The sequence below is a fragment of the Kitasatospora sp. NPDC024654 genome (assembly GCF_055559155.1).
This window is the reverse complement of record NZ_JBVHLF010000048.1, coordinates 8328-62280: the sequence shown is the minus strand read 5'-3', so window position 1 is coordinate 62280 and position 53953 is coordinate 8328. Positions and strand designations below refer to the sequence as shown.

Sequence of the window (53953 nt, the reverse complement as noted above, 5' to 3'; positions counted from 1 at the left end):
GCCCTCCTGGCTACCTGGACCGGCGCCTGCTCGATATGCGGCCAACCCGCCCCAGAACCAGAACCACACCACCGCACCTAACAAAGCCCTACTAGAGCGGTGCACGCCTACGGGACGGTCTGTGTCTGGTGGGCCGAGTTCAGCTGAGGTCACAGCTTCCTGGACTGAGACCCGGGCTCGTCTCGGAGTGACAGTTTGGAGCTTTATACAACTCTCTCGCTCGGATGGGCGATCATCCTTGTGGTGATCTTCAATGTTCTCGGGTGAACTGGCTTTCGGGGCGGGTATGGGTGAGACTCGACGGTTGGGTGCGGGGCGCCCGAGTGCGCTCGGCCGGCCGGCCCCTTCCGCACCCGAGGTCTACCCTCCCGAAGTCAGAGAGCCAGTTCCATGCGTTTCTTGAACCCCCAGACCGGCACGATCGACGACCGTTATTCGGGACCGTACGACCTCACGTACGACGACGTCTTCATGGTCCCCAGCCGCTCCGCCGTGGGCTCCCGGCAGGGTGTCGACCTCGCGTCCAACGACGGCACCGGCACCACCATCCCGCTGGTGGTCGCCAACATGACCGCGATCGCCGGGCGCCGGATGGCCGAGACGGTGGCCCGTCGTGGTGGTCTGGTGGCCATCCCGCAGGACATCCCGACCGAGGTGATCGCCGAGGTGATCGGCTGGGTGAAGCAGCGGCACCTGGTCTTCGACACCCCGGTCACCCTGGACCCCGGCGCCACCGTGGCGGACGCGCTCGCGCTGATCCACAAGCGGGCGCACGGCGCGGTCGTGGTGGTCGAGGGCGGCAAGCCGGTCGGCGTGGTCACCGAGTCCGACTGCCAGGGCGTGGACCGCTTCACCGGCCTCTCCCAGGTGATGTCGCGCGACCTGCTGCTGCTGGACGAGACGGTCGACCCGCGGGCCGCGTTCGAGAAGCTGAACGAGGGGCACCGCAAGCTGGCTCCGGTGGTGGACGCCCAGGGCCAGCTGGTCGGCATCCTGACCCGCAAGGGCGCGCTGCGCGCCACCCTCTACACCCCCGCCGTGGACGCGGGCGGCCGGCTGCGGATCGCGGCCACCGTCGGTATCAACGGCGACGTGGCCGGCAAGGCGAAGGCGCTGATCGAGGCCGGCGCGGACGTGCTGGTGGTCGACACCGCGCACGGCCACCAGGAGACCATGATCAATGCGCTGCGGGCGGTGCGCGGGCTGGACCCGAAGATCCCGATCGTGGCCGGCAACGTGGTCTCCGCCGCCGGCGTGCGCGACCTGGTCGAGGCGGGCGCCGACATCCTCAAGGTCGGGGTCGGCCCGGGCGCGATGTGCACCACCCGGATGATGACCGGCGTCGGCCGCCCGCAGTTCTCGGCCGTGCTGGAGTGCGCCGCCGAGGCCCGCCGGCTGGGCAAGCACGTCTGGGCGGACGGTGGCGTGCGCCACCCGCGCGACGTGGCGATGGCGCTGGCCGCCGGTGCGTCCAACGTGATGATCGGCTCCTGGTTCGCCGGGACCTACGAGTCCCCGGGCGACCTGCAGACCGCGCCGGACGGGCGGCAGTACAAGGAGAGCTTCGGGATGGCCTCGGCCCGCGCGGTGCGCAACCGCACGGCGGACGAGTCCGGTTACGACCGGGCCCGCAAGGCGCTCTTCGAGGAGGGCATCTCCACCTCCCGGATGTTCCTCGACCCGGCCCGCCCGGGCGTCGAGGACCTGATCGACTCGGTGATCGCCGGGGTGCGCAGCTCCTGCACCTACGCCGGTGCCAACAGCCTGGAGGAGTTCCACGAGAAGGCGATCGTCGGCGTGCAGAGCGCGGCCGGCTACGCCGAGGGCAAGCCGCTGCACTCCAGCTGGGCCTGACGCCCGGCCGCGCCGCTGCCCCCGCCCACGGTGTGTCGTGGGCGGGGGCAGCGGCGTGTCGTGCGGCGGTCAGCCGGTGTAGCCGGCCCACATCTCGGAGAACTCGTACGGCGTCTGCTGGATGTTGGTGCACTTGAAGAGCGCGCCGGTGCAGGCGTTGCCGTCCCGGGTGACCTCCCAGAAGGAGAGCTCGCCCAGGTGGTTCTGCTCGGCGAAGGTGAGCAACTGCTGGGCGTCGGAGAGGCCGAAGACCTCGTCCGCGTTGTCGTTCTGGCCGAGCATCGGGGTGACGCCGACCATCGCCCAGGACTGCGCGGTGGTCAGGTCCGGCCACACCTGGGCGATCTGGGCCCGGGTGGACTGCGCCGCCTGGATCGCGTAACTGCCCATCTGCCCGGACGGGTTGGGCGCCTCGGTGTCGCCGAAGTCCATCGCCATGACGTTGACGGTGTCGACCGCGACGCCCGCGTTCTTCGCCGACTGCAGGACGTAGAGGCCGTCCGAGGTCAGGCCGGAGGGCAGCACCGGCAGGGTGAGGCTGACCTTGAGGTCACGGCCCTTGGCCCGCTGCGCGGCCTGGACGGCGGCGATGGCGGCCGACCGGCGGTCGATCGAGGCGTGGTCGGAGACCGCCGAGCCCTCGATGTCGAAGTCGATCCGGTCCAGCCCGTAGGCGTCGACCACCTTCTGGTACTGCGCGGTCAGGCTCGGCACGTCGGTGCAGGACTGGGCCAGCTCGGTGCCGTTGGCGCCGCCGAAGGACGGCCGGACGTCGCCGCCGGCCGCCCGGATCGCGTCGAAGTCGGCCTTGTCCCAGCCGCTGCCCGGGTCGTAGGCGTTGAACCAGGACGCGGTGCAGGGCGTGGTGCCGTTGACGATGAAGCCCAGCGAGAACTGCTTGAGCCCGGTGGCGGCGGCGATCTGCGGCAGGCTGGGGGTGGGGTAGGCGCCGAGGTCGACGAAGGGCGCGGCCACGCCGGGGGTGCTGCCGCTGCCGGCCGTGCCGGTCACCGGGGCGGAGAGCGCGGACTCGTTGCCCGCCGCGTCGAAGGCGCTGACCGCGAAGGTGTGGCTGCTGCCGGCCAGCAGGCCGGTCAGGGTCGCGGTGGTCGCGGTGGTGGTCGCGACCACCGTGGAGCCCTCGTAGACGTGGTAGCCGGCCACTCCGACGTTGTCGGTGGAGGGCGTCCAGGAGAGCGTGATGGACTCCGGGCCGGTGCCGGAGACCTGCGCGCCGGTGGGCACACTGGGCGGGGTGGTGTCGACCGGTCCGCCCTGGCAGGGCTGGTTGTTGATGGTGCAGGCGGTGGGCGGGACGGGGGTGCCGGTGCTGGAGATGTTCATGCCGACCACCGGGGCGCTGGCGCCGGGGGCGAGCGGGGAGGCCCAGCTAGGGGAGGTGAGGGTGTACTGGTTCCCGTTCTGGGTGAGGGTGCCGTTCCAGGCGCTGGTGGCCGTCTCCCCGGCCGGCAGGGTGAAGGTGATCGTCCAGGAGTTGACGGTCGTGTTGGTGTCGTTGGTGACCGTGTAGTCGCCCTCGAAGCCGTTCTGCCAGCTCTGCGGCACCGAGAAGGCGGCGACCAGACCGGAGACGCCGACGGCGGCGCTGGCCGCCGTGGGCAGCGCGAACGGAACGGCGGCGCCGACCAGCAGCGCGCCGGTGGCGGCGAGGCTGGGCAGGGTGGAACGGCTGGACGGGGTGACGCGCCTCATGGGCAGGTCCTCCTCGGCGTGGGGCGGCGCGGGACACGCCGCCGGACAGTGGGGGGCGTGCCGCGGCTCCCCCACAGTGGTACAGACCAATGCTGCTCGTCAATAAGCAGACGACCTCTGATCCGCCGGCTTCTCGTGCCGCACGAAGGAACGCTGACCCCGCGTCAGTCACCGACCGGGGTGAGCAGGGCGCGGCTGACCATGCCGACCGAGGCGTCCAGCGTGTCCGCCACCGCCGCGTAGCCGAGCGGGGAGTCGCGCAGGCCGCGCAGCGCCAGCACGCTGGCCCAGGCGGCCTCCCGGGCCGCGTCGATGCTCCAGACCCCGAGCACGTGTAGCAGCGGCTCGCCGAGCGCCGACCGGGCCGCCGTCGGCAGCAGTTCGGCCTGCATCTGCCCCTCCAACTGGGCCAGCAGATCGTTGATCCGGTGGTAGTCGGGTTCGAAGCTCTCCGGGTCCCGACCCAGCCGCCGTGAGGCGTCCAGCACCGCGAGCGGCAGGTCGTGCTCGATGTGGGAGTTGATCCCGCTCAGCGCGAACTGCAGAGGATGGATGCCGGGGTGGCACCGCAGCTCGAAGAGCGGGCGCCAGCAGGCGGGTGGCCGCCGCCCGGCGGCGGCAGCGGCGTTCGCGGCGAGGTAGCGCTCGGCGAAGAGCGCGTCGAGCACGGCCATCGCGGCCGGATCGGCGAACCAGCCGGTGCCCAGCCGGCTGCGCACCAGTTGGGTGACGGCGAGGTAGATCCGATGGAAGACGCCCACCCCGTCGCTCGGCGGGAAGCCGGCTGCCAGGGCCCGCATCCGGCCGACGATCTGGTCGACCGTCGGCAGTGGCGCGAGGGCCCGCGCCGGCACCTGCGGGGCCGTTCCCGTGTCTCCGAGCTGTTCCGACACCGTGTCACCTCACCTGGACGCCGGTCCGGATGGGCCGGACGACCACGATGTCAAATCAAGTGCTTGCGCGGGAGCGGTCGTTCGGGTGAACTCCTCGCTGGGCCGGCACGGCGACCGGCGGCCGTGCCCTGGCGGTGAACCGGCCGGCTCGGCGCACGCCGGCCGTCAGCGGGCCGGCGCAGCCGAACGGGCCAGCGCCGCCAGCCGGTTGCGGTCGAGCTTGCCGGCGGCGCCCAGCGGGAGCTCCGCCAGGCGCAGCAACTGCTCGGGCAGCTTGCGGCGTTCCAGCCCGCGCCGCTGCTCCAGGAAGCGGTTGAGCTCCGCCAGCGTGGGCGCCGCCGTCCCCTGCCGGGGCACCACGCAGACGCAGAGCCGCTCGCCGAGGTCCGGATCCGGCACCGCCAGGCAGACCGCCTCGGCGACCGCCGGATGCGCGCCGGCGTGCCGCTCGACCTCCGCCGGGCTGATCGAGTAGCCGCCGCGCTTCACCACGTTGCTGTTGCGGCGCACCAGCTCCAGCCGCCCGTCGGTGGTGAGTCGGCCCCGGTCCCCGGAGCGCACCCAGCCGCCGGGCGCGCGGTAGCGGGCGTCCAACTGCGGCGCGCCGACGTAGCAGAGCGGGGTCATCGGGCCGCGCGCCCAGATCTCGCCGGGGTCGCCCGCCGGCAGCTGGCGTCCCTGCTCGTCATGGATCCGGAACTCGCAGACGGCCGGGTCGGGTTGGCCCAACACGTTGGTCAGCTCGGTCGAAGTACGGTGATCGGCACGACAGTTGAGACCGTCGGTGGAGCCGTACAGGTTGCTGACCGGGCAGCCGAACCGGGTCAGGCAGTCGGTCAGCAGCGCGGGCGGCAACCCGTCGCAACTGGCGATCACCGATCGCAGCGAGGAGAGGTCCTCGCCGGGCTCCGGGGCGAGTTGGGTCATCCGGCGCAGCATCGTGGCGACGCCGAACAGGTGGGTGGGCCGGTGCGCGGTGACGGCACGCAGCGCGGTGGCGGCGTCGAAGCCGTCCAGCAGCAGCAGGGTTCCGCCGTGCCGGTACAGGGTGATCACGCCCAGCGAGCCGTACGAGGAGGAGAGCGGCACCAGGACCAGCGCGCGCGGCACTTCGGTGCCCCGGTAGACGGCGCGCAGGTAGTTGCCGCGGCCGCCGGCCATCGCGTTGTGCGAGTAGGCCACCATCTTGGGCTCCGACTCGGAGCCGGAGGAGACCAGGATCCTGGCCGCCGCCGACGGATCCACCGGGACCGTGCCGAGCGGATCCTCGTGCGCCGTTGGCCCCGGTCGGTCCGGGGCGGAGTCGGTCCGTACCGTCGACCCGGTCCCGTCGATGGCGAACACCGCGCGCAGGAACGGGAGTCGGGACAGCTCGGGACCGATCTCGTGGGCTGTGGCGGCGGTGCTCACCAGCGCCACGGCCCGGGACCGGCGGAGCAGCGCCCTGGTGTCCGCGAGGCCCCGGCCGGCCGGGAAGGTCAGTGCGGTCGCCCCGACCGCCGCCGCCGCGAGTTCGGTCGCCACCGCCGGCCAGCCGTTCGGCAGCCGGATCGCGACGACGTCGCCGGGCGCCACCCCGGCGCCGCGCAGCGCGATGGCGATCCGGCCCGTGCGGCGGTCGAGTTCGGCGTAGTCGAGGGTCTCGCCAGGACAGACCACGGCCGGCCGCCGCGGGTGCCGGCGAACCCGCTCGGCGAACAGGTCGGCGATGCCGCGGTCGGGGTAGTGGCCCTGCGCGGACCACTGCCGGCGCAGCTCGGCCGGGACCAGGTCGGGCAGGTCGAGCCCGCTGCGCGGGGCCCGGACGGTGGTGCTGGTGGGGGCGGTCAACGGTCGAACTCCCAGGGTGAGCAGGGCAGTAGACAGCGATCACGGTGTAGTGCGAAGCGGAACCGAGGGTCTCGGGCGATCTCGTCCGGAGTGGCGGCAGCGAAGGCGGCCCGCCGCGCGGCCGGTGGGGTGCCGGTGCGCAGCAGCTCGGTCGCGGCCGACCAGAGCGAGGAGTCCACCCGGCGCCCGTGTCCGGTGACGGCCCGGGCGACCAGCGCGGCCAGTACCCCCTCGGCACTGATCAGGCCGCCGAAGATGTCGGTGATGGTCATCAGCGAGGGTGTGGCCGGCCGGCCAGCCGGGGTGACCAGCGCGGCGAGTCCGCTGCGCGCCTGCACCAGGTAGTCCGTCCCCACCGGCGGCTCAGGGCCGAGGAGTTCCCCCCACCCGGAGGCCCAGGCGTGCACCAGGCCGGGCTGGACGGCCAACAGCTCCGGGGCACCCAGCCCGAAGGCCTCGGCCTTGCCGGGCGCGAGGTTGTGCAGGAACACGTCGGCGTCACCGACCAGTTCGCGGATCGCCCGGCGCCCGGACGGCGCGCGCGGATCCGCCTCGACCGCCTGCTTGCCGCGGTTGAGCGCGTGGAACCGGGCCGAATCGTCGCCCGCCATCGGCGGTACACCGCGCAGCGGATCGCCACCGAGCGGCTCGACCCGCACCAGCTCGGCGCCGAGCAGCGCCAACAGGTGCCCGGCGAGGGGGCCTTGGAGTCGCCGGGTCATCTCCACCACCACCAGCCCGGCCAGCGGCAGCCGCACGCCGCCCGTCCGTGGCGCGATCGGCCCGGCCGGGCGGGGCGGTCGACCGCCGGCCCGGGCGATCTGCCAGGGCGGTGTCGGGTACGGGTCGGGCGCGTCCTCGCGCACCGGGACGATGCCGACGCCCGCGCGGCCAGCCGCGGTGACGATCTCGTGGTAGTCCGACCGCGTGGCAGCGGCGGCGAGTTCGGGCGGCAACGGGCACCGGGCCGAGGAGAACCGGAGCTGGAAGGAGGGCCAACCGCGGCCGATCGGGCGGCGATCGACGCCGAGCCGGGACCAGAACTCCAGCCAGGGGCCGGCGTCGAGCGACTCGATCTCGAACCGGACGCCGTCCCGACTGGTGAACGGCGGGCCGGCGGCCGCGCTTTCGGGCGCGGTGTCCTCGGGGGCCGTGCGGTCGGGTCGGCCCGTGCGGTCGGGGTCGTCGGCGGTGGCGGCTGCCAGGTACTGCCCGACGGCGAGCAGCGCGGCCCCGGCGACCGAGGTCCGCACCCCGCGCACCGGAGCGCCGCGCAGGCCGGCGCAGCGGGCCGCCAACAGGCCCTGGACGGCGAGCACTCCGGCCATCGCCCCCGCGTAGTCGATCCCCAGCGGGGTCGGTGCGCCGTACCGGCGGCCGTGCACGGCGGCGATCCCGCAGGCCGCCTGGGCGTCGGCCTCGCTCGCCAGCGGGAGGTCCACCGGACCTGCCCAGTCGATCACGCAGTCGATGTCGCGATCGGTGCCGTCGGCCGCCGGACCCGCCGGGCCGGGGCCCAGGACCAGCCGGGCCGCCTGCCCCGCCGCCGTCGCCAACTCCCGGGCCGGGGCGGTGGTGCAGCCGAGCGCCCGCAGGTGGCGGGCGGCCAGCGTGCCGGCCGTGCTGCCGCCCGCCACCGCCAGCGGCACCCCGGCCAGCGGGGCCCGGGCGACGTCGACGTCCTGCCGCAGCGTCGTCACCGCGGGCTCGCGGATTCGCTCGACCGGCCCTTCCGGCAAGGTGGGTGACGTGATGTCAGAAGGGGTGATCCGTGGCATGGGTCCTCTTCGGGGCGGGTGGTGCGGCCAGGCCGGCCGTGGCCTGAGTCGGGTACGCCTGGCGGTCGAAGCGGCCGGGCCATGGGCGGACCTCTCGTTCGGTGGCGAAGCTATCACGCTTGGTAGTCGAAGATCGCCTGGCGCCGCCCGTCCGGCCGGCCTCGGCACCGGCCGGCCGCGGCCACGTCGCCCGGCGGCGGCCACGAGGTGATCGGGATGCGGCGGCGGGTCCGGGTCCACGGCGGCACCCTGCGGGCCGGCCCACTGCCCGAGCGGGGCTTCGAGGTAGCCTTCACGCTGTCGTGCACGGTACCGATCGGTGCTGATCGGCCCGCGGGCCGAGGCCGGTGGGACGGGAGCGTGGCCGGGGCGCGCCGGCCGCCCGCCGTGGCGGTCCGCGCTCACCGTGCCTGCGGGCCGCCGGCCGAGCGTCCGTCCGGCCGCCGTCCACCCGCTCGGGGTGGGCGGCGCCGGTCCTGCGCCGCGGGCCGGCGGTCACCCGGGCGCGGAGCTGCGGTTGCGGTGGCCCGGGCGGGGGAGGGGAGAATGGGCCGTGCGCTCCGAACCGCCGTCAGGTCCGCCGCCCGAGCCACCGTCGGGTGCGTCGGGCCGGCCGGGGCCGCCGTCCGGACCCCCGGTGGAACCGCTGCCGCACATGGTGATGGCCGGCGGTGACGGAGGTCCCCGGCGGCCGTGGTGGCGCCGGCCGCGTTCGCTCGCGCTCGGCGCGGTGCTCGCGGGGCTGGTGGTCGCGCTGGGTGCGGTGCTGGTGGAGCGCCAGCCGGAGACGAACCAGCCTGTCGTCGCGTCCGTCCCGGTTCTCCTGCAGGCGGCCGACGCTCCCGGGCCGGATCCGTTCACGGGCTCGGTGGCGAGCTCCTCGGCCGGCCCGCCGGGCTCCCCGTCCGGCGGCCCCCCGTCCGCCGTCGGCTCGGCCTCCGCCGTCGGGTTCCGACCGGTCGACGGTGGGACGGCGGGCCTCTACGGCGGCACCGAGCGCCTCGGCAGCTGCGAGGTGGCCAAGCTGACGGACTACCTCGTGGGTCATGTCGACAAGGCGCACGCGTGGGCCGGGGTCGAGGGTGTCCCGGTCGGCGACATCCCGTTCTACCTCGGCAGGCTCACCCCGGTGGTGCTGCGTTCCGACACCCGGGTGACCAACCACGGCTTCGCCGACGGCATCGCGACGGGCTTCCAGTCGGTCCTGCAGGCGGGCACCGCGGTGCTGATCGACAACCGAGGGCTGCCGCGGGTGCGCTGCGCGTGCGGCAACCCGCTGCTGCCGCCGACGGTGCCGAGTGGCCCGGTCACGTTCACCGGGCCGGCCTGGCCGGGGTTCCGGGTGGACGATCTGGTGACGGTGGTGCCGGCGGGAGCGCCGGTGACGGCGTTCGTGATCCGTGACCGGAGCCAGGAGGGCTGGTTCTCGCGCCCGGTCGGCGGTTCGGGCGGAGACGACCAGCCCGTCCCGTCGCCGCGTCCGTCCGCGAGCGGGTTGCCTTCGACCGTGAAGACCCCTGCCGGGCAGCGCGGCTCCTGACCGGACGACCGATGCGGACGCACTCGTCGCGTCCGGACCGCCGGTGGACCCATCGCCCCCCGTCGCAGTGGTGTTGGCACCAGTTCTGTGGCTGGTGCCCACCCCAGGAAAAAGACGGGTGCTCACGCCAGCGACACTGGATCACTACCCACCGTAGCGTCCCTTGTGAAAGCCGGTGCGGGGTGTGCGCAACTGCCCCCCGCACTCTCGGACCACAGGAATCCGGCGGAGGTGCGTGATGAGGAACCGGACGCAGCGACAGGGCGTGGTGAGGCAGAGCCGGCAGCAGGGCGGACCGCCCCGGCGCGCGGTGCTGACGGGCGGCGCGGCGACCGTGGCCGGACTGCTGGCGGCGGTGACAGCTCCCGCCGCGTCGGCGGCCACACCCCCGGCTCCCGCCGTCCCAGCCCGCCGCCGGAGCCCGGTCGAGGGGGTCTGGCAGACGGATGGCTACGGCACCGTCCTGACCATCCGGGGCGGCCGGCTGCGCACCTTCGACGTCTCGTGCGCCGGCGCCCTGCCCGGTGAGCTGAGCGGGCAGCGGACCGGTCCCGCCGACTCCTCCGGCGCGGTGTGGTTCTCGGTGGACGGCCACCCCGAAGTCACCGTCCGCCCGGGCGCCGACCCGGACACCGCCGTGCTGAACCACGGGGATGATGTCACCGACATCCAGCTGCGCCGACTGCCGGCCCTGCCCGCTGTCTGCACCCGGCCGCCGAGCAGCGATCCGCGCGCGGTCTTCGACGTCTTCTGGGCGACCTTCGCGGAGAACTACCCGTTCTTCGCGGCCAAGGGCGTCGACTGGGAGGCGGTGCGAGCGCGCTACCGGCCCGAGTTGACCGCCCGGACGACGGATGCCGAGCTCTTCGCGGTCCTCAGCGCGACCGTGCGACCGCTGGGCGATGCCCACGTGGGCATCCTGGCCGGCAGCACGGGCCAGTTCTGGCAACCTCGGCCGGGCACCCTGCCGATACTCCAGGACGGCTTCACCGACCGGGCCTGGCAGACCGTGAACGACCGGCTCGGCCGCCCCCTGACCACTTTCGCCAAGGGGAAGGTCGGCTATGCCGATCTTCCAGGTGGGATCGGCTACCTGCGCGTCACATCCTTCGCCCGCTACACCGACTCGGACGCCTCGTCGGCGAACCAGGCGGAGCTGGCCCGGGCGCTGGACGCGGTGTTCACCCCGGCCCGCACCAGCGGTGCGGACGCACTGCGTGCCCTGGTGGTGGACCTGCGGCTGAACGGCGGTGGCTCCGATCGGCTCGGCCTCCAGATCGCCTCCCGGCTCACGGACGTGTCCTACCTCGCCTACCGCAAACAGGCCCGCGACGACCCGGCGGATCCCAGCCGGTTCACCCGCCCGCAGTCGGTCCCGGTCCCCGCGTCGCCCGGGCCCGCGTTCACCGGCCCGGTCGCGCTGTTGACCAGCAGCGCGAGCATGAGCGCCGCCGAGACGTTCCTCCAGGCGCTGATGGGGCGCCACCGGCAACCGATCCGGATCGGTGCCGCCACCCAAGGCGTCTTCTCCGACACCCTGGGCCGCGACCTGCCCAACGGCAAGGGCTGGACCTTCGAGCTCCCCAACGAGCGCTATCTCACCCAGGACGGCCGCAGCTTCGACGGCGCCGGCTTCCCGCCGGACCCGCCCACACCGGTCTTCACCGACGACGAGCTCTCCCACGACCGGGACTCCGCCCTCACGCTCGCGCTCCACGTCCTGACCGGAGCCCACCCGTGACTCCCGCGCCCGCGCGCCCAACGGGGCGGGACCGCACTGGTCTTGAGTCAGCTGCCGCTCCCCGTCCCGCCGTTGTGGACCACCGGGGACGAGCACCCACCACGGTGGTGCTGCCTGCGCACGCCCTGGGCGCCCAGGGTGGCGGAGCGCCCGACGGGACGCGGGAGTTAGCTCGTACGGGTGGATGAGCAGGGGCAGCACCCGCCCCGTTGCCCGGCCCCCGGCGGGGATCAAGGTGATCCCGGAACAGTCCCCACCCCATCCCCCCGCGTGCCGCTCGTATTCCCGTGGGGCGGAGTGAAACAGCCCACAGCGCAGCCCTCTCCCTCAGTGGTTGCGGATCATGGCACAATGAGCCACGTAAGAGCAGTGACGTTCAGCGCACTCCGGGGTCGGTGAAAATCCGAACCGGCGGTTACAGTCCGCGACCCGTCCGCAGCCAGCGGCCGGTTGACCAGGTGAAATTCCTGGACCGACGGTTAAAGTCCGGATGGGAGGCGTGCGCGACGGGCCAAGCGGTGCCGTGGTTCCCCGTTCCGGGGGATCGCGTTGAGGTGAGCGGCAGAGTCCTCTGCGGCGGCGAAGCACCCCATCACATGGGGTGGATCTTCGGCGACCCGGATCCGGATTCTGCCAGCTCTCTGGCATTCGCACCGGCATCAGCCCGTTACGGTTTCCCATGCATCTGCCGCCCCGGAGTCCGCGCCCCAAGCGCGAGGAGAACCCGGGTGTTCACCGGCATCATCGAAGAGCTCGGCGAGGTCGTCTCCATCGAGGAGTTCGGCGACTCCTCGCGCCTGCGCCTGCGCGGTCCGCTGGTCTGTACCGGGGCCCGGCACGGCGACTCCATCGCGGTCAACGGTGTCTGCCTGACCGTCGTCGACACTCCTGAGCAACTGGCTTCCGGCGGTGGTGAGTTCAGTGCCGACGTGATGGCCGAGACGCTGCACCGCTCCAGCCTGGGCGCGCTGGTCCCCGGCTCCCGGGTCAATCTGGAGCGGGCCATGGCACTCGGCGCCCGGCTCGGCGGCCACCTGGTCCAGGGGCACGTCGACGCCACCGGCATCCTGCTCGAGCGTGCCCCCGGCGAGCTGGACGCGGAGGGCAAGCCCCGCTGGGAGGTGCTGCGGTTCTCGCTGCCGTCGAGCATCTCCCGCTACCTGGTCGACAAGGGTTCGATCACGGTGGACGGCATCAGCCTGACGGTGGTGGAGGCCGCCGCCGACACCTTCACGGTCAGCCTGATCCCCGCCACGCTCGCCCTGACCACCCTCGGTGCCAAGGAAGTTGGCGAGCCGGTCAACCTCGAGGTGGACGTCCTCGCCAAGTACGTCGAGCGGCTGCTGGCAGCCCGGGCCGACGGCGTCGGCAGCATCATCAACATCCCCACCAACAACCCCACCACGCTGGCCCGTTCGGAGGGCGTCTCGTGAACTGGCTCAACAGCGTGGCGTTTTCGATATTCGGCCAGCACGTGCTGTGGACCGACATGATCGGCAACCTGCTGGGCCTGGCCGCCCTCGCGCTCGGCTGGCGGCGCTCGGTCTGGAGCTGGCCGGTCCAGCTGCTCTCCGGCGTGGTGCTGGCCGGGGCCTACCTCTCCGGTCACCTGCCCGGCCTGGTCGGCAAGCAGCTGATCGTGATCGTCACCGCGATCTGGGGCTGGTCCCGCTGGCAGCGCGGGATCCGCGACACCGGCGCGATCGCGGTCCGGTTCGCCAGCTGGAAGGAACGCGCGCTGCTGGTCGGCGCCACCGCGCTGCTGACCGTCGCGGCGGCCCTCATCTTCACCCAGTTCCCGTGGATGTCCTGGAGCCCCTGGTCGGACGCCTACATCTTCGTCGGCACCCTGGCGGCGATGGTCGCCCAGGCCCGCGGCTGGGTGGAGTTCTGGTTCGCCTGGATCGCCGTCGACCTGGTCGGCGTCCCGCTCGCGTTCAACAGCGGCTACACCTTCTCCGGCCTGACCTACAGCATCTACTTCGTCCTGGTCCTGCTCGGCCTGCGCGCCTGGTGGCTGCGCAGCCGGGCCCCGCGCAACGCCTCCACCGCCCCGAACCTGCAGGGAGCCCCGGCATGAGCACCCCCGACCTCAGCCTCGACCCGGTCGAGCGCGCCATCGCCGACATCGCGGCCGGCCGCCCGGTCATCGTGGTGGACGACGAGGACCGCGAGAACGAGGGCGACATCATCTTCGCCGCCTCGGCCGCCACCCCCGAGCTGCTGGCCTTCACCATCCGTTACTCCTCCGGCGTGATCTGCGTGCCGATGACCAACGCGGACGCCGACCGGCTGGCGCTGCCCCCGATGACCCGGGTCAACGAGGACCGCAAGGGCACCGCCTACACGGTCTCGGTGGACGCCCGGGACAAGATCTCCACCGGCATCTCGGCGGCCGACCGGGCCCGGACCATCCGGTTGCTGGCCACCGAGGCCACCACCGCCGGTGACCTGACCCGGCCCGGCCACGTCTTCCCGCTGCGCGCGGCGGACGGCGGCGTACTGGTCCGCCCCGGCCACACCGAGGCCGGCGTCGACCTGGCCCGGCTGGCCGGCCTGCCCCCGGCCGCGGCGATCTGCGAGGTGGTCAACGACGACGGCACCATGGCCCGGCTGCCCGAGCTGGTCGCGTTCGCCCGCCAGCACGGCCTGGCGATCATCTCGATCGAGGACCTGATCGCCTACCGCCGCCGCACCGAGCTGCACGTGGACCGGGCGGCCGTCACCACCCTGCCCACGGCGTACGGCGACTTCACCGCGGTGGGCTACCACGGCACGCTGGACGGCGTCGAGCACATCGCCCTGGTGGCCGGCGGCCTGGACGCCGACGGACGGCTGCCCGACGGCGAGGACGTGCTGGTCCGGGTCCACTCGGAGTGCCTGACCGGCGACGTCTTCGGCTCGCTGCGCTGCGACTGCGGTCCGCAGCTGCAGGCCTCGCTCGCCCAGATCGCCGAGTCCGGCCGCGGCGTGCTGCTCTACCTGCGCGGCCAGGAGGGCCGCGGCATCGGCCTGGTCCACAAGCTGCGCGCCTACCAGCTCCAAGAGCAGGGCCGTGACACCGTGGACGCCAACCTCGACCTCGGCCTGCCGGTCGACGCCCGCGACTACAGCATCGGCGGGCAGATGCTCACCGACCTGGGCGTGCGCTCGCTGACGCTGCTCACCAACAATCCCGACAAGCTGACCGCGCTCACCGAGCACGGCCTGAAGGTCAAGGACCGCCGGCCGATCCAGGTCGAGCCGGGCGAGCACAACCTCGACTACCTGCGCACCAAGCGCGACCGGATGGGCCACGACCTGCCCTGGCTCGGCCAGTAGCCGCCCCACGCACGCCAACCGCAGCAGTCCGATCGCACAGTTCAACCACCGAAGCACCGAACGGAAAGGCACCACAACGTGAGCGGCCACGGAGCCCCCCAGCTGACCATCGAGAACGCCCAGGACCTGCGGGTCGCGGTTATCGCCGCCCAGTGGCACACCCAGGTGATGGACGGCCTGCTGGCCGGTGCCCGGCGCGCCCTGAAGGAGCTGGGGATCACCGAGCCGACCGTCGTGCGAGTCCCCGGAACCTTCGAACTGCCGGTCACCGCCAAGCAGTTGGCCGAGCGCGGGTACGACGCGGTGGTGGCCCTCGGGGTGGTCATCCGCGGCGGCACCCCGCACTTCGACTACGTCTGCCAGGCCGCCACCGTGGGCCTCACCCAGGTCAGTGTCAGCACCGGCGTGCCGGTCGGCTTCGGCGTGCTGACCTGCGACACCGAGCAGCAGGCGCTGGACCGGGCGGGCCTGCCGGACTCCGCCGAGGACAAGGGCCACGAGGCGGTCACCGCGGCCGTCGCCACCGCCGCCACGCTGCGCGCGGCCGCCGGGCCCGGACGCTGATCCGCTCGGCCGACAGCCCGCTCGATCGCCGGTCCGGCCACCCGCCCGACCGTCGGGCGGCGCTCGGTGGGCCCCGGATCTCGGACGGCCGACGCGACTGTCCAAGGTCCGGGACCGTTTACCGTCTGTCCGGCCGCAGGCCGTAAGGTGAGTCCATCATGGCTTCGAAGACATTCGAGGAGCTCTTCACCGAGCTCCAGCAGAAGGCCGCCGCAGGCGACCCCGGGTCCTCCCGTACCGCGCAGCTCGTCCAGCAGGGCGTCCACGCCATCGGCAAGAAGGTGGTCGAGGAGGCCGCCGAGGTCTGGATGGCCGCCGAGCACGAGTCCGACGAGCGCACCGCCGAGGAGATCTCCCAGCTCCTCTACCACCTTCAGGTGATGATGGTGGCCCGCGGGTTGACGCTGGACGACGTCTACGCCCACCTCTGACCCCCGCCCGGCGAAACCCGGCCCCCCGAAACCCAGCCGCGTCTTCCCCCGCACCACCCCGAACCAGCCGCTACCACAGCGAAGGAACGTCCTCTCATGCTGCGCATCGCCCTCCCCAACAAGGGTTCGCTCTCGGGTCCCGCGGCGGAGATGCTCCATGAGGCCGGCTACCGCCAGCGCAAGGACCCCAAGGAACTGGTCCTGGTCGACCCGGAGAACCAGGTCGAGTTCTTCTTCCTGCGCCCGCGCGACATCGCGGTGTACGTCGGCTCCGGCCGGCTGGACATCGGCATCACCGGCCGTGACCTGCTGCTCGACTCGGCGTCCAACGCGGAGGAGGTGCTCGCGCTCGGCTTCGGCGGTTCGACCTTCCGCTTCGCCGGCCCGGCCGGCTCGCCCAAGGACGTCCAGGGGCTGCAGGGTCTGCGGATCGCCACCTCCTACACCGGCCTGGTCGAGCAGCACCTCGCCGAGCACGGCGTGAGCGCCACCGTCACCAAGCTGGACGGCGCGGTGGAGACCGCGGTCCAGCTCGGCGTCGCCGACGTGATCGCCGACGTGGTGGAGACCGGCACCAGCCTGCGCAACGCCGGCCTGGAGATCTTCGGCGAGCCGATCCTGGTCTCCGACGCCGTGGTGATCCGGCCCAAGGGCGCGGTCGACGACCAGGCCGTCGAGCAGTTCCTGCGCCGCCTGCAGGGTGTCCTGGTGGCCCGTCGCTACGTGCTGATGGACTACGACATCCGCGCCGAGAAGGTCGGTGAGGCGGTCGCGCTGACCCCCGGTCTGGAGTCGCCGACCGTCTCCCCGCTGCACACCGAGGGCTGGGTCGCGGTCCGCTCGATGGTGCTCCGCAAGGAGGCCCAGCGGATCATGGATGACCTGTGGGGCATCGGCGCCCGGGCGATCCTGGTGACCAACATCCACGCCTGCCGTCTCTGACCAGTACCACCTCCCGGGAGCGCCACCGCCATGTCCGACCCCATCGACCTGCCCGCCCTGCCGGTGACCTGGGCGCCGCGCCGCAACCGCGCGCTGCTGCTGCCGGTCAGCGCGCTGCTCCTGGTGGTCTTCGTCGTCGTCGCGGTGGCGCTCCCGGCCAGCTGGCAGCTGAACGACCGGGCCGCGATGATCACGCTGGGTCTGCTCTTCGCCGGGGTCGGCCTGATGCTGGCCCGTCCCAAGGTGGTGGCCGACGCCGACGGGGTCACCGTGGTCAACTTCGTCCGCAGCCGGCGGCTGGCCTGGGCGGAGATCGTCCGGGTGAACCTGCGCCAGGGCGACCCGTGGGTGACCCTCGACCTGGCCGACGGCACCTCGCTGGCCGCAGTCGGCATCCAGCCGGGCGGTGGCCGTGAGCAGGCGGTCCAGGCCGCCCGAGCGCTGCGCGACCTCACCGAGGAGCGCGGCGCCACCCGCGAGCCCGCCAAGGCCTGACCGGGGACCCTCGAACACCCACCAAAAACTCGCACGGGTATCGTCTACGCTGGTAAAGGCGGGGCAAAGCACGCCCCGGTCCGACCCGCGACCTGAGGAGTGACACCTCCCCTCGATGGACGATCCGTCCGGTAGTCCCCACGCCGCCCGTCTCCCTGGCTCCGGAGAGCAGGCGGCGCTGTGATCACCGCCTCGCTGCTGCTCGCAGCGGCGTTCCTGCTCATCCTGGCCAACGGGCTCTTCGTGGCTGCCGAGTTCTCCCTCATCACGGTGGACCGCGGCGCGGTCGAACGGGCCGCCGAGGCCGGCGACCGCCGCGCGATCCGCGTGCGCGGGGCGCTGCGCAGGCTCTCGTTCGAACTCTCCGGCGCCCAGCTCGGCATCACCGTCACCTCGCTGGTGGTCGGCATGCTGGCCGAGCCGGCCCTCTCCCGGCTGCTCGGCCCGGTCGTCGCCGGGCTCGGCGTCCCGTCCTCCGCCGCCACCGGGCTCGCCGTGGCGCTGGGCATGCTGCTCGCCACCGTCCTGCAGATGGTGATCGGCGAGCTGGTCCCGAAGAACTGGGCGATCTCCCGCCCGCTCCAGGTGGCCCGCGCGGTCGCCGCCCCGCAGCGGCTCTTCTCGACCGTCTGCCGCCCGCTGATCGCGGCGCTGAACGGCGCTGCCGACCGGCTGGTGCGGGCCCTCGGACTGGAGCCCACCGAGGAGCTGGCACACGCCCGCACCCCCGGTGAGCTGGTCTTCCTCGCCCAGCACTCGGCCCGGGCCGGGGCGATAGAGGAGGACGCCGCGCTGCTCTTCGTGCGCACCCTGGGGCTGTCCGAGCTGACCGCGCAGAGCGTGATGACGCCCCGGGTCGAGGTGGCCGCGCTGCACCAGGACGCCACCGCCGCAGACGTGGTCAACCTGACCCGCGCCACCGGTTTCTCCCGCTTCCCGGTCCACCAGGGCAGCCTGGACGAGATCACCGGCACCATCACCCTCAAGGACGCGCTCGCCGTACGCCCGGAGCGGCGCGCCCACGTCCGGGTGGCCGCGCTGGCCGGCGCCCCGCTGCTGGTCCCCGAGACGCTGCCGGCCGAGCGGCTGCTCGACCAGCTGCGCCGCCGCCAGCCGATGGCGATCGTGATCGACGAGTACGGCGGTACCGCCGGGGTGGTCACCCTGGAGGACATCGTCGAGGAGATCGTCGGTGAGGTGCAGGACGAGCACGACCCGGGGGACACCCCCGAGCTGCTCGCCGCCCCGCCGGTCGACGGCCGGCCGGCCTGGCTGGCGGACGGCCGGGCCCGACTCGACCAGCTGGAGTCGATCGGCCTGAGCGCGCCGCAGGGGCCCTACGAGACGGTGGCCGGCCTGCTGGCCGACCTGCTCGGCAAGCTCCCCGAACGCGGTGAACGGGTCCGGCTGGCCGGCTGGGAGCTGACCGTGCAGGCCGTGGAGCGGCACCGGACCGCGCGGGTCCGGCTGGTCCGGCTGCCCGAGGGGGAGGAGCGATGACCTTCCTGCAACTCCTCGCCTCGCTGGCGCTGCTGCTCGGCAACGCCTACTTCGTCGGCGCCGAGTTCGCCGTGATCTCGGTGCGCCGCAGCCAGCTCGAGCAACTCGCCGAGGCCGGCGACCGCCGCGCCCGGACCGTGCTGCACGCGATCGGCGACGTCTCGGCCCTGCTGGCCGCGTCCCAGCTGGGCATCACGGTCTGCTCGCTGCTGCTCGGCGCGCTGGCCGAACCGACCATCGCCCACCTGCTGGAGCCCGTCTTCCACGCGGTCGGCGTGCCCGGCGTGCTGGTGCAGCCGATCGGCTACGCGCTGGCGCTGGGCCTGGTGGTCTTCCTGCACATGGTGATCGGCGAGATGGTGCCCAAGAACGTCGCGCTGGCCACTCCGGAGAGGGCCGCGCTCTGGCTCGGCCCACCGCTGGCCCGACTGGCCCGGCTGCTCCGCCCGGTGATCGGGTTCCTCAACGCCTTCGCCAACCTGGTGCTGCGGCTCTTCCGGGTCGAGCCCAAGGACGAGGTGGAGTCGGTCTACACGGCCGAGCAGCTGCTCTGGATGCTCGCCGAGTCGCGGGCCGCCGGCCTGCTGGAGGCCGGCGAGCAGGAGCGCCTGGAGGACGCGCTGGAGCTGGGCCGGCGCCCGGTGACGGACGTGCTGCTGCCGGTGGAGCGGCTGGTCACGGTCGCCCCCGAGGCGACCGCCCGGCAGGTCGAGGAGCTCGCGGTGGCCACCGGCTTCTCCCGCTTCCCGGTGACCGACCGCTCCGGCGCGATGCTGGGCTACCTGCACGTCAAGGACGTGCTGGAGGCCGAGGACCCGGACGCCCCGGTGCCGGTGCGGCTGTGGCGGCCGGTGACCGCGATCGCCGAACGGCTGCCGCTGGACGACGCGCTCACCGCGATGCGGCGGGCCGCCGCGCACCTGGCGGCGGTGATCGGACCGGACGGGCACACCCTCGGCCTGGTCACCCTGGAGGACGTGCTGGAGGAGCTGGTCGGCGAGATGCACGACCCGGACCACCGGCCGGCCGCGCACGCCTGAGCCCCGGCCCTGAGTACGGGCTCCGATCGGCGGCCGGGCTCAGCCCCGGCCGTCGATCAGCTCGCCGTAGGCCTGCATCAGGTCGGGCAGCCGCAGGGTCGCCAGGTCCTCCCGGCCCGGCACTTCCCGGGCCAGTGAGAGCCGCAGGTCGCGGTAGGCGCAGGACTTCTCGTACAGGGTTCGGATGAACCGCCCGTTGCCCAGCTCGTCGATCCAGCCCTCGCCGACCACGTGGGCGCAGATGCTGGCCAGCTCCTCGGCGGCGTCCTCGTCCCAGCCGTCGCCGTCCCGGGCGGCCAACGCGCTGCCGATCGCGGTCAGTTCGGCCGGTCGGTAGCTGGGGAAGTCGACCCAGGTGGTGAAACGGGAGTTGAGCCCGGGGTTGGCGGCCAGCAGCCGGTTCATGCCCTCCGGGTAGCCGGCCAGGATCACCACCAGCCGGTCCCGGTTGTCCTCGGCCCGCTTCAACAGGACCTGCAGCGCCTCGTCGCCGTACGCGTCGCCCTTGCTGTAGCCGGAGTTGGCCAGGCTGTAGGCCTCGTCGATGAAGAGCACGCCGTCCAGCGCGGAGTCGATCAGCTCGTTCGCCTTGACCGCGGTCTGCCCGAGGAACTCGCCGACCAGGTCGGCCCGTTGGGCCTCCACCAGGTGCTCGCCGGAGAGCAGGCCGAGGGAGTGGAAGACCCGGCCGAGGATCCGGGCCACCGTGGTCTTGCCGGTGCCGGACGGGCCGGAGAAGACGAAGTGCCGCTTCGGCGGCTGGACCGGCAGACCCTGCTCGGCGCGCAGCCCGGCCATCCGCAGCTGCGCGGAGAGCGCCCGGACCTGCCGCTTGACCGGGTCCAGGCCGACCATCCGTTCCAACGCCGCGAGCGCGGCGTCCAGTTGCTCACGGTCGGCCGCGGTGGCCGCCCGGACCGGACCGGCGGCGGGCGCGCTGGGCGGGATGTCCCGGACGGCGGCGGTCGGCGCGGTGGTCTCGCCGTCGCCGGAGCGCTCGGCGACCGGGGGCCTGCCGGTCACCTGGAGCGGCCCGGCGTCCGGCTCGTCGGTGTAGCCCGGCTCGTCCGGGTACTGCCCCTCGTCGGAGTAGGGCGCGAACCCGGCGTCCGGCGCGAACTCGGCGTCCGACGGTTCGCCGAGCAGGTCGAGGCCGGCGCCGGCGGCGTCCTCCAGCTCCTCCGCCGGGCCGAGCGCGGGCAGCTCCTCCAGCAGTCCGAGCCCGTCCTCGGCGGCGATCGCGGCCAGCCGGGCGGCGGTGTCCATGAAGGCCGGGTCGGCCCGGTGCACCGCGCGGTACAGCGGCAGCGCGGCGGCGCTACGCCCGGCGCCCTCGTACGCCCGGGCCAGCCAGTAGCGCAGCTCCTTGCGCTGTGGCTGCTCGGAGCGGCAGCGGGCCAGCGAGGCGGCCAGCGGGGCCTGTGCCTGGGCGCACATGTCCAGCCGGACCCGGGCCATCCCGCCGAAGAGGCCGGCCTCGATGCCGAGCAGCGCGTCGTCCAGCAGCTGGTCGGTGTCCCGGATCAGCTGTTCCCAGTCCTTCAGCAGGTAGGAGCGGCAGGCGGCGAGGAAGCGCACCGACGGGTCCTGGTCGGCGGACGGGCACTGGGCCAGCGCGCGGTCCAGCTCGCCCAGGTGCCGGCCGTCCAGCCAGTGCGAGGCGTGCGCCAGGGTGAGGTCCCGCTCGTCCTCCAGGACCGGCTGCACCCACCAACCCAGCCAGTACCAGGAACTCAGCGGACGCTGGTGCCGTCGGCGCTGTTCGCCGAAACGTTTCTTGTGCCGGTACATCGCCAGCAGCGCGCCGGAGGTGTCGCAGCGCAGCGCGTGCAGGCCCAGCCAGGCATCGGCCATGCCCGGGTCGAGCCGGACGGCGGTGCGGAACTCCTCCTCGGCGCGGGCGTAGGCACCGGCCGTGTAGGCGTCCATGGCGCGCAGCCAGGCGCGGTCGGCGGGACCGTGCGGTCCGGTCCGGCCGGTGTCGTCGACAGTGGTCACTCACGCCCCCCGTGTGTGCACCGAGGCTCGGTCGTCCGCTGGCGTCTCACCACCGCACCCCCCGGGGCGCAGCTGCGCCTGCACAGAATCGTACCGGCGCGGGGCTGATCCGGAAGGGTCTCGCAGCAGTCCAAATCGGCCGTGTACGTTGACCGTTCGTGTTCCGACGGCTGATCCGGCCGGCTTGAGGGCGCGCGGCGGTGGTTGCGCGGGGTGACGAAGTGAGCCGGAGCCGCCCCTCGCCGGACGGCCCCGCTCAGGCCTCGCGCGCGACGCCGGCCGGCCGGTCCAGCTCGACCCGGAGCAGGCCACCGGTCCGCCCGTCCACCAGGACCTGCGCAGATGCCCGGCTGGGGTCGGCCGCGAAGTGCGCCTCCTCGGCCGCGGCCCAGCGCCGCCAGAACGCCGCCAGTGCCGGACCGTCCCGCTGCTCGCCGCGGGCCCGGGCCGTGGCGGCGGGCAGCTCCATCCAGATCAGCGCGGCCAGCAGCGGCCGGACGGCCCGCCGCCCGGCGCCGACCCCCTCCACCAGGACCACGGGCGCGGGCGGCACATCGCGCGCCCCGTCGAAGCGCCCCTGTACCCAGTCGTACACCCGGTGCCGTGCGGTCTCGCCGCGAGCCAGCGGTGCCAGCACCTGCTCGCGCAGCCGGCCGGTCCACTCGAACAGCTCATCGTGGGTCGCCAGGTCGTCCAGGTGTACCACCGGGGCGCCGCCGAGCGCCGCGGCCAGCCGGCCGGCGAAAGTGGTCTTACCCGAGCCGGCGTGCCCGTCCACCGCGATCAGCCGCACCGGCCCCACGGACGGCGGCAGCGCCCGCAGCCGATCGGCCAGGTCCGCCAGCTCGTCCGGGTGGTCCATGCCGGTCAGCCTACCTGGCCCGGCGGCGGGGATTCCCAGGTCAGGCAGGTCGTGACGGGCGGCCGTTGATCGGGCATACTCGCATCGCCAAGCCTGTGAACGCCCGTTCACCGTGACCCGGTCGCGGACGTCCAGCGAGCTCCCCACTGCACCGGACACCCCCGGGGCCCTGACGAGGAGGCGACCCACCCTCATGAACGCTGCACCCCCCAAGCCCGTGGACCGCCAGCTGCCCAGCGACGAAGCGCGCGAGCTGCTCGTCCTCACCCGTGATCTGGTCCAGCGCGAGCTGGCGCCGCGGGCCGCGGCGGACGAGGCGGCCGGTCGCTTCCCGCGCGACGTCTTCCGCACCCTCGGCGAGGCCGGCCTGCTGTCGCTGCCCTACCCCGAGGCCCACGGCGGCGGCGACCAGCCCTACGAGGTCTACCTGCAGGTGCTGGAGGAGCTGGCGGCCGGCTGGCTCGCGGTCGGCCTCGGAGTCAGCGTGCACACCCTGTCCTGCCACGCGCTGGCCACCTTCGGCAGTGACGAGCAGCGCTCCCGCTGGCTGCCGGGGATGCTCGGTGGCGCGCAGCTCGGCGCGTACTGCCTCTCCGAGCCGCAGTCCGGCTCGGACGCCGCCGCGCTGCGCACCCGGGCGGACCGGGACGGCGACGGCTACCTGGTCAACGGCACCAAGGCGTGGATCACCCACGGCGGCCGGGCCGACTTCTACAGCGCGATGGTCCGCACCGGCGAGGACGGCCCGCGCGGGATAAGCTGCCTGCTCATCCCGGGGGACGCCGCCAACCTGACGGCCGCCACGCCCGAGCACAAGATGGGCATGAACAGCTCGCCCACCGCCCAGCTGCACTTCGACGGCGTCCGGGTCGACGCCGACCGGCTGATCGGCGAGGAGGGCCAGGGTTTCCAGATCGCGCTCTCCGCGCTGGACTCCGGCCGGCTCGGCATCGCCGCCTGCGCGATCGGGCTGGCCCAGGCCGCGCTGGACCTCGCCGTCGAGTACGCGCAGACCCGGCAGCAGTTCGGCCGGCCGATCGCCGACTTCCAGGGCCTGTCCTTCATGCTCGCCGACATGGCCACCCAGATCGAAGCCGGCCGCTCGCTCTACCTGGCCGCCGCGCGCCGCCGGGACCACGGCCTCGCGTTCTCCAAGGAGGCCGCGATGGCGAAGCTCTTCTGCACCGACACCGTGATGCGGGTGACCACCGACGCCGTGCAGGTGCTCGGCGGCTACGGCTACACCCAGGACTTCCCGGCCGAGCGCTACATGCGCGAGGCCAAGATGCTGCAGATCGTCGAGGGCACCAACCAGATCCAGCGCCTGGTGATCGGCCGCCACCTCACCCGGAGCTGACGGGTCGGCCGGCGCCCGGTGCGGCGCCGGCCGTTCGGATCAGCGTCGGACCAGCCGGCCGGCCGGGGCCTTGCGCATCGCCGGCACCCGGTGACCGGACGCGCTGGTCCGGACGTGCGGCTGCGCGCCCGGCAGCTGGCCGGCCGGCTGCGGCTCGGTGGCCCGCGGCCGCGGCAGCGCGTGCGAGAACGGCTGGGTGCGCCAGTCGAGTTCGGCCGGCAGCGCGAGCAGCGCGGCCAGCGAGCCGCCCTCGCCCACGACCTCGTCGACGGCCGACTCCTCCAGGTCGTCGGCCGGCAACCCCGAGCCGGGGCAGAGTGCGGGGGAGAACGGGTGCCAGGCGGTCCGCAGTACCGCGTGCTGCGGCAGCCGCTCCTCGTCACCGACCAGGGCGATCGGTCGGTCGCACTCCGGGCAGTTCACCCGGAAGATCTCCCAGGTCTCGGCCTCGCCCGGGTCGCTGCCGAGACGGGGGGCGAGCTGCTCGCCGTCCCTCTCGTCGACCGCGGTCAGGTGGCTGTCGGCGCCGTGGGCGCGCTGGTCAGCTGCACGCATGTGATCCCCCTTGGATCGGGCCGGACCAACTCGGCCCGGGCCACCAGCAGCAATTCCCTCCGACGGGGTGTCATAACCCTGCAGGTCGGCGCAGGGTGATGCATCGCGGTGTGGCCTTCGCCACATTCCGTCGGCATGTGCCACGGGTGCGCCGGGCGCTCCCGGCGCGGCTCCGGTCCGTGCCCCGGCCCGGGCCGGCTCCTGTAGGTTTGCGCCTTGTGGAGGATCTCGACCAGCGCATCGTTCAGCTGCTCGTCCAGGACGGGCGGATGAGCTACACCGACCTGGGCAAGGCCACCGGCCTGTCCACCTCGGCCGTCCACCAGCGGGTGCGGCGACTGGAGCAGCGCGGGGTGATCCGCGGCTACTCGGCGATCATCGACCCCGACGCCGTCAACCTCGCGCTGACCGCCTTCATCTCGGTCAAGCCCTTCGACCCGAGCGCGCCGGACGACGTCCCCGACCGGCTCGCCCCGCTGGCCGAGATCGAGGCCTGCCACAGCGTCGCCGGGGACGAGAGCTACATCCTCAAGGTGCGGGTCGGCGCCCCCGGTGACCTGGAGGACCTGCTGGCCCGGATCCGCAGCGCGGCCGGCGTCTCCACCCGGACCACCGTGGTGCTCTCCACGCCCTACGAGGCGCGGCCGCCCAAGCTGTAGCCCCGCTGTCCGGTCACCGGACGCACCGGGTGCAGACTGGTCCCCATGACCGAACGCGCCTTCCGCACCGTGCTGCTGCGCGGTGGCACCGTCTACAGTCCGGCCGACCCCTTCGCCACCGCGATGCTGATCGAGGGGGAGCAGGTCGCCTGGATCGGCAGCGAGGGCGCTGCCGACTCCTACGCGGGGACGGCCGACGAGGTGGTCGACCTGGCGGGCGCGCTGGTCACCCCGGCGTTCGTGGACGCCCATGTGCACGCCACCTCCACCGGCCTCGCGCTGACCGGTCTGGACCTCACCGGCTGCCCCTCGCTCGCCGAGGCGCTGCGCCGGATCGCCGACCACGCCCGCTCCGGCGGTGTGCTGATCGGCCACGGCTGGGACGAGACCGGCTGGCCCGAGGGCCGCCCGCCGACCCTGGCGGAGCTGGACCGGGCCGCGGGGGGCGCGCCGCTCTACCTCTCCCGCACCGACGTGCACTCCGCGCTGGCCTCCAGCGCGCTGCGGGCGAGCACCCCCGGCCTGGCCGAGCAGCCCGGCTTCACCCCGGACGGCCCACTCACCCGGGCCGCGCACCACGCGGTCCGGCAGGCCGCGCTCGCCCACCTGACGGACGCCCAGCGCCGGGAGGCCCAGTCGGCCGCCCTGCGCCGGGCTGCCGCGCTCGGCATCGGCGCGCTGCACGAGTGCGCCGGCCCGGAGATCTCCTCCGAGCGGGACCTGGCCGCGCTGCTGGCGCTGGCCGCCGAGCACCCCGGACCCGAGGTCTACGGCTACTGGGGTGAGCTGGGCGGGATCGAGACCGCCCGCCGGCTCGGCGCGGTCGGCGCCGGTGGCGACCTCTTCGTGGACGGCGCGCTCGGCTCGCACACCGCCTGCCTGCACGCTCCCTACCAGGACGCCCCGCACACCGGCACCGCCTACCTGACCGCCGAGCAGATCGCCGACCACGTCACGGCCTGCACCGAGGCCGGGCTGCAGGCCGGCTTCCACGCGATCGGCGACGCGGCGCTGACCGCCGTGCTGGACGGGGTGCGGACCGCCGCCGAGCGGCTCGGCCAGGCCCCGGTCCGGGCGCTGCGGCACCGGATCGAGCACGCCGAGGCGCTGGACGACAAGGCCGTCGCGGCCTTCGCCGAGCTGGGTTTGGTGGCGTCGGTGCAGCCCGCCTTCGACGCCGCCTGGGGTGGCCCGGGCGGCATGTACGCGCAGCGGCTGGGCACCGAGCGGGCGGCCGGGCTCAACCCGTTCGCCGCGCTGCTGCGGGCCGGTGTGCCGCTGGCCTTCGGCTCGGACGCCCCGGTCACCGCGCTGGACCCGTGGGGCACCGTGCGTGCCGCGGCCTTCCACCGGACCCCGGAGCACCGGATCTCGGTCCGGGCCGCCTTCGCCGCGCACACCCGGGGCGGCTGGCGGGCGCTCGGCCGGGACCAGGAGGGCGTGCTGATCCCCGGTGCCCCGGCGACCTACGCCGTCTGGCAGAGCGGTGACCTGGTGGTCCAGGCGCCGGACTCCCGGGTGGCGGGCTGGTCCACCGACCCGCGCTCGGGCATTCCGGGCCTGCCCGACCTCACCCCCGGCGCCCCGCTGCCGACCTGCCTGCGCACGGTGGTCCGCGGACGCACCGTGTACGACGCCGGATCCCTGGGCTGACCTGCGCATTCTCAGAAACCTCAACTACCGGTCGACGGCCCGGGCAGGTACCGTCGTCGGATGACCGCCGCCGCCCGGAGCGCTCTCCCGCCTTCCGGTCGGCGCCGACCACGTCCAGTCAGAGAGATGGTGCGCAGGTGGCAGTGCCTGTCGACGCGGGTTCCGAGCGGCTCGGTCCCGATCACCCCGAGGGCACGCCGCCCCCGAGCGACCCGGCCGTCGGCCCGGACGCCGAGCCGGCCCGGGCCGGCCGGCTGGTCCGGCTGGGCCGCCGGATGCGCGCCGGCTTGCCGCGGGCGGTCCCGGCCGCGCTGGCCGGCCTGCTGCTGGCCGCCGCCTTCCCGCCGTACGGGCTCTGGCCGCTGTCGGTGGTCGCGGTCGCCGCGCTCTCGCTGCTGACCCGGGGCCGGACCGTCCGGCAGGGTGCCTGGACCGGGTTCTTCTTCGGGTTCGCGTTCTTCCTCTGGTTGCTGGTCTGGATGCAGGTGATCGGGCCGGACGCCTGGGTCGGGCTCGCGGCGGTGGAGGCGCTCTTCGTCTGCGCGATGGGAGCCGGGCTGGCGGTCACCTCGCGGCTGCCGGGCTGGCCGCTCTGGGGCGCCTGCCTCTGGGTGACCCAGGAGTGGGCGCGCGACCGGCTGCCGTTCGGCGGGTTCCCGTGGGGACGGCTGGCGTTCGCCAACACCGCCAGCCCGTTCACGCCACTGGCCGCCTGGGGCGGTGCGCCGCTGGTCACCTTCGCGGTGGCACTGACCGGCACGCTGCTGGCCTATCTCGCGGTCCCGCTGGTGCCCCGGCTGCTCGGCCGGCTGCCGCGCCGCGCCCCGGCGGACGGGCCGGTGGCAGCCGAGCCGGTGCTGGACGGGCCGGTCGAGTCCGCCCCCGGGGCCGGTCCCGGGGCCGGTCCCCGGCCGTCCGCCGGCCCCCGCCGGGTACTGCTGCCCGCGCTGGCCGCCACCTGCGCGGTGGGTGTCGCGGTGGCCGGCTACGCGGTGCCGATCCCGACCGCCCCCGATGACACCGTCAAGGTCGCGGTCGTGCAGGGCAACGTCCCGCACCCCGGGATGGACTTCCTCGGCCGCCCGATGCAGGTGCTCGACAACCACGCCGACGAAACCCTGAAGCTGGCTGCCCAGGTCAAGGCGGGGCGGGTGCCGCAGCCCGACGTGGTGATCTGGCCGGAGAACTCCTCCGACCTCAACCCGTTCGCCGACCCGGCCGCCTACGAGCGGATCGACCAGGCCGTGAAGGCGGTCGGAGTGCCGACCCTGGTCGGCGCCCTGGTGGACGGTCCGGACAGCCAGCACGTGCAGAACGAGGGCATCGTCTGGGACCCGACCACCGGCCCCGGAGCCTCCTACACCAAGCAGCACCCGGTGCCGTTCGGCGAGTACGTGCCGTTCCGTTCGGTGCTGATGAAGGTGATCACCCGGCTGCAGCGGGTCGCGAAGGACTTCTACCCGGGCAAGAAGCCCGGCGTGCTGCAGCTGGGCAAGGCCCGGATCGGCGACGTGATCTGCTTCGAGGTCGCCTACGACGAGATCGTCCGCGACACCGTCAACGCCGGCGGCCGGGTGATCGTCGTGCAGACCAACAACGCCACCTACGCCCGCAGTGGCCAGCCGGACCAGCAGCTGGCGATGTCCCGGCTGCGTGCGGTCGAGCACGGCCGGGCCGTGGTGATCGCCGCGACCAGCGGGATCAGTGCGATCATCCGACCGGACGGCACGGTGGAGAGCCACACCACCGAGCTCACCGCGGCCGAGCTGAGCGCGACCGTCCCGCTGCGCGACGGCCGGACCCTGGCGGACCGGGTGGGCGCCGCACCGGAGTGGACACTGGCCATCCTCGGGCTGCTGGCCTGCGGCGCGGCCGTCCTGACCGACCGCCGTCGACGTCCGTTGGTGGGCGGAACACCGCAGCCGGCCGAACCGTTGACCACGGTGGTGCCCTGACCGGGCGGGACCCGCCCGCCGGCGGTGCGCACCGCGATGGAGTGGATTCGTACCGTGTCCCAGCACGCCTTTGAGACCCAAGCCCCCGGGCGTCCCGCGGGGCGCCGGGGCCGACTGCGCCGGTTGCTCCCGCTGCTGGTCACCGGCTGGTTGCTGCTGGAGATCTGGCTGCTGGTCCAGGTCGCCGCGGTGACCGGCTGGTTCCTGGTGCTGGCGCTGCTGGTGGTCGGCGCGGCGCTCGGCGGCCGGCTGATCAAGCAGGCCGGCCGGCGGGCCTTCCGCGCCGCCACGGCGGCCTTCGAGCAGGGAACGGTGCCGGCGTCCGGTGCCGCCGAGACCGGCACCAGCCTGACCGTGCTGGCCGGTCTGCTGCTGATCCTGCCCGGCTTCCTGTCCGACCTGCTGGGGCTGACCCTGCTCTTCCCGCCGACCCGGGCGCTCTGGCGGATCGTCGGTCGCCGGGTGGCCGACAAGGCGCTGCGCACCCCGGCCGCCGCCGGCGACCCGTTCGCCGACGCGCTGCGGTTGCAGGAGCAGCTGCGGATCCATCGCCCGGACGGCAAGGTCGTCCAGGGCGAGGTGGTCGACCCGCCGGCTGGCCCGCGCGGCCCGCGTCCGCCGGCCGACCCGGAGCGTCCGCCGCTCAGCCGCTGAGGTCGACAGCACGGCGACACGACGAGGGGCCCTGATCCGAGATCGGATCAGGGCCCCTCGTCGTTGCCCGCCCGCGAGGGGCGGGCGGGCTCAGGCGCTCTTGCGGGTGTCGCGCGGGTGCACCGCGAGGTTCATCCCGCCGGAGCGGAGCACGGCCAGCCGCTCGGCCAGCACCTCCTCCAGCTCCTCGCGCGTCCGGCGCTCCATCAGCATGTCCCAATGGGTCCGGGTCGGCTTGGTCTTCTTCTCCTCCGGCTCGTCACCGTCGAGCAGGACGGCCTCGGTGCCGCAGAAGCGGCACTCCCACGCCGAGGGGATCTCCGCCTCGACGGAGAAGGGCACCTCGAACCGGTGTCCGTTCTGACATGCGTACTCGACGGTCTGGCGGGGTGCCAGATCGATGCCACGGTCGGTCTCGTAGCTAGTGGCGCCGAGTCGCGTGCCGCGGAGAGCTCGCTCGCTCATGAATCGTGCCTCCAGGGCTTATGGCCCACAGGACTAGTTGGTCGCTGTCTTCGTCGTTCGGTCAACGCTCGGCCGCCGACGAAGATTCCCGTCCCGGGACATGCGTCGTCTGTCGTGCCGCCCCTGTTTGTACCCATCTCCGTCCGATTTGTCACATCTGGAGCGGGATATCACCCTGAGTGTCACGAATTTCGCGCCCAGTGACCGATTGAGTTTTCCTTCCGGAGCGTACTGGGGGCATAGCCGAATTGGCCATTCCGTCCCGAGGTGGCGACGGCTGGCCGCGGGATGACCGCGCCGCCCGCTCACCAGAGGGGCGCGGGGTGCACCTGGCGCTCCTTGCCGAGCTCCACCCGGGTCGGTTGCGCCGCCTCCACGCCCACGGTGGGCTGGACCTGCGGCATCGGGGGCGCGGCCGCCTCCGTCCGGGTGTCGTGGTGCGGCAGCAGCGCGATCACGGCCTCCCGCAGCCGGCCGGAGGCCTCCTCGTCCAGCGGGTCGACGGTGGCGGGCACCTGGAGCCGGACCGGGGCGGCGTTGCCGATCCGGGCGTAGCCGCGGCCGGGCGGGGTCTGCGCGGCCGGTGCCAGGTCCAGTGGGACGCCGAGCGCGGCCCGCAGCTCGTCCGGGTCGGTGGTGCCGAGCACCACCCGGGCCCGGGCGGTGGCCCGGACGGCCGGGGAGATCCGCCCGACCGCCTCGACCGCGTCGGCCACCACCACGGTGACCCGGGCCGCCCGGCCGTGCCGAAGCGGCGCCTCCAGCAGGTCCTGCGGGTCCGGGCGACCCTCGGCCTGGGCCAGCTCGCTGAGCTCGGTGGGGTGGTCCAGCAGCAGCCAGAGCGGCCGGGTGACGTCGGGCGGGGCCGGCTGGCCCAGGTGCCGGGCGGCGTTCAGCGCGGAGATGCGGCGCTCGGTCTCCTCGGCCGCCCACTCCAGTGCGGCGAGCGTGCCGTGCAGGCTGGTCTCCACGGTGTGCACACCGGGCCGGTTGACCAGGCAGGCGTGCTCGCCGGTGCCGGCGCCGTCGATCACCATGAGGTCGCCGTGGACCAGCGCCTGGAGGGCGACGGTGCGCAGCAGGGTGGAGGTGCCGGAGCCGGCCGTGCCCAGCGCCAGCAGGTGCGGCTCGGCCGAGCGGGCCCCGGTGCGCCAGACCACCGGCGGCTGGTGGCCCGGGCCGCCGTCGTGGGCGACCGGGATCATCCGTTGAGTGGCCAGCTGGTCGGTGAAGCCGAGCACGATCTCGCCGGGGGAGGTCACCCAGTGCTGCGCGGGGACGTCGACCGGCAGCGGCGCCAGGGCGGTGACCTGGAGCTTGTTGCACTCCTGGTCCCAGTCGAAGCGGTACTCGCGGGTGCGGCCGGCCTTGCCCTGGATCACCTGCTCGATCCGGGTCCGGGCGGTCGGCTCGGTGTCGGCGAAGTGCGCCGGGTAGCTCAGCTCCAGCGCACCCAGCCGGCCGTCGTCGTCGAACTCCCAGCCGGCGAAGACGGCGCGGTAGCCGCCGCCCGGGCCGTACAGCGGGGCGGGGTCGTCCGGGGCCGCGAAGTACGGGGTGAGCGCGGCGTGCAGGGCGGTCAGTTTGAGGTCGGCGAGGTCCGGCTCGGGCTCCGGGACGGGCTTGGGCTCGCGTCCGGTCCAGGCGGCGCTGGCGACCAGGGCCAGCACGGTGAAGAGCGGGCCGTGCGGCAGGAGCGCGATGCTGACCAGCACGGCGGCGGTGAGCAGCGCGGCCGGGCCCCGGTGGTCCTCGGGGGTGGCGTCCCAGCGGGCCTTGGCCCAGCTGGCGTGCCGGCGCAGGCCGCGGGCGATCAGGGTGAGCGGGGCGAACATGTCGGCGGCGTGGTCGCCGGCGGTGCGGGCGAGGTCGCGGCCGCGGGTGAGGTGACGGTTGAGGGACATGGTCCTGACTCCCCGGGCGAGTGGGCGGGTGAAACAGGTCGGACCGGGGCGGTGGACCCGCTCCCGGGCCGGAGGGCCGGGCGGCGCGGGACCCACCGCGCGGTTCCGCGTCGCCACCCGGAACCGGCGCGGACCGGCAGGGGTCAGAACTTGATGCCGCCGACCAGGTTGGCCAGGCTGGCGCCGCCGGCCTGGATGCTCGGGGCGATCGCGGTGCCCGCCAGGTAGAAGCCGAAGAGCGCGCAGGTGATCGCGTGCGAGACCTTGAGCCCGTCCCGGCGGAAGAAGAGGAATGCGATGGTGCCGAACAGGACGATGCCGGAGATGGACAGGATCACGGGTCTGCTCCTCAAGGTGGGGGACAGGGCCGCTGCCGTGGGCCGGCGGCGGTGGGGCGGTCCGCGAGGCCGTGCACTGGAGAGTGTCACGGAGTGTGCCTCAATCCTGACAAAAAGTAATAGATGATGGAACGTGGCAAATGGGTGGTTCTCCGGGGAAGTCTCAGGCCGGCTGGGCGGTTTGGGTGCTCGAAGCCCCGGCGGCCCCGACGATCGCGGCTCTCCTCCGGAGCGGGTGTGGCGGGGGTGGTCGGCGAATGCCATCGGGAATTCGCTCGAACGGGGGCGCGAGTGCTCGCGCGGTGTGTCGCCTCGCGGTGGCCGGATCGCGGACAATCGCTGGCCCGGGTGGTCAGCGGGCGGTTAGCGTGCGGGGGCACGACCGTGGCGTCCGCGCACGCCGACCCTGACCGCCTCCAGTGAAAGGGCCGTGATGGCCGACTTCCCCGATGCCCAGAGCACCGCTGCCGACGAGCCGGACGAGGCCGAGTTGATCGAGCTGGCGGGCCGGATCTTCGACGCCGCCCGGGCCGGCGACCGTGCCTCGCTCGCCGCGTTCCTGGACGCCGGTGCTCCGGTCAACCTCTCGAACGACCGCGGTGACACCCTGCTGATGCTGGCCGCCTATCACGGCCATGCCGAGGCCGTCCGGCTGCTGCTGGAGCGCGGTGCCGAGCCGGACCGGGCCAACGACCGCGGTCAGACCCCGCTGGCGGGCGCGGTCTTCAAGGGTGCCGACGAGGTGCTCACCGCGCTGCTGGAGGGTGGCGCCGACCCGGCGGCCGGACAGCCGTCGGCGGTGGACACCGCCCGGATGTTCGGCAAGGACGAGCTGCTGGCCCGGTTCGCCGCGCGCTGAGCCCGGGCCCTCGGAGCCTGGGCCCCTCGAATCCCGGTAGTTCACCGTGGTTCGAACACCTGGCCGTATGCTTCACCCTTATGGAGCTGCGCACCCTTGGCTACGACCACCCCGACGCCGAGCTGCTGACCGCCGCGGTCCAGCAGGAGTACGTGCTGCGTTACGGCGGCATCGACACCACGGTGATGCACCCCTCGCACTTCGTCCCGCCGCACGGCCTCTTCGTGGTGGCCTACCTGGACGGCGCGCCGGTCGCCTGCGGCGGCTGGCGCGCCAAGGACGGCGACGGTCCCGGTCTGCGGGACGGCGATGCCGAGCTGAAGCGGATGTTCGTGGTGCCCGAGGCCCGTGGCCGGGGGTTGGCCCGGGCGATCCTGCGCGATCTGGAGAGCTCCGCCGCCGCGGTCGGCCGCCGCCGGGTGGTGCTGGAGACCGGCACCGAGCAGCCGGAGGCGGTCGCCCTCTACGCCTCCGAGGGTTACCGTCCGATCACCAAGTTCGGCGTCTACCGGGAATCCCCGCAGAGCATCTGCCTGGGCAAGGAGCTGGGCCCTGCCTGACCGGCCGTCCGGCCATCGCGCCGGAATTCGGTGCAATATTGCTGCGGATTTTCGCGTAACCTTTTTGGACACGTCCTCCGATCGGCTGGTTACGTGACTGGGCACGGTGAATTCTGCTTACTCCGGACGTGGGGTGCTACCCGCAGAGTGGGGAAAACGGTGAGCCGGGCCGCCGGATTGGGCTAGCGTCATCCCCGCTGCGTCAAAGAGTGGCCACCGGAGTCGTCCGGGCCGCTCACCATGCCCTTCTGCGATTTCCCGGGAGACACCGTGCACGAGACATGCCAAGCGGAAAGCAGTGCGCCCACGGGTGCGCCGGCCGCCGACGGCCTCCAGCGTGTGGTGAACGTACTCGCCGAATTCCCCGGCCAGGGCGCCGGCGGGAATCACGGCATGGCCGACCGCTTCGCCGCGGTGGCCGATTTCTGTCGGGCGGTGGACGATGCGCCGGACGCGCTGGTGGTCCACAGCGCGGCCGAGGATGGGTGGAGCACCGAGCGGATCCAAGGCGCCGGCTACCATGCCCGCCTGCAGCGCGCGCTGACCGCCGACCAGCCGGCCGTCGGGGCGACCCGGTGAGCGGGGCGCAGGTGCTGGCGTCGCGGAACGCGCACGTGTTGCGCTGCCCGACCCGCTGGAGCGACGTGGACGAGAACGGGCACATCAACAATGCCCGGCTGGTCGGCTACATCCAGGAGGGAATCTACGACCTCTTCCACCATCACGCGAAGGCGGTCCGGGCCTCGCTCTTTCCGGACGGATTCCTGATCGCCCGGCACGAGATCGATTATCTGGAACAGTTGCACCACCGGCCGGAACCGCTGCAGATCCGGCTCGTGGTGGAACGGCTCGGCCGGAGTTCCGCACACGTTCGAGTGGAGGTCTGCCGGGGCTCGTCCGTCTACATGCGGGCGCGGACCGTGGTGGTGGCCCGGGATCGGGCCTCGGGGCGCTCGCGGAAACTGAGCCAGTCCGAGCGTTGTTTTCTCTCCGACTATCTGACGGTCGGTTCGCAGTCGGGCCAGGTGCCGCACGGCGCGGTTCCGCCGCAGGTCCGCCCGCGTCTGGTCTCGCCGCAGGCGCGTCCGGACCAGACCCATCCGGGGCAGCCGCACCCGGGTCAGACCCACTCGGGTCAGCCGCATCCGTCGCGCAAGATCCCGCTGCCCAGCCGGCTGCCCGCCCGGGTGCTCTGCCGAGCCTGAACCGCGCGCTGCCGGGCCCGCTTACCACGGGCCCGGTAGCAGGGCGTGTCCCGTGGTTCCCGCCGCGCGCTGATCCGAGGTGGAGCACGGGACACGCCCCAGCCCGCTCAGCCGACCACGGCCTGCGCGTCGATCTCGACCAGCATCGCCTCGTGCGGCAGTTCGACGGAGACCGTGGTGCGACAGGGCTTCACCCCGTCGGGCCCGACGTGTGTGGCGATGAACTCGGCGTAGGCCTCGTTCATCGCCGCGAAGTCGGAGCGCCGGGTCAGGAAGACCCGGAACATCACCACGTCCTCGATGCCGGCGCCGGCCGCCTCGACGATCACCCGGACGTTCTCCAGGGTGCGCCGGGTCTGCGCCGCGACATCGCCCGGGTGCAGGTACGCGCCGGTCGCCGGGTCCTGCGGACCCTGGCCGGAGACCTGCAGGATCGGGCCCTTCCGGAGGCCCTGGGAGAAGCTCCAGGCCGGGGCGGGGGGCACCGGTGGTGCGGATCTCGGTCCTGTCGCTCATGCGGGTCCGTTCTCGGGTGGGGGTGGACGGGTCAGGGGGCACCGCAGTCGGTGGAGATCCCGGCGGCGGTCGCGCGCAGGTGCGGGAGCAGCTCCAGCACCTGCTCGTAGGGCAGCACCAGGTCCGGCACCGAGACCGAGACGGCGGCCACCACCCGCCCGGTGGCGTCCCGGACCGGCGCGGCCAGGCAGTTCATGAACGACTCGTGCTCGGCGTGGTCCTGCGCCCAGCCCTGCTCGGCGACCGTGTCCAGCTCGGCCAGCAGCGCCTGCGGGGTGGTCAGCGTGCGGGCCGTGAACGGGGTGAGGTCGAGCGCGGAGACGATCCGCCGACGCTCCTCCGGCGGCAGGTCGGCCAGGAGGACCTTGGCGACCGCCGCACAGTGCAGCGGCACTGGCAGGCCGATCCGCGAGTACATCCGCACCGGCTGCCGGGAGTCGTACTTGTCGATGTACACCACCTCGCCGCCCTCGCGGGCGGCCAGGTGCACGGTCTGGCCGGTGGTCGCGTTCAGTTCGGCCAGCCGCGGGGCGGCGACCCGGCGGACCGGGCGCTGCTCCAGGGCGCGGCTGGACAGCGCGAAGAGCCCGGCGCCCAGGTGGTAGCGGTAGTCGGCGTCCCGGTAGACCAACCGGGCCTCCTCCAGGCTCTGCAGCAGGCGCAGCGCGGTGGTCTTGTGCACCTGGAGCAGCGCCGCGAGCTGGTCGAGCGAGCGCTCGCCCTCGGCCAGCTCGCCGAGCAGGGTGAGCGCGCGGCTGACGGTCTGACTCATCGCTCTCCCGAGCTCTCCTGGCCAGCTCTCCTGGTCGTTGACCCTCGATGCGGCCCATGCTAGAACAGCGGCAGCAACATGCGCAAAGATCGTTGCACATAGTGCAACGTTGGGAGTGGTGGTGGCGATGCGGCAGAGTGCGACGGCCGGCACGGGGATCGATCGGGACCGGGTGGCGGCGCTGGCCGAGGAGCGCTTGGACTGGCGGTTCAAGGCGGTGCCGCCGGCCGGCTGGGGACGCACCGTCACCGAGTACCTGGCCACCGGCCCGGCCCTGGACGAGCTCGGTACCCCGCTGCTCACCCTCGACGCCGCCGCGCTGGAGCACAACCTGCGAACCATGGCCGCCTGGTGCGCCACGGCCGGGGTCCAGCTCGCCCCCCACGGCAAGACCACCATGGCGCCGGCCCTCTGGCAGGCCCAACTCGACGCCGGTGCCCGCGCGGTGACCCTGGCCAACCTCAGCCAGCTGCGGGTCGCCCGGGCCTTCGGGGTGCGCCGGGTGGTGATCGCCAACGCGCTGCTCGACCCGGCCGGACTCGCCTGGCTGGCCGCCGAGCTGGACGCCGATCCGGAGTTCGAGGTGTGCTCCTGGGCGGACTCGGTGGAGTCCGTCCGGCTGATGGACGAGGCGCGCCGGGCCGCGGGCGCCCGTCGGCCGGCCGACGTCCTGGTCGAACTCGGCGGACCGGGTGGCCGCACCGGTGTCCGCGACCTGGCGACCGCCGAGGCGGTGGCACGGGCGGCGCGCGCCGCGCCGACCCTGCGGCTGGTCGGGGTCGGCGGCTACGAGGCCGCGCTGACCCACGACGCCACACCCGGCGGGCTGGCCACCGTCGAACGCTACCTGGAACGGCTGGTCGAGCTGCACGACCTGCTGCGCGCCGCCGGCCTGTTCGACCAGGCCGAGCGGGTGGTCGTCACCGCCGGCGGCAGTGCCTACTTCGACCAGGTGGCCCGGCTGCTCGCCCCGCTCGCCCGGGCCCACCCGGACCTCGACGTGGTGCTGCGCTCCGGCGCCTACCTGGCCCACGACGACGGCTTCTACCGCGCCATCTCCCCGCTGGCCCGCGGCGCCGGCGAACCGCTGCGCTCGGCGCTGCACGGCTGGGCCCGGGTGATCTCGCGGCCCGAGCCGGGGCTCGCCCTGCTGGACGGCGGAAAGCGCGACTTCCCGTACGACGAGGGGCTGCCCGAGCCGCAGGCGGTCCGTGGGCCGGACGGCCTGCGCCCGCTGTCCGGACACGTCAGCGCCGTCAACGATCAGCACGCCTTCCTGCGCGGGGCCGAGGTCGAGGTGGGCGACGTGGTCCGGCTCGGCGTCTCGCACCCGTGCACGGCCTTCGACAAGTGGACGCTGATCCCGGTGCTGGACGACGCCGCGAGCCCGCGGCCCCGGGTGGTCGATCTGGTGCGGACCTTCTTCTGACGGCCGACTGATGGCCGACCTGGTGTTCCGCGCGGCCACCGTCGTGGACGGCAGTGGTGCTGACCGGTTCCGGGCCGACGTCGCGCTGTGCGACGGCCGGATCGCCGAGCTGGGCGAAGGCCTGAGTGGACGTCAGGTCATCGACGCCGGGGGGCTGGTGCTCGCGTCCGGCTTCATCGACATGCACGCCCACTCCGATCTCGCGCTGCTGACCGATCCGGTCCATCCGTCCCGGACCACCCAGGGGGTCACCACCGAGGTGCTCGGCCAGGACGGCCTCTCCTACGCGCCGGTGGACGACCGCACGCTCCCCGCGCTGCGCCGTCAACTCGCGGGCTGGAACGGCGATCCGCCCGGCCTGGCGTGGAACTGGCGGTCGGTCGGCGAGTACCTGGACCGGCTGGACGCGGGCAGCGCGGTGAACGCCTGCTACCTCGTCCCGCACGGAACGCTGCGGATGCTCGCGCTCGGTTGGGACGATCGCCCGCCCACCCCGGGCGAGTCGGACCGGATGTGCGAACTCCTGGCCCAGGGACTGGCGGAGGGCGCGGTGGGGATGTCCAGCGGGCTGAGCTACCCGCCGGGGATGTACGCCGACACCGACGAACTGGTCGCGCTCTGCGCGGTGGTGGCCGCACACGGCGGCTACCACTCGCCGCACCAGCGCTCCTACGGCGCCGGTGCGCTGGCCGGCTACGCCGAGATGGTGGAGATCTCCCGGCGCTCCGGCTGCCCGCTCCACCTGGCCCACGCCACCATGAACTTCGGCGTCAACCAGGGCCGGGCGGGCGAGCTGCTGGAGCTGCTCGACCGGGCGATCGCCGACGGCTGCGACCTCACCCTGGACAGCTACCCCTACCTGCCCGGCTCCACCACACTGGCCGCCCTGCTGCCGAGTTGGGCCGCCGAGGGCGGCCCGGAGGCCACCCTCGCCCGGCTCGCCGACCCGGCCGCCCGGGAGCGGATCCGGCACCAGCTGGAGGTCACCGGCAGCGACGGCTGCCACGGCGTCGTCGCGGACTGGGCGGTCGTGCAGATCTCCGGCGTGCGCCGGCCGCGGCTGGCCGGCGCGGTCGGCGCCACCGTCGCCGAACTGGCCGCCGCCCGCGGGCAGTCCGGCACCGAGGTCTTCCTCGACCTGTTGCGCGAGGACGAGTTGGGGACGACCGTGCTGCAACACGTCGGGCACGAGGAGAACGTCCGCGCGATCATGCGCCACCCCGTGCACACCGCGGGCAGTGACGGCCTGCTGGTCGGCGCCCGCCCGCACCCCCGGACCTGGGGCACCTTCGCCCGTTACCTCGGCTACTACGGGCGGGAGTTGGGCGTGCTCACGCTGGAGCAGGCGGTGGCCCGGATGACCGGCCGACCGGGCCGCCGGCTGCGGCTGCGCCGGCGCGGGCTGATCCGCCCCGGCCACCACGCCGATCTGGTGCTCTTCGAGCCGGAAACGGTCCGGGACACCGCGACCTTCGAGCACCCGCGCCGGCCGGCCGCCGGGATGCGCCACGTCTACGTCAACGGCAGCGCCGTCCTGGCCGACGGCCGCCTCACCGGCGCCCGCCCCGGCCGGGCCCCGCGCCGCACCGACCGGGGGACCGCTGCCCGCTGAGCTCAGAACTTCGCCAGGAAGCTGTCGGCGATCACCTGGTAGCCGGCGTCGTTGGCGTGGATGTCGCCGCGGGACATGTTGGTCCAGGTCAGGATGCGCTGCACGTTGAGCGGCAGCTGCTGCCCGTCCAGCGGTACCAGCGGCAGGAAGGCGTTGGTCCCGAACGCCTTCGCGACATCGGCGGTCGGTACCCCGTGCAGCGCGTCCACGACGCCCAGGGTGGTGTTCATGGCGTCCGCCAGCGGCACCGAGAGGCCGGCCAGCAGCTTGCCCTCGGCGCCGGTGGTCCAGGCCGCGAGGAAGGGGTCGTAGAGGTTCATCCCGACGATCTCGGTGCGCGGTCCGGCGGCGGCCCGCAGCCGGTCCAGGATGGTCGCGAGGTCCCTGCCGGTGGTGGCGATGCCGTCCGCCGCGCAGGTCAGGTCGAGGCTGCCGCCGGTGGCGCAGCCGTCCACGTCGTTGGCGCCGATGTCCAGGGTGACCGTCACCCGGTCGGGCCGGTGTTCCTCGAGGTAGGAGACGGCCGCGTCGAGCTGCGCCCCGGCGTACGGGTGCGGGTAGGGGCAGCCGCCGTCCAGCATGGTGCCGGTGGTCTCGCCCGGGCAGCCCAGGTCGGTGAAGGAGAAGCCCTGGCCGGCCGCGGTGGCTCTGGCCCGCAGGGTTCTCGCCAGGTCCTGTGCGTAGCCGTGGCCGATCTCGCTGCCGCCACCCGGCAGGGTCTGGTAGCCGGCCGCCAGCGAGTCGCCGAGGGCCAGGTAGTAGCGAGTGGCGGGGGCGGCCGCCGAAGCCGGGGCCGCGGCGGTGCCGAGCAGGGCGGTGCCGAGCAGGGCGGCACCGGCCGCGCGACGTATCCGGCGGGACTGAGCTGACGTCATGAACCCTCCCTGGGCCGGCCCCGCGGCTGGCCCGGACGGCGGCGCGCGGGGCGAACCCGCAGAGGCTACTGCTCGGTAGTGCGACTGGACAGCGCTTGGACCGGATTCGTTGCGCGGCGCGGTGTGCGACGGCCGGGTCGGGATGGTGGTCTCCAGGTGCGGGTGCAGGGTGAAGCCCTGACGCGGGTTGGCGCCCCCGCCGGTCCGCTCACCGACCACCACCGCGCGTCCCAACTGCTGGAGGTCGTGAGCGAGTTCCTCGCCGCCGGAGCAGGGCCGAGCCGCCGGCGCGGGGCCCGGAGCGACGGCGAGGAGCGCACGGCTCCGCGAAAGCGTCACAAAATGAGACGCCTAGCGGGGAGAGGGGGCCCGGTGGCACGCCGTGAGTGCCACCGGGCGGGGTCGGCTAGCGGGCCTGGATCAGACCGAGCGCGATCAGGTCGTCCAGCGGCTCGACCACGCTGCAGGTGCCGAAGGCGGTGAACGCGGCACGTACCGCAGAGATCTGACGCGCAGTCAACTCGGATGCGGCGGCTGCCATCTCCTTGCCATCGCGCTCGGCGAGCAGGGCCCGCGGGTCGCCGCCGGTCAGTGCCGCGTGGGTGGCCAGCAGCACGTTGAGGAAGCCGTGGTGCTCGAAGCCGGTGGCCGGGTCGGCGTGCCGCGCGGCGTGGTGCAGCCCGGCGGTGCACTTGAACGGTAGTCCGCGCTCGACGCACCCGGTCACGAAGGCGGCCAGCTCCGGCTCGGTCGGGAACGCGGCGGCAGCGGTGCCGCCGGTGCGGAACTTGGCCCGGTACGGCGTGCCGGCCAGCACGTCCAGTGCCCCGGGCAGGTCCGGATCGCGCGGGATCTCGACCGCGCCGGAGGCCCCCGCCGGCAGGAGCCGCTCGAAGGCGGCCACCACCCGGCGCACCCCCTCGGCGGGCGCCACCCCGGGGTCGGCCGCGACCTCGGCGCCGGCCACCCGCAGTCGGGGCTCGGCGGCCACCGCCTCCAGCGCCGGGGCCAGCCCGGTGCTGCCGGCGGGCACGATCACGCCGATCGCCAGCGGTTCGTCCACCAGCTCCAACAGTGCGCCGAGCGCTCCCGCGCCGCAGAGGAAGGGGCCGACCAGCTCGGCGTACCAGGCCGTCCGGTGCGTCCGGTGGGCCGGTACGGCCTGCGGCAGCGGCAGCTCCCCGGGCGGGAAGATCGCCGCGTCGTCGCAGAGTCCGGTGAAGAGCGGCGGTACAGCGCTCGGGTTGGTGGTCAACGTCCCGTCCTTCGGTCGCACGGCGGGAGCACGCCCATGTGCCCCCGTGGCGAGCCTGCCGCAGTGCGACCGGGCAGGCAAGGGGGGTCCGGCTCCGTGGGGCGCCGGAGAGGGGGAGGAGAGGGGGAGGGGACACGCCCCCGTCCGGAGGAACGTCCCCGGCGGGTGGCGGCGCGCGCGGTACGTCTATCCGCGGGCGCCCACCCGGGGCGCCGTGCCACCCAGGAGGTATGTCGTGCGACGACGTCTTGCTGTCACCGGTGCCGTCGGCGCCCTGCTCGCGGCCGTGGCCTGGCCGGCCGGCGCGGTGGGCGAGGCGAACGCCCTGGCCGTCGGCGCGGCCGGCACGGTGGCGCAGGACGGCACGGTCACCCTGTCGGGCAGCTACCGCTGTGCGCCCTCCGCGGCCACCGGCGAGGTCTTCGTCAGCAGCAAGCTCAAGCAGGGCGCGGCCGAGCAGAGCATCGGCGGCACGGTGGCCACCTGCGACGGGCTCGACCATCCCTGGACCAACAGCGAGCGCGCCGACCAGCTGAACGCGGTGCCCGGCCCGGCCGAGGTCGAGGCCACGCTATTGAACCTGGACATGTCCAGCGGGCTTCCGCTGCCGCAGTTCCTGGCCGTCGGACGACAGTCCATCACACTCTCCCAAGGGAATTGACGGACAGTCAGGAATTCGGGCCTCGGCCGGACGGTCGGACGACCGCCCGGCCGAAGTCTGTCGGTCGCCGGAACCGCGGTAGGGGGCAGGGGTCGCTGGGGGGAATTACCGGCCCGTGAATCGCCCTCCGGACGGCCTGCCGGGAAAGCTCAAATCATCCTCAACCTATTGGTCCAGACTGTTGCCCGCCCTTTGCCAGGCGCTCTTGATCACGCTGTTGACCTGCGGGTGTACCGAATATCGGACACCACATGCCAATTCCGCCGCGCTGTGCTATGCGCTCATCCGAAGGTAACTATTCGGCCATAGGGGCTTTGCAGAGGCCTAATCCGCGGTTAGCGTTTGCGCACTCTCACTCCGCCATCCTTGAAGAGGGTTCCCCACATGGCAGTTGTTGACAAAATATCGCCGTCCATCGGGTCAGGTACCAAGCTCCGTCGTGACATCGGCCTGATCGGTCTGATGTGGGCGTCGGTCGGCTCGATCATCGGGTCCGGCTGGCTCTACGGGGCCAAGAACGCAGTCGTGGCCGCCGGCCCCGCGGCGATTATCTCGTGGGGGATCGGGGCCGTCGCGGTCGTGCTCCTGGCGCTGGTCCACGCCGAACTCGGTGGCCTCTTCCCGGTCGCCGGTGGTACCGCCCGGTACCCGCACTACACCTTCGGCGGCCTGGCCGGAATGTCGTTCGGCTGGTTCTCCTGGCTGCAGGCGGCGACGGTGGCGCCGATCGAGGTCGAGGCCATGATCGGTTACGCCGGTCACTGGTCCTGGGCGACCGGCTTCCAGCACGCCAACGGCACGCTGACCACTTCGGGCTTCGTCGTCGCGGTGGTCCTGATGGGCGTCTTCGTGGCGGTGAACTTCCTCGGGGTGCGCCTGCTGGCCCACACCAACAGCGCCGCCACCTGGTGGAAGGTCGCCATTCCGTTGGCGACGATCTTCATCCTGGCGGTCACCCACTTCCACGCCGGCAACTTCACCTCGCACGGCTTCGCGCCGTTCGGTGCCAAGGGTGTGCTGGCCGCGATCAGCACCAGCGGCATCATCTTCGCGCTGCTCGGCTTCGAGCAGGCGATCCAGCTCTCGGGTGAGAGCAAGAACCCCAAGAAGGACATCCCCCGCGCGGTCATCGGCTCGGTCTTCATCGGTGCCGTGATCTACACCCTGCTGCAGGTCGTCTACATCGGTGCGCTGCCCGGCGCCTCCTTCGCCAAGGGCTGGGCCAACCTGGCCTACCAGGGCATCAGCGGCCCGTTCGCCGGTCTGGCCACCGTGATCGGGCTCGGCTGGCTGGCCTGGGTGCTCTACCTGGACGCACTGGTCTCGCCCGGCGGCACCGGCCTGATCTACACCACCTCCACCTCGCGCATCTCCTACGGCCTGAGCCGCAACGGCTACGCCCCGCGGGCCTTCGAGAAGACCGACTCGCGCGGTGTGCCGTACTTCGGCCTGGTGATGTCCTTCGTCACCGGTGTGATCTGCTTCCTGCCCTTCCCGAGCTGGCAGCAGCTGGTCAGCTTCATCACCTCCGCCTCGGTGCTGATGTACGCCGGTGCGCCGCTGGCCTTCGGGGTCCTGCGCAAGCAGCTGCCGAACCGGGAGCGCCCGTACAAGCTGCCCCTCGGTGAGATCGTCTCCCCGGTCTCCTTCGTGGTCGCGAGCCTGATCATCTACTGGTCCGGCTGGACCACCCTGTGGCGCCTGGGCCTGGCGATCGTCCTCGGCTACGTGCTGCTCGGCTCCTACGCCGCGTACGCGATCGCCAAGAACCTGCCGAACGCCCCGCGGATGAACTGGAAGGCCGCCCAGTGGCTGCCGGTCTACCTGCTCGGCATCGGCGTGATCTCCTACTTCGGCCAGTTCGGTGGCACCAACACCATCCCGCTCTGGGTGGACATGGGCGTCATCACCGCCTTCTCGCTGGGGATCTACTACTGGGCCCGGACGGTCGCCCTGCCCGCCGAGGAGATCGAGCGGAACATCGAGGACGTCGAGGTGGTCGACGAGGGCGGGCACTGATCCCGCGCTCCTGACCAGCCGCCTCCGCGGGGTCCCCCACGGCCTGCTGAGGATCGGGCGCATCGCCGGCAACGGCGGTGCGCCCGACGGCGTTGGAGCCCGGCCGGCGGCACGTACCATGCGGTCATGAGCACCCATGCGATACCCGAGGGCGTCGGCCGCACCGCCATCGGCGTGGCCCGGGCCCGGGCGGTGGAGAGCCGCCGCCCCGACCGGCTGTTCGACGATCCGTACGCGGCGGCCTTCGTGACAGCCGCCGACGGCGAGGTCCGCGAGCGCAGGCCCGGCGAGGTCTCGCCGGGGCTGATCGCGATGGCCCGCCATCTGGTGGTCCGCACCCGGTTCTTCGACGACTTCCTGCTGGCGGCCGCCGCCGACGGTTGCCGGCAGGTGGTGATCCCGGCGGCAGGCCTGGACACCCGGGCCTACCGGCTCAACTGGCCGGCCGACGTGGTTTGTTACGAGATCGACCTGCCCGAGGTGCTGGCCTTCAAGGAACGGGTGCTGGCCGAGCGGGCGGCGGAGCCGGTGGCTCGCCGGGTGGCGCTGGTGGCGGACCTGCGGGAGGACTGGCCGGCCGTGCTGACCGGGGCCGGCTTCGACCCCGCCGAGCGCAGCGCCTGGCTGATCGAGGGGCTGCTGATCTACCTGGAGTCGGCCGAGGTGGCCCGGCTGCTCGGCCAGGTCGGCGAACTCGCCGCCCCCGGTAGCCGGTTGGCGCTCACCCACGGTCCCGGCCGGCGGGACGAGTCGCCGCGTGACCGGGGCGAGCTGGCCCCCGAGCTGGCTCCGGTGGCGAAGCTCTGGAAGGGCGGGCTGGCCGAGGACCCGGTGCCCTGGCTGGGGCGGCACGGTTGGCGGGCGGTCCGGCACGACCGCGCCGAGGCCGCCGTCTCCTACGGCCGGCCGGTCGACTACGTCTCATCCCAGCGCAGTTTCGTCACCGCCGAGCGACTGCCGGCGGTGACGAGTAACTGACCCGACTCAGTTGCCGCCGGGGAGCGGGCGCTCCTCCTCCACCAGGTCGCGGAAGTGCTCCAGATCGGCCCGGACCGTCCGCTCGATGGCGTCGGACTGGGCGAAGCCGTGCGGTCCGCCGAAGCAGGAGCGGACCGCGTCCGGGTCGTACTCGATCCGGACCTGGAGCCGGGTGCTGCCGGCGTCGAGCGGCATGAGCGCGAAGGTTCCGTTCAGATGGGCACCGTTCAGGGTCCGCCAGGTCATCACCTGGTTGCCGCCGCGGTCGGCGATCTCGGTCTCGAACACCTGCTCGTGGTCGCCCACCTCGATGTCCAGGTGGGCGCGGTGCCCGCCGTGCGCGTGGGCGTGCAGCACCCCGTCGACGAACCGCGGGTACTGGTCGACCCGGTGCAGTTGCTCCCAGGCCACCTGGACCGGGACGGCGACGTCGATCTGTTCTTCCAGCGTGCTCATCCTGGGCCTCCTGGGCCGCTCACTCCTGCTCCTCGATCGGGTCGCCCTCCGCCCGGGACTCGTCCTGGGCGTGCATGACCTGCTCGGAGGTCGCGCCCTCCTCAGGCACCTCGGGCTCCTCCTGGTCCGGGCGCTCCGGGCTCACCGTGGACATGGCCACCTCCCTGGGTCGCTATCTCCAGCCTGCTCCTTCGCACGGGGGCGGGCAAACCCGCGGCGGCCCGCTCAGCCGGTGGTGAGGTCGGCCAGGGTGTCCCAGAACAGCTGCTCGTAGCTCTGCAGCAGCCGTCCGTAGCGGCGTCCCTCGGCGATCAGCTCCGGACCCGGTCCGGCGGCGGCGACCACCGCGACCGCCTCCTCTTCCAGTTCGGGCACGGGCGTGGCGAAGAAGTCGAAGAAGGCGCAGCCGGCGTCGTCGAAGTCGTAGTTCCGGCGCAGCGCCCGCGCGGTCGCCGCGCAGTAGCCGCTCCAGGTCGCGAAGTTGGCGGCCAGCGCGAGCACCACGGCGGCCGGCTCGCCGTTCAGCGCCAGCCCGGCCAGGCAGCCCGGGTAGGCCTGGCAGCCGGCCAGTGGCTCGCGGGCCCGCAGCGCGGCCTCGTCCAGACCGCAGGCGGCGGCGAAGCCGGGCAGCGCCGCCAGGGCCAGTGACTCGCCCTCGGCGAGCTTGGCGAAGTAGTCACCGGCCGGCGAGTCGGCGCAGCGAGCGGCCAGCACCAGGAAGCTCCGCCGGTCGCTGGTGATGATCCGGTGCTGCTGCGCGGCGAGTTCGGCGAGCACCGGCAGCGGCGCGCCGCCCTGCTCCAGCAGTGGGATCAGCCGGTTGTCCGACTCACCTGGCGCCAGGTCCCGGCGGATGCTCAGCAGGGCTTCACGGGCGGGGGAGTTCATCGGCTGCGGCCTCCTCGGTGGCTGCGGGACGTGACCCGGTCAGCCTAGGTTCCTCCAGCGGCCCGCCCGGCGAAGCTGCCTGACGTGTCGTCAGAACACCGACCAGCCGGTCGCGGTGGTGAAGGCGTCCAGCGCGGCGACCCCGCCCACCGAGTTGCCCGCCCGGTCCAGTGCCGGACCCCAGGCGCAGATCGTGCCCTTGCCCGGGATGATCGCCAGGATGCCGCCGCCCACGCCGCTCTTGCCCGGCAGGCCGACCCGGAAGGCGAACTCGCCCGCCGCGTCGTAGGTGCCGCAGGTCAGCAGCACGGCGTTGATCCGCTTGGCGTCACTGCGTGAGAGCAGCCGGCTGCCGTCCGCGCGCAGCCCGTGTCGGGCCAGGAAGAGGCCGGCCAGCGCGAGGTCGCGGCAGCTCGCGGCGATCGCGCAGTGCGCGTAGTAGTGGCCGAGCACCGCCTCGACCGGGTTCTCCAGGTTGTCGTAGCTGGCGATGAAGTGGGCCAGCGCGGCGTTGCGGTGGCCGTGTGCGGCCTCCGAACCGGCCACCACCGGGTCGGTGTCCAGCAGTGGGTTGCCCGACTCGGCGCGCAGGAACTCACGGACCGACCGGCCGGCGTCCCCGGTCAGTGTGAGCAGGTGGTCGGTCACCACCACGGCGCCCGCGTTGATGAACGGGTTGCGCGGGACGCCCAGTTCGGACTCCAGCTGGACCAGCGAGTTGAACGGGGTGCCGGACGGCTCGCGGCCCACCCGGTGCCAGATCGCCTCGCCGCCGGTGGCCATCGACAGCGCCAGCGTGAAGAGCTTGGAGACGCTCTGGATGGAGAACGGCTGCTCCCAGTCGCCCGCGCCGTACACCTCGCCGTCCACGGTGGCCAGCGCCAGGCCGAAGCTCTTCGGGTCGGCCGCGGCGAGCGCCGGTATGTAGTCGGCGACCCGGCCGGTGCCGAGCACCGGGCGGGCGGCGTCCAAAGCGCGCTGGAGTTCGAGCTGGTAGTCCATATCGACATTCTGCACGGACTCCGTCGGGCCCGATCACGGTGGTCCGGCCCGGTCCGGTCGGGCTCCGGGCCCGCCTCGGCCGCGCTGCGCCGGCCCGGCGGCTGCGGCAGACTGGGAGGCGTGCCGGAGCTGCCCGAGGTCGAAGCGCTCAGCGCGTTCCTGACCGAGCGCCTGGTCGGGCGCCGCATCGGCCGGATCCACCAGGTGGCGATCAGCGCGCTCAAGACCTACGACCCGCCCCTCCAGGCGCTGGAGGGGCGGGATGTGGCCGCGGTGGGCCGACGCGGCAAGTTCCTGCTGCTGACCGCCGACGGGCCGCTGCACCTGGCCGTCCACCTGGCCAGGGCCGGCTGGCTGCGCTGGCGGGACGACCTGCCGGCGCTGCCGCCGAAACCCGGCAAGGGCCCGCTCGCGCTGAGGCTGCTGCTGGCCGACCCGCCCGGCGCCGGGTTCGACCTGACCGAGGCGGGCACCCAGAAGCGACTGGCGGTGTACGTCGTGGCCGACCCGGCCCAGGTGCCCGGGATCGCCCGGCTCGGCCCGGACCCGCTGGACCCCGGCTTCACCGAGCAGGACTTCGTCGAGCTGCTGCGCGGCGAACGGCGGCAGCTCAAGGGCGTGCTGCGGGACCAGGGCGTGCTGGCGGGGGTCGGCAACGCCTACTCGGACGAGGTGCTGCACGCGGCCCGGATGTCCCCGTTCAAGATCGCCGACCGGCTGACCGAGGACGAGGCCGCCGATCTGTACCGGGTGCTCGGCAGCACCCTGCGGGAGGCCGTGGAGCGCTCGCGCGGGCTGGCCGCCGGCGAGCTGAAGGCGGAGAAGAAGACCGGTCTGCGGGTGCACGGGCGCACCGGGCAGCCCTGCCCGGTCTGTGGCGACACCATCCGCGAGGTGTCGTTCCGGGACTCCGCGTTGCAGTACTGTCCGACCTGCCAGACCGGCGGCAAGCCGCTCGCCGACCGGCGGCTCTCCCGGTTGCTCAAGTGACGGACCGCGCAGGAGTAGTCGTTCCGCGCACCGGGTAGGGCAGCGTCGTCCGTCCACCGCACCGACCCTGCCAGGAGCCGCCCCATGCCCGCCGCCCTCAGCCACGATCGCGGATCCACCGACACCCCGCTGCTGACCGGGACCATCGGGGCCAACCTGGACCGCACGGTGGCCGTGTTCGGCGACCGCGAGGCGCTGGTCGACCTGCCGAGCGGGCGGCGCTGGACCTACCGCCAACTCGCCGACGAGGTGGATGTGGTGGCCCGCGGGCTGCTCTCGCTCGGGGTTCGCACCGGCGACCGGGTGGGGGTCTGGTCGCCCAACTGCCCGGAGTGGGTGCTACTGCAGTACGCCACCGCCCGGATCGGCGCCATCCTGGTCAGCATCAACCCGGGCTACCGGACCCACGAACTGGTCTACGTGCTACGGCAGTCCGGCGTCCGGACGGTGGTGGCGACGCCCTCGTACAAGACCTCCGACTACGCGGCGATGCTCGCCGAGGCCCGCCCGCAGTGTCCCGAGCTGCGCGACGTACTGCTGCTCGGCGAGGACTCCTGGACGGCGCTGACGGCGGCCGGTCGGGCCGGCGACCCGTCCCAGCCGGCGGCCGTCGCCGCCGAGTTGAGCCCGGACGACGCGATCAACATCCAGTACACCTCCGGCACCACCGGGTTCCCCAAGGGTGCCACCCTCTCGCACCGCAACATCCTCAACAACGGCTACTTCGTCGCCGAGCTGCTCAACTACACCGAACAGGACCGGATCTGCGTGCCGGTGCCGTTCTACCACTGCTTCGGGATGGTGATGGCCAACCTGGCGGCCACCTCGCACGGTGCCTGTCTGGTGATACCGGCCCCCTCGTTCGACCCCGCGGCCACCCTGGCCGCGGTCGCCGCCGAGCGCTGCACCTCGCTGTACGGCGTACCGACCATGTTCATCGCCGAGTTGAACGATCCGTCGTTCGCCGAGCACGACCTTTCGGCGCTGCGCACCGGCATCATGGCCGGCTCGCCCTGCCCCGCCGAGGTGATGCGGCAGGTGATGGACCGGATGGGCATGCGCGAGGTGGCGATCTGCTACGGGATGACCGAGACCTCGCCGGTCTCCACGCAGACCCGGCCCGAGGACAGCTTCGAGCAGCGGGTCGGCACGGTCGGCCGGGTCGGCCCGCACCTGGAGGTCAAGGTGACCGACCCGGCCACCGGCCGGACCGTCCCGCGCGGCACGGCGGGCGAACTGTGCACCCGCGGCTACTCGGTGATGCTCGGCTACTGGGACGAGCCGGCCAGGACCGCGGAGGTGGTGGACCCGGATGGCTGGATGCACACCGGCGACCTCGCGGTGATGGACGACGACGGTTTCCTGGCGATCACCGGCCGGATCAAGGACATGGTGATCCGCGGCGGCGAGAACGTCTACCCGCGCGAGATCGAGGAGTTCCTCTACACCCACCCCGACATCCTGGACGCCCAGGTGATCGGCGTGCCGGACGAGAAGTACGGCGAGGAGCTGATGGCCTGGGTCCGACTGCGGCCGGGCGCGGCGGAGTTGACCGCCGAGACGCTGCGCGCGTGGTGCACCGGCCGGTTGGCGCACTACAAGATCCCGCGCTACGTGCACCTGGTGGAGACCTTCCCGATGACGGTCACCGGCAAGGTCCGCAAGGTGGAGATGCGTGAGGCGGCGCTCCGGCTGCTGGCGGAGCAGGCGGTGAGCGGCGACTGAAAGTATCCGGTTGATGACAGTGGGTCAACTGTGGAATCATCCCTTCCGTTCAGCTCGATCCCATCCCCGGGGGGACGGTCGCCATGGACCACCCGTCAAGCTTCCGCCGGCTCGTCGCCGCCGGACCGGCCCAGGTCTTCGCCCACCTCCCCGACGAGGCCGCCACCTGGGGTTGGGCGAACTGCGGGCTGGTGCTGCACGAGGACCGGGCGCTGCTGGTCGACACGCCGTACACGCCCGCGCTCACCGAGCGGATGCTGGCCCGGGTCGAGCAGCGGCTGCCCGGGACGCGGGTGGACGAGGTGGTGATCACGCACGCCAACGGTGACCACTGTTGGGGCCTGCGGGCGCTGCCGGCGGACGTGCCGGTGATCGCCACCGAGGCCACCGCGCACGCGTTCTGCCACGAGCCGGGCCCCGAGCGGGTGGTGGCGCTGCTGGAGCGGACCGACCCGGCGTCGGAGCTCGGTGGGTACCTGCGCGCCAACTTCCCGTTCGACTTCGCCCAGGTCCGGCTGCGCACGCCCGACCGGACGTTCAGCGGGACGTCGTCGCTCCGGCTCGGCGCCACCGAGGTGCGGCTGATCGAGGCCGGGGCCGGCCACTCCGCGGGCGATCTGCTGGTGCACGTACCGGAGCTGGCGACGGTGTACGCCGGGGACGTGCTCTTCGTCGGGCACCACCCGGTCACCTGGGCCAGCCTGACCGGCGCCATCGCGGCGCTGGACACCCTGCTCGGGCTGGCGGCGGGGATCATCGTGCCCGGGCACGGCCCGGTCTGCGGGCCGGCCGAGGCGGAGCGAATGCGCGGCTACTTCGAGCTGCTGGGGGCGCACGCCGAGCGGAGCCACGCCCGCGGCCTGTCGCCGCTGGAGGCCGCCCGGCGGTTCGTGCCGCCCGCCTTCGCCGCCGGCTGGCGACTGCCCGAGCGGATGGTGGTCACCATCGCCGCGCACTACCGGGAGCTGGACGGGGACCGGGCGGCGCCGGACATGATCGCGCTGATGGCGGACTGCGCCCGGTACGCCGCCTCGGCGCCCGCGCTCCCCGGGCCGCGCCCGGCCGACACGGCCCCCGCGCTCGCCGAACGGCCCCGGTGATCAGCGCCCGGGCGCGGCGGCGCGGGCCGCCAGGGCGGCGGGCAACGGCTCGTAGCGCAGGTGGCCGCGGGTGAACGAGCCGGTCCCGTGCGAGAGCGAGCGCAGGTCCACCGCGTAGCGGGTCAGCTCCAACTCCGGCACCTCGGCCCGCAGCAGGCTCCGGCCGGGCCCGGCGGAGTCCGTCCCGAGCACCCGGGCCCGCCGGACCGACAGGTCGCTGAGCACCGAGCCCAGGTACTCGTCCGGCACCAGCACGGTCACCTCGGCCACCGGCTCCAGCAACTGGACGGTGGTCCGGGTGGCCGCGTCGCGCAGCGCCAGCGCGCCCGCGGACTGGAAGGCGGCGTCCGAGGAGTCCACCGAGTGCGCCTTGCCGTCCACCAGGGTGACCCGGACGTCCACCAACGGGTGGTCGTCCACCACACCGTGCTCCAGCTGGGCCCGGACACCCTTCTCCACCGAGGGGATGAAGTGCCGCGGCACCGCCCCACCGACCACCTTGTCCACGAACTCGAAGCCACCACCGGCCGGCAGCGGCTCGACCAGCAGGTCGCAGATGGCGTACTGGCCGTGCCCGCCGGACTGCTTGACCAGCCGGCCGTGCCCGGTGGCCGGCCCGGCGAAGGTCTCGCGCAACGCCACCTGGTAGGGCACCTGTTCCACCTGCACCCCGAACAGGGCGCCCAGCTGATGCAGCACCACCCCGGCGTGCGCCTCCCCGGTACACCAGAGCACCAGTTGGCCGGTCGCGGCGTTCTGCTCGACCCGGACCGTCGGATCCTGCGCGGTCAGCCGGGACAGGCCCTGAGACAGCTTGTCCTCGTCGCTGCGGCTGCGGGCCTTGACGGCGATCGGCAGCAGCGGCTCGGGCAGGCTCCACGGCTCGACCGGCCCGGCGCCGCCGCGTTCGGAGAGGGTGTCGCCGACCCGGGCCGTGCCGAGCTTGCCGACACAGACCAGGTCGCCCGCGACGGCCACCGGAACCGGGCGCTGCTGTTTGCCGAACGGGCTGGTCAGCCCGGCGATCCGGTCGTCCGAGGGCTCGTGCCCGGGAGAGTCCTCCGGCCCGACCGGCCGGTCCGGAGCGGCGACGTGCACCAGGGTGTCCGGGCGCAGCGTGCCGGCGAACACCCGGACCAGGCTGAGCCGGCCCACGTACTGGTCGCCGCTGTTCTGGATCACCTGGGCGGCCAGCGGGGCCGTCGGGTCGCAGGCCAGCTTGTCGGCCGGCGGGGCCTGCCGGTCGGTGGGGGCGGGGAAGGAGGAGACGATCAGGTCGAGCAGGTCGATCGTGCCGGTGCCGTCCTCGGTGATCGGCAGCACCGGGTGCAGCGCGTCGTGCAGCACGGCGCCGCGCAGCCCGCGGGTGAGCGTGCCCGGGTCGAGCGTCTCGCCGCCGAGGTAGCGCTCCAGCAGCTCGTCGTCCTCGCCGGCGATCGCCTCCACCAGGCGCTCCCGGGCCGGACCGGTGTCCGGGGCGGGCTCGGCCTCGCCGTGCGTCTCGCCGGAGAGCAGCTCGACGGTGCCGCGGACCTGGCCGTGGTTGAGCACCGGCAGGTCGAGCGGCTGCACCGAGTCGGGCCGGCCCTCGCCGAAGGCCTCCTGGCAGGCCGCCAGCACCTCGTGGAAGTCGGCTCGGGCCGCGTCCATATGGGTGACGGCGATGGCGCGCGGCAGCCCGGCATCGGCGCACTCGCGCCACAGCGCCAGCACCGGCGCGGTCACCGGTTCGGTCGCGGAGACCACGAAGACCGCGCCGTCGGCGGCCCGCAGCGCGGCCCGCAGCTCGCCGGCGAAGTCCGCGTGGCCGGGCGGGTCGAGCAGATTGATCTTGACGCCGTGCCACTCGACCGGGACCAGCGCGAGGCGCACCGAGCGCTGCTGCTGGTGCTCGATCTCCTCGTGGTCGGAGACCGTGCTGCCGTCCGCCACCCGGCCGGCCCGGGTCAGCGCGCCGGCGGCCAGCGCCAGCGACTCCGTCAGCGTGGTCTTGCCGGAGCCGCTGACCCCGACCAGGACCACGTTGCGCAGCTGCTCGGGGCGGTCGGCGGCGGGCGCCCGTCCGACCGCCCCCGCTCGGGACGTACCTCGTTCGGACATCGCAGACCTCCACCGACGGCACCGGGGAACCTCGTGCTTCGAGCTTTCGTGCTTCGAGCTTTCCACCGGGGGCGCTACCGGTCCACCCGGTGGGCGGCCGCCGGGGGAGCACGCCGGGCTCAGTAGAGGAACGGCAGCAGGCGCTTGGTGCGCTGTCGGTACTCCGCGTACTCGCCGCCGAACGAGTGCAGCAGCAGCGACTCCTCGGCCTCGATCCGGCGGTGGTAGGCGGTGAACAGCAGCCCGGCGGCGAGCAGCACGGCCAGCCAGCTGCCCAGGCCGAGCGGGTAGCCGGTCCAGACCAGCAGGCTGCCGCAGTAACCGGGGTGCCGGATCAACCGGTACGGGCCGCGGCGCACCACGTGCTGGTCGGCGCTGGTGCGCAGGGTGCGGGTGTAGAAGCGGCCGAGGGTGCGCATACCCCAGGCGCGCAGCCCCAGACCGGCGGCGATCAGCACCACCCCGAGCCAGCGGCCCGCGGCCGGCACGGGGGTGACCGAGGCGGTGCTGAGACCGACCGTGACCAGCACCACCAGCAGGTAGCACGCCAGCAGCAGGACGGTGCTGCCACGGTCGGCGCCGTCGGCGTGCCAGTCGGCGGCGTTGGCGTCCTCCCGGCGGCGGAGCAGCAGCTCGTACGCCACCCAGAGCAGTAGCCCGAGGATCGAGAGGAGGCCGGGGAGGGACATGGCGACTCCTTGCTGGCGGTGCGGCGGCCGCTCTGCTGTCACCGTCACACGGGGTGTTCCCGCTGTCCAGGGCGCTGGACGGCCCCGCGGAAGGCCCCGGGTGCGCCCGGCGCGGGGGGGGGGGGGGGGGGGGGGGGGGGGGAGGGGAGGGGGGGGGGGGGGGGGGGGGGAGGAGGGGGGGGGGGGGGACTTTGCCGGCCCCTCCCCCGCGCCTGAAGGA

The 53953-nt window shown here is 73.5% G+C and carries 49 protein-coding genes and 1 riboswitch; of the genes, 29 read left to right on the top strand and 20 right to left on the bottom strand.

Annotated elements, in window-relative coordinates; genetic code table 11:
• Positions 1 to 390: 390 nt before the first annotated feature.
• Entirely contained in the window at positions 391 to 1854 is a 1464-nt protein-coding gene (locus ACZ38L_RS25530) for a GuaB1 family IMP dehydrogenase-related protein (protein ID WP_465697466.1), read from the top strand.
• A gap of 69 nt (positions 1855 to 1923) precedes the next feature.
• Here ACZ38L_RS25530 and ACZ38L_RS25525 read toward each other — a convergent pair whose 3' ends face one another.
• The 4 genes from ACZ38L_RS25525 to ACZ38L_RS25510 all read right to left on the bottom strand — a co-directional run bounded on the left by ACZ38L_RS25525 (position 1924) and on the right by ACZ38L_RS25510 (position 8029).
• The gene (locus ACZ38L_RS25525) at positions 1924 to 3567 is read right to left on the bottom strand and encodes a cellulose binding domain-containing protein (protein WP_465697464.1); all 1644 of its coding nucleotides are present in this window, start codon (positions 3565 to 3567) and stop codon (positions 1924 to 1926) included.
• A gap of 164 nt (positions 3568 to 3731) precedes the next feature.
• Positions 3732 to 4460 (bottom strand): DUF5995 family protein, encoded by a 729-nt coding sequence (locus tag ACZ38L_RS25520; protein WP_465697462.1) that lies wholly within the window; start codon positions 4458 to 4460, stop codon positions 3732 to 3734.
• A 165-nt stretch (positions 4461 to 4625) separates the two neighbouring features.
• Complete coding sequence (locus ACZ38L_RS25515) at positions 4626 to 6290, bottom strand: class I adenylate-forming enzyme family protein (protein WP_465697460.1); 1665 nt, start codon at positions 6288 to 6290, stop codon at positions 4626 to 4628.
• The gene (locus tag ACZ38L_RS25510) at positions 6287 to 8029 is read right to left on the bottom strand and encodes a CoA transferase (RefSeq protein ID WP_465697458.1); all 1743 of its coding nucleotides are present in this window, start codon (positions 8027 to 8029) and stop codon (positions 6287 to 6289) included. The genes ACZ38L_RS25515 and ACZ38L_RS25510 overlap by 4 nt, the downstream gene beginning before the upstream one ends.
• 676 nt (positions 8030 to 8705) lie before the next feature.
• On the opposite strand from ACZ38L_RS25510, the gene ACZ38L_RS25505 reads away from it, so the two are divergent.
• The 11 genes from ACZ38L_RS25505 (at position 8706) to ACZ38L_RS25455 (ending at position 19642) form a co-directional block, all read left to right on the top strand.
• Positions 8706 to 9608, top strand: coding sequence for a DUF6777 domain-containing protein (locus ACZ38L_RS25505; protein WP_465697456.1), 903 nt, complete (start codon positions 8706 to 8708; stop codon positions 9606 to 9608).
• 238 nt (positions 9609 to 9846) lie between these two features.
• On the top strand, positions 9847 to 11349 hold the full coding sequence (locus tag ACZ38L_RS25500; RefSeq protein WP_465697454.1) for a S41 family peptidase: 1503 nt from the start codon (positions 9847 to 9849) through the stop codon (positions 11347 to 11349).
• A 378-nt stretch (positions 11350 to 11727) separates the two neighbouring features.
• Positions 11728 to 11855: riboswitch (FMN riboswitch) on the top strand.
• Positions 11856 to 12077: 222 nt separating this feature from the next.
• The gene (locus tag ACZ38L_RS25495; protein ID WP_465697452.1) at positions 12078 to 12782 is read left to right on the top strand and encodes a riboflavin synthase; all 705 of its coding nucleotides are present in this window, start codon (positions 12078 to 12080) and stop codon (positions 12780 to 12782) included.
• Positions 12783 to 12838: 56 nt separating this feature from the next.
• Entirely contained in the window at positions 12839 to 13429 is a 591-nt protein-coding gene (locus tag ACZ38L_RS25490) for a nicotinamide mononucleotide transporter family protein (RefSeq protein ID WP_465697470.1), read from the top strand.
• Entirely contained in the window at positions 13426 to 14670 is a 1245-nt protein-coding gene (locus tag ACZ38L_RS25485; protein ID WP_465697450.1) for a bifunctional 3,4-dihydroxy-2-butanone-4-phosphate synthase/GTP cyclohydrolase II, read from the top strand. The genes ACZ38L_RS25490 and ACZ38L_RS25485 overlap by 4 nt, the downstream gene beginning before the upstream one ends.
• A 78-nt stretch (positions 14671 to 14748) precedes the next feature.
• Positions 14749 to 15234 carry a 6,7-dimethyl-8-ribityllumazine synthase gene (gene ribH / locus ACZ38L_RS25480; protein ID WP_465697448.1) on the top strand — a complete coding sequence of 162 codons (486 nt, stop codon included), beginning with the start codon at positions 14749 to 14751 and terminating at the stop codon, positions 15232 to 15234.
• Between the two features lie 158 nt (positions 15235 to 15392).
• Positions 15393 to 15665, top strand: coding sequence for a phosphoribosyl-ATP diphosphatase (locus ACZ38L_RS25475; protein WP_396562741.1), 273 nt, complete (start codon positions 15393 to 15395; stop codon positions 15663 to 15665).
• Positions 15666 to 15761: 96 nt separating this feature from the next.
• The gene (hisG, locus tag ACZ38L_RS25470) at positions 15762 to 16607 is read left to right on the top strand and encodes an ATP phosphoribosyltransferase (protein WP_465697445.1); all 846 of its coding nucleotides are present in this window, start codon (positions 15762 to 15764) and stop codon (positions 16605 to 16607) included.
• Between the two features lie 30 nt (positions 16608 to 16637).
• On the top strand, positions 16638 to 17102 hold the full coding sequence (locus ACZ38L_RS25465; protein WP_465697443.1) for a PH domain-containing protein: 465 nt from the start codon (positions 16638 to 16640) through the stop codon (positions 17100 to 17102).
• Between the two features lie 180 nt (positions 17103 to 17282).
• Positions 17283 to 18602 (top strand): hemolysin family protein, encoded by a 1320-nt coding sequence (locus ACZ38L_RS25460; protein ID WP_465697441.1) that lies wholly within the window; start codon positions 17283 to 17285, stop codon positions 18600 to 18602.
• Positions 18599 to 19642: a hemolysin family protein gene (locus tag ACZ38L_RS25455; protein ID WP_465697439.1), complete on the top strand. Its 1044-nt coding sequence runs from the start codon at positions 18599 to 18601 to the stop codon at positions 19640 to 19642. Before ACZ38L_RS25460 ends, ACZ38L_RS25455 begins: the two co-directional genes overlap by 4 nt.
• A 39-nt stretch (positions 19643 to 19681) precedes the next feature.
• Here the strand turns inward: ACZ38L_RS25455 and ACZ38L_RS25450 are convergent, their stop codons facing one another.
• Positions 19682 to 21571, bottom strand: a complete 1890-nt coding sequence (locus ACZ38L_RS25450) for an AAA family ATPase (protein ID WP_465697468.1) — start codon at positions 21569 to 21571, stop codon at positions 19682 to 19684.
• 325 nt (positions 21572 to 21896) lie between these two features.
• The gene (locus ACZ38L_RS25445; protein ID WP_465697437.1) at positions 21897 to 22502 is read right to left on the bottom strand and encodes a uridine kinase family protein; all 606 of its coding nucleotides are present in this window, start codon (positions 22500 to 22502) and stop codon (positions 21897 to 21899) included.
• Positions 22503 to 22695: 193 nt separating this feature from the next.
• On the opposite strand from ACZ38L_RS25445, the gene ACZ38L_RS25440 reads away from it, so the two are divergent.
• A complete protein-coding gene (locus ACZ38L_RS25440) occupies positions 22696 to 23859 on the top strand; it encodes an acyl-CoA dehydrogenase family protein (RefSeq protein WP_465697435.1) in 1164 nt (387 codons plus the stop codon).
• A 39-nt stretch (positions 23860 to 23898) separates the two neighbouring features.
• Here ACZ38L_RS25440 and ACZ38L_RS25435 read toward each other — a convergent pair whose 3' ends face one another.
• Complete coding sequence (locus ACZ38L_RS25435) at positions 23899 to 24414, bottom strand: hypothetical protein (RefSeq protein ID WP_465697433.1); 516 nt, start codon at positions 24412 to 24414, stop codon at positions 23899 to 23901.
• Between the two features lie 218 nt (positions 24415 to 24632).
• Between ACZ38L_RS25435 and ACZ38L_RS25430 the strand changes: the two genes are divergently transcribed.
• From ACZ38L_RS25430 to fxsA, 4 genes are all read left to right on the top strand, one after another.
• Entirely contained in the window at positions 24633 to 25073 is a 441-nt protein-coding gene (locus tag ACZ38L_RS25430) for an Lrp/AsnC family transcriptional regulator (RefSeq protein WP_396562725.1), read from the top strand.
• A 45-nt stretch (positions 25074 to 25118) separates the two neighbouring features.
• Positions 25119 to 26726: an amidohydrolase gene (locus ACZ38L_RS25425; protein WP_465697430.1), complete on the top strand. Its 1608-nt coding sequence runs from the start codon at positions 25119 to 25121 to the stop codon at positions 26724 to 26726.
• Positions 26727 to 26863: 137 nt separating this feature from the next.
• Positions 26864 to 28681 carry an apolipoprotein N-acyltransferase gene (lnt, locus tag ACZ38L_RS25420; RefSeq protein WP_465697428.1) on the top strand — a complete coding sequence of 606 codons (1818 nt, stop codon included), beginning with the start codon at positions 26864 to 26866 and terminating at the stop codon, positions 28679 to 28681.
• Positions 28682 to 28735: 54 nt separating this feature from the next.
• Positions 28736 to 29335: an FxsA family membrane protein gene (gene fxsA, locus ACZ38L_RS25415; RefSeq protein ID WP_465697426.1), complete on the top strand. Its 600-nt coding sequence runs from the start codon at positions 28736 to 28738 to the stop codon at positions 29333 to 29335.
• A 90-nt stretch (positions 29336 to 29425) separates the two neighbouring features.
• On the opposite strand, the gene ACZ38L_RS25410 is transcribed toward fxsA, so the two are convergent.
• From ACZ38L_RS25410 to ACZ38L_RS25400, 3 genes are all read right to left on the bottom strand, one after another.
• Positions 29426 to 29800, bottom strand: coding sequence for an RNA polymerase-binding protein RbpA (locus ACZ38L_RS25410; protein ID WP_035795456.1), 375 nt, complete (start codon positions 29798 to 29800; stop codon positions 29426 to 29428).
• A 305-nt stretch (positions 29801 to 30105) separates the two neighbouring features.
• Positions 30106 to 31704 carry an nSTAND1 domain-containing NTPase gene (locus ACZ38L_RS25405; RefSeq protein WP_465697424.1) on the bottom strand — a complete coding sequence of 533 codons (1599 nt, stop codon included), beginning with the start codon at positions 31702 to 31704 and terminating at the stop codon, positions 30106 to 30108.
• A 143-nt stretch (positions 31705 to 31847) separates the two neighbouring features.
• The gene (locus ACZ38L_RS25400) at positions 31848 to 32042 is read right to left on the bottom strand and encodes a hypothetical protein (RefSeq protein ID WP_465697422.1); all 195 of its coding nucleotides are present in this window, start codon (positions 32040 to 32042) and stop codon (positions 31848 to 31850) included.
• Between the two features lie 433 nt (positions 32043 to 32475).
• On the opposite strand from ACZ38L_RS25400, the gene ACZ38L_RS25395 reads away from it, so the two are divergent.
• The 4 genes from ACZ38L_RS25395 to ACZ38L_RS25380 all read left to right on the top strand — a co-directional run bounded on the left by ACZ38L_RS25395 (position 32476) and on the right by ACZ38L_RS25380 (position 34666).
• The gene (locus tag ACZ38L_RS25395; RefSeq protein ID WP_396562713.1) at positions 32476 to 32901 is read left to right on the top strand and encodes an ankyrin repeat domain-containing protein; all 426 of its coding nucleotides are present in this window, start codon (positions 32476 to 32478) and stop codon (positions 32899 to 32901) included.
• 80 nt (positions 32902 to 32981) lie between these two features.
• Positions 32982 to 33461, top strand: coding sequence for a GNAT family N-acetyltransferase (locus ACZ38L_RS25390; protein WP_465697419.1), 480 nt, complete (start codon positions 32982 to 32984; stop codon positions 33459 to 33461).
• A gap of 270 nt (positions 33462 to 33731) precedes the next feature.
• Positions 33732 to 34040 carry a hypothetical protein gene (locus ACZ38L_RS25385; RefSeq protein WP_465697417.1) on the top strand — a complete coding sequence of 103 codons (309 nt, stop codon included), beginning with the start codon at positions 33732 to 33734 and terminating at the stop codon, positions 34038 to 34040.
• Positions 34037 to 34666 (top strand): acyl-CoA thioesterase, encoded by a 630-nt coding sequence (locus tag ACZ38L_RS25380; protein WP_465697416.1) that lies wholly within the window; start codon positions 34037 to 34039, stop codon positions 34664 to 34666. Before ACZ38L_RS25385 ends, ACZ38L_RS25380 begins: the two co-directional genes overlap by 4 nt.
• Positions 34667 to 34773: 107 nt before the next feature.
• Here the strand turns inward: ACZ38L_RS25380 and ACZ38L_RS25375 are convergent, their stop codons facing one another.
• Both ACZ38L_RS25375 and ACZ38L_RS25370 read right to left on the bottom strand, forming a co-directional pair.
• Positions 34774 to 35151 (bottom strand): RidA family protein, encoded by a 378-nt coding sequence (locus ACZ38L_RS25375; RefSeq protein WP_465697414.1) that lies wholly within the window; start codon positions 35149 to 35151, stop codon positions 34774 to 34776.
• A gap of 62 nt (positions 35152 to 35213) precedes the next feature.
• Entirely contained in the window at positions 35214 to 35954 is a 741-nt protein-coding gene (locus ACZ38L_RS25370; RefSeq protein WP_465697412.1) for an IclR family transcriptional regulator, read from the bottom strand.
• A 127-nt stretch (positions 35955 to 36081) separates the two neighbouring features.
• On the opposite strand from ACZ38L_RS25370, the gene ACZ38L_RS25365 reads away from it, so the two are divergent.
• Both ACZ38L_RS25365 and ACZ38L_RS25360 read left to right on the top strand, forming a co-directional pair.
• Complete coding sequence (locus ACZ38L_RS25365) at positions 36082 to 37383, top strand: type III PLP-dependent enzyme domain-containing protein (protein WP_465697410.1); 1302 nt, start codon at positions 36082 to 36084, stop codon at positions 37381 to 37383.
• 10 nt (positions 37384 to 37393) lie between these two features.
• Positions 37394 to 38995, top strand: a complete 1602-nt coding sequence (locus ACZ38L_RS25360) for an N-acyl-D-amino-acid deacylase family protein (protein ID WP_465697408.1) — start codon at positions 37394 to 37396, stop codon at positions 38993 to 38995.
• 2 nt (positions 38996 to 38997) lie between these two features.
• Here the strand turns inward: ACZ38L_RS25360 and ACZ38L_RS25355 are convergent, their stop codons facing one another.
• Both ACZ38L_RS25355 and ACZ38L_RS25350 read right to left on the bottom strand, forming a co-directional pair.
• On the bottom strand, positions 38998 to 39870 hold the full coding sequence (locus tag ACZ38L_RS25355) for an SGNH/GDSL hydrolase family protein (protein ID WP_465697406.1): 873 nt from the start codon (positions 39868 to 39870) through the stop codon (positions 38998 to 39000).
• 406 nt (positions 39871 to 40276) lie between these two features.
• Positions 40277 to 41125: a hypothetical protein gene (locus tag ACZ38L_RS25350; protein WP_465697404.1), complete on the bottom strand. Its 849-nt coding sequence runs from the start codon at positions 41123 to 41125 to the stop codon at positions 40277 to 40279.
• Positions 41126 to 41360: 235 nt separating this feature from the next.
• Between ACZ38L_RS25350 and ACZ38L_RS25345 the strand changes: the two genes are divergently transcribed.
• The 3 genes from ACZ38L_RS25345 (at position 41361) to ACZ38L_RS25335 (ending at position 44783) form a co-directional block, all read left to right on the top strand.
• Positions 41361 to 41786 (top strand): DUF6299 family protein, encoded by a 426-nt coding sequence (locus ACZ38L_RS25345; protein WP_465697402.1) that lies wholly within the window; start codon positions 41361 to 41363, stop codon positions 41784 to 41786.
• A 384-nt stretch (positions 41787 to 42170) separates the two neighbouring features.
• Positions 42171 to 43805, top strand: a complete 1635-nt coding sequence (locus tag ACZ38L_RS25340) for an APC family permease (protein ID WP_465697400.1) — start codon at positions 42171 to 42173, stop codon at positions 43803 to 43805.
• Between the two features lie 126 nt (positions 43806 to 43931).
• Entirely contained in the window at positions 43932 to 44783 is an 852-nt protein-coding gene (locus ACZ38L_RS25335; protein ID WP_465697398.1) for an SAM-dependent methyltransferase, read from the top strand.
• Positions 44784 to 44789: 6 nt separating this feature from the next.
• Here ACZ38L_RS25335 and ACZ38L_RS25330 read toward each other — a convergent pair whose 3' ends face one another.
• The 4 genes from ACZ38L_RS25330 to ACZ38L_RS25315 all read right to left on the bottom strand — a co-directional run bounded on the left by ACZ38L_RS25330 (position 44790) and on the right by ACZ38L_RS25315 (position 47129).
• A complete protein-coding gene (locus ACZ38L_RS25330; protein WP_465697396.1) occupies positions 44790 to 45239 on the bottom strand; it encodes an SRPBCC family protein in 450 nt (149 codons plus the stop codon).
• 19 nt (positions 45240 to 45258) lie between these two features.
• Entirely contained in the window at positions 45259 to 45393 is a 135-nt protein-coding gene (locus tag ACZ38L_RS25325; RefSeq protein WP_465697394.1) for a hypothetical protein, read from the bottom strand.
• 71 nt (positions 45394 to 45464) lie between these two features.
• Positions 45465 to 46127 (bottom strand): transcriptional regulator, encoded by a 663-nt coding sequence (locus ACZ38L_RS25320; RefSeq protein WP_465697392.1) that lies wholly within the window; start codon positions 46125 to 46127, stop codon positions 45465 to 45467.
• Positions 46128 to 46217: 90 nt separating this feature from the next.
• Positions 46218 to 47129 carry a glutaminase gene (locus tag ACZ38L_RS25315; protein ID WP_465697390.1) on the bottom strand — a complete coding sequence of 304 codons (912 nt, stop codon included), beginning with the start codon at positions 47127 to 47129 and terminating at the stop codon, positions 46218 to 46220.
• A gap of 120 nt (positions 47130 to 47249) precedes the next feature.
• Here ACZ38L_RS25315 and ACZ38L_RS25310 point away from each other — a divergent pair, with 120 nt between their 5' ends.
• From ACZ38L_RS25310 to ACZ38L_RS25300, 3 genes are all read left to right on the top strand, one after another.
• Positions 47250 to 48119: an Fpg/Nei family DNA glycosylase gene (locus ACZ38L_RS25310; protein ID WP_465697388.1), complete on the top strand. Its 870-nt coding sequence runs from the start codon at positions 47250 to 47252 to the stop codon at positions 48117 to 48119.
• Positions 48120 to 48203: 84 nt separating this feature from the next.
• Positions 48204 to 49844, top strand: coding sequence for an AMP-binding protein (locus ACZ38L_RS25305; RefSeq protein WP_465697386.1), 1641 nt, complete (start codon positions 48204 to 48206; stop codon positions 49842 to 49844).
• Positions 49845 to 49927: 83 nt separating this feature from the next.
• Positions 49928 to 50944, top strand: a complete 1017-nt coding sequence (locus ACZ38L_RS25300; protein WP_465697384.1) for an MBL fold metallo-hydrolase — start codon at positions 49928 to 49930, stop codon at positions 50942 to 50944.
• Here the strand turns inward: ACZ38L_RS25300 and ACZ38L_RS25295 are convergent, their stop codons facing one another.
• Together ACZ38L_RS25295 and ACZ38L_RS25290 are read right to left on the bottom strand one after the other, a co-directional pair.
• Positions 50945 to 53044, bottom strand: coding sequence for an elongation factor G-like protein EF-G2 (locus tag ACZ38L_RS25295; protein ID WP_465697382.1), 2100 nt, complete (start codon positions 53042 to 53044; stop codon positions 50945 to 50947).
• A gap of 119 nt (positions 53045 to 53163) precedes the next feature.
• Positions 53164 to 53733 (bottom strand): methyltransferase family protein, encoded by a 570-nt coding sequence (locus ACZ38L_RS25290; protein ID WP_465697380.1) that lies wholly within the window; start codon positions 53731 to 53733, stop codon positions 53164 to 53166.
• Between the last annotated feature and the right edge of the window lie 220 nt (positions 53734 to 53953).

What these genes read in the sequence shown, in the direction of transcription:
- ACZ38L_RS25465 (WP_465697443.1), top strand. Translation starts at nt 16,638, where the DNA reads ATGTCCGACCCCATCGACCTGCCCGCCCTGCCGGTGACCTGGGCGCCG.
- ACZ38L_RS25290 (WP_465697380.1), bottom strand. Translation starts at nt 53,733, where the DNA reads ATGTCCCTCCCCGGCCTCCTCTCGATCCTCGGGCTACTGCTCTGGGTG.
- ACZ38L_RS25500 (WP_465697454.1), top strand. Translation starts at nt 9,847, where the DNA reads ATGAGGAACCGGACGCAGCGACAGGGCGTGGTGAGGCAGAGCCGGCAG.
- ACZ38L_RS25530 (WP_465697466.1), top strand. Translation starts at nt 391, where the DNA reads ATGCGTTTCTTGAACCCCCAGACCGGCACGATCGACGACCGTTATTCG.
- ACZ38L_RS25490 (WP_465697470.1), top strand. Translation starts at nt 12,839, where the DNA reads ATGATCGGCAACCTGCTGGGCCTGGCCGCCCTCGCGCTCGGCTGGCGG.
- ACZ38L_RS25325 (WP_465697394.1), bottom strand. Translation starts at nt 45,393, where the DNA reads ATGTCCACGGTGAGCCCGGAGCGCCCGGACCAGGAGGAGCCCGAGGTG.
- ACZ38L_RS25435 (WP_465697433.1), bottom strand. Translation starts at nt 24,414, where the DNA reads ATGCGTGCAGCTGACCAGCGCGCCCACGGCGCCGACAGCCACCTGACC.
- ACZ38L_RS25335 (WP_465697398.1), top strand. Translation starts at nt 43,932, where the DNA reads ATGAGCACCCATGCGATACCCGAGGGCGTCGGCCGCACCGCCATCGGC.
- ACZ38L_RS25405 (WP_465697424.1), bottom strand. Translation starts at nt 31,704, where the DNA reads ATGTCCCTCAACCGTCACCTCACCCGCGGCCGCGACCTCGCCCGCACC.
- ACZ38L_RS25315 (WP_465697390.1), bottom strand. Translation starts at nt 47,129, where the DNA reads ATGGACTACCAGCTCGAACTCCAGCGCGCTTTGGACGCCGCCCGCCCG.
- ACZ38L_RS25525 (WP_465697464.1), bottom strand. Translation starts at nt 3,567, where the DNA reads ATGAGGCGCGTCACCCCGTCCAGCCGTTCCACCCTGCCCAGCCTCGCC.
- ACZ38L_RS25475 (WP_396562741.1), top strand. Translation starts at nt 15,393, where the DNA reads ATGGCTTCGAAGACATTCGAGGAGCTCTTCACCGAGCTCCAGCAGAAG.
- ACZ38L_RS25455 (WP_465697439.1), top strand. Translation starts at nt 18,599, where the DNA reads ATGACCTTCCTGCAACTCCTCGCCTCGCTGGCGCTGCTGCTCGGCAAC.
- ACZ38L_RS25450 (WP_465697468.1), bottom strand. Translation starts at nt 21,571, where the DNA reads ATGGACGCCTACACGGCCGGTGCCTACGCCCGCGCCGAGGAGGAGTTC.
- ACZ38L_RS25300 (WP_465697384.1), top strand. Translation starts at nt 49,928, where the DNA reads ATGGACCACCCGTCAAGCTTCCGCCGGCTCGTCGCCGCCGGACCGGCC.
- ACZ38L_RS25395 (WP_396562713.1), top strand. Translation starts at nt 32,476, where the DNA reads ATGGCCGACTTCCCCGATGCCCAGAGCACCGCTGCCGACGAGCCGGAC.
- ACZ38L_RS25360 (WP_465697408.1), top strand. Translation starts at nt 37,394, where the DNA reads ATGGCCGACCTGGTGTTCCGCGCGGCCACCGTCGTGGACGGCAGTGGT.
- ACZ38L_RS25355 (WP_465697406.1), bottom strand. Translation starts at nt 39,870, where the DNA reads ATGACGTCAGCTCAGTCCCGCCGGATACGTCGCGCGGCCGGTGCCGCC.
- ACZ38L_RS25365 (WP_465697410.1), top strand. Translation starts at nt 36,082, where the DNA reads ATGCGGCAGAGTGCGACGGCCGGCACGGGGATCGATCGGGACCGGGTG.
- ACZ38L_RS25410 (WP_035795456.1), bottom strand. Translation starts at nt 29,800, where the DNA reads ATGAGCGAGCGAGCTCTCCGCGGCACGCGACTCGGCGCCACTAGCTAC.
- ACZ38L_RS25320 (WP_465697392.1), bottom strand. Translation starts at nt 46,127, where the DNA reads ATGAACTCCCCCGCCCGTGAAGCCCTGCTGAGCATCCGCCGGGACCTG.
- ACZ38L_RS25340 (WP_465697400.1), top strand. Translation starts at nt 42,171, where the DNA reads ATGGCAGTTGTTGACAAAATATCGCCGTCCATCGGGTCAGGTACCAAG.
- ACZ38L_RS25330 (WP_465697396.1), bottom strand. Translation starts at nt 45,239, where the DNA reads ATGAGCACGCTGGAAGAACAGATCGACGTCGCCGTCCCGGTCCAGGTG.
- ACZ38L_RS25370 (WP_465697412.1), bottom strand. Translation starts at nt 35,954, where the DNA reads ATGAGTCAGACCGTCAGCCGCGCGCTCACCCTGCTCGGCGAGCTGGCC.
- hisG (WP_465697445.1), top strand. Translation starts at nt 15,762, where the DNA reads ATGCTGCGCATCGCCCTCCCCAACAAGGGTTCGCTCTCGGGTCCCGCG.
- ACZ38L_RS25445 (WP_465697437.1), bottom strand. Translation starts at nt 22,502, where the DNA reads ATGGACCACCCGGACGAGCTGGCGGACCTGGCCGATCGGCTGCGGGCG.
- ACZ38L_RS25425 (WP_465697430.1), top strand. Translation starts at nt 25,119, where the DNA reads ATGACCGAACGCGCCTTCCGCACCGTGCTGCTGCGCGGTGGCACCGTC.
- ACZ38L_RS25305 (WP_465697386.1), top strand. Translation starts at nt 48,204, where the DNA reads ATGCCCGCCGCCCTCAGCCACGATCGCGGATCCACCGACACCCCGCTG.
- ACZ38L_RS25390 (WP_465697419.1), top strand. Translation starts at nt 32,982, where the DNA reads ATGGAGCTGCGCACCCTTGGCTACGACCACCCCGACGCCGAGCTGCTG.
- ACZ38L_RS25440 (WP_465697435.1), top strand. Translation starts at nt 22,696, where the DNA reads ATGAACGCTGCACCCCCCAAGCCCGTGGACCGCCAGCTGCCCAGCGAC.
- ACZ38L_RS25485 (WP_465697450.1), top strand. Translation starts at nt 13,426, where the DNA reads ATGAGCACCCCCGACCTCAGCCTCGACCCGGTCGAGCGCGCCATCGCC.
- ACZ38L_RS25295 (WP_465697382.1), bottom strand. Translation starts at nt 53,044, where the DNA reads ATGTCCGAACGAGGTACGTCCCGAGCGGGGGCGGTCGGACGGGCGCCC.